The following is a 56,324-nucleotide window of genomic DNA, read 5'->3' as shown; positions in this document are numbered from 1 at the left end:
ACGTCGGTACGCTTGGACAATGCGTACGCGGTTTGCAGGTTGACCTGGTTCCAGTGCACGTGCGAGCTCGACAGGTTGGCGCGGGTGTACGTGTACGCGCCAGCGATGCTGATTGCCGGCGTCAGCGCGTAACGGGCGTTGGCTTCAAAGTTCTGGAACTGAGCGCTGTTGGTCGGGAAGCCGATGCCGCTCGTTATGCCCGATGCGGCCGCGCTGATACCTGCCAAGCCATGCAGGTTCGTCTGCGAGTACACGAGGCCGACCGTTGCCGGGCCGAACGCGTAGTTGGCGCCTGCGCCCCACGTTTGCTGACGCTGAGCGAAGAACGTGTTGTCGCCCGACACCGCGCCACCCGAGTTGAACGCAGCGGCTGCGCTGTTCGCGCCATTGCTGTTCAGTTGCATGTACGCAGCGGCAACGTTCAGGCCGCCCCAGTTATACGACGCGCCCGCACTGTAAGCGCGGTTGTTGGCGAAGCCGGCAGCCTGGTTCGAGAAACCGTACAAGCCGCCAAACTTGAAGCCGCCGTAGTTCGCGCTCTGGAATTTGGCCGAATTGTTGATACGGAACGAGTTGTTCAAGTTGTCGTTGTCGAACGGGTGCGCGAACTGCGTGCCGCCGTACTGCGTGCCGGTCAGTGCCAGCGGGCCGACGTAGTCGACCATGCTGTCGTATTGACGGCCGAGGGTCACGGCACCGAACTGGTCGCTCGACAGACCGACGAAGGCCTGACGGCCGAACAGACGGCTGTTCTGCTTGAGCGTGCCGTCATTGATGCCGAAGCCGTTCTCCAACGTGAAGATGGCCTTCAGACCGCCGCCCAGATCTTCAGCGCCACGCAGGCCGAAACGGCTGCCGTTCACCGAGCCGCTCGTCATCGCCACGTTGGCGCCGTGCTGGTTACTACTCGGATTCGGATGCTGGTTGTTCGTATAAGTGATTCCGGCGTCGATCAGGCCATACAGGGTGACGCTACTTTGCGCGTGCGCTGCCGTTACGAAAACGCCCGACAGGGCAGCGACCATGAGTGTCTTCTTCATTGATATAACTCCAAGAGCGAGAGAGATATAAAACCCTGGCTTAGGAGACCTTCACGCGAGCGCTGCGAGAAGCCGAATCCGCGTGAGAAGCGCGTTGACCAGATCCGCGCCGGTTTCCGATTAGGCAGAGTGTAGAGAGACACTTCCGGGAGTTGGCGTTCCGATTCGCGCAATAAAGTATTACGCGAGGAGAAACGATCGTTAATCGCCATTCGAGCCTTATGGATAAAGGCTTTGCGCCGACTGGGCGGATTCGGCGTCTGAATTTTCCTAAAGCGCGTTGCTGATTCGCGACATCGAACGATGCGGAAAAACAACGGGAAGAAATGCGAGAAAACGATTGTTGTTGTGGCGGCAATAGACGATTGTTAATTGTGTGAATAATCGAACTTGCATATGACCGCTATACTGTTATCTCTGCTTTCCGAAGCAGACTTTTTCGTTGACGAAAAAGATCTCCAAACCTTTGTCAGCGCGACCTTCCAGTCGCGCTTTTTTTATGGCGGACGAGTTTCGCGAATGTCTCTAATGAGCGGGCGCAGTACCTTCCACGTCGTCCCAGTCCGCCTGCGCGGGCACGCTCCAGTCTTCCATCACATAACGGCGCGCATCCATTGGCGAGGAGAGCAGGTTCTGCCAGTGGTCTCCGTGCCACATCGGATCGAAGTCGAAAACGGTGCGTGAATCCCCGATCTGTGCGGGCTGGTCTGATATGACCTTTGCGTGCGAATGAGTGAGCCAGGTGAAGAGACGGTGAATTTCCTTGGACAGCATGGCAACCTCCTGAAGCGCATCGCTACAACTGACTTGCATCATGCGAGTGAGGCGGCGCCGCAACAAGTCGGACAAACACTTACGCAAAGATAGACTTTGTTACATTCGTATTGCATATTTTCGCAAATTTTCCCGTTTGCGGACTCGGATTATTTTCGTTCAGGTAAATTTGACGCGCCGACCTATATCCGTGTAGTTTGAAGTCTTATCTTTTTATACGCTAAACGCATATGAAAAGTTTACTTGACGGTCATTCTCTGTTCCCCGTATAACGGCAAAGCCGAATTTGATTGGCTGTTTCTGTCTTGATCAGATATAGGCAATTGAATCGGGGTTGGATCGATTCAAGGGCAACGCCCGCTTTGGATAAATCACCGAGGGAAAACAGGAAATGGAAACTGGTGTCGTCAAATGGTTCAACGATGCTAAGGGTTTTGGCTTCATCACGTCGGATGTGGGTGGCGAGGATCTGTTCGCACACTTTTCGGAGATCCGCAGCGAGGGCTTCAAGTCGTTGAAGGAAAACCAGCGCGTGTCTTTTGAAGTCAAGACCAGCCCGAAGGGCAAGCAGGCGGCCAACATTCAGCCGCTGTAAATGCGCTGGGCTGGGCGCGCCGCCCGCGCAATCGGGAGCGAAAAACCCTCGCCGTCGCGCGAGGGTTTTAATTTTTATCTAGATGTCTCCCAGGTCGGATCTTCGGTAACTGCGTGGTTCAACAATACGCATTATTGTCGGAAGATAATCCATCGAAACGAATTGACTACATCAGGATTAATGGTCTGGTTTAAGCGTCTGCGGGATTTCAGCGCAAAATCGACGGTCCATGCCGACGCAGTTTCCAGCTGCGCACGCGGCGCTGTCTGGATGCGCAACGTCCAACTGGTGCATACTTGCCGCAAATTCATGCGCCCGAATCCCTTGTCCCATGTCTGAACTGCTTTCGCCGGAACCGGCACTCGATGCACCCATCGTTTTCGTAGATCTCGAAACGACCGGCGGCTCCACGAGCGAGCACCGCATTACTGAGGTTGGCGTCGTCGAAGTCGGGCTGGCCGGCGTCTCGCGCTGGAGCAGCCTGATCGACCCGCAGCAGCCGATTCCGTCGTTCATCCAACAGCTGACCGGCATCACGAACGACATGGTGCGCGGCGCACCGACGTTCGAGTCGATCGCGCCCGCGTTGTTCGAGCGTTTGAACGGCAAGCTGTTCGTCGCGCACAACGCGAGTTTCGATCGCGGATTTTTACGCAGCGAATTTCGTCGCGCGGGAATCGCGTTCGATCCGGACGTGCTGTGCACGGTGCGGCTGTCGCGCGCGCTGTTTCCCGGCGAAAAGCGCCACGGTCTCGATGCGCTGGTCGAACGCCATGCGCTGGTGCCGTCCGACCGCCACCGCGCGCTCGCCGACGCCGATCTGATCTGGCAGTTCTGGCAGCGTCTGCCGACGCTCGTGCCGCTGGAAGCGCTGCGCGCGCAGATCGAGCGCACGACGCGTCGCTACCGGCTCGCCGGCGACATCACCGAAGATTTGCTCGACACCGCGCCGGCTGGCTGTGGCGTGTATGCGTTTTATGGCGAAGACGATGCGCCGCTGTATGTCGGTCGCAGCGTGCGCGTGCGTCAGCGGCTGCGCTCGCATCTGACTGGCGAGCGGCGTTCGTCGAAGGATATGCGGCTAGCGCAGCTCGTGCGACGCGTCGAATGGCACGCGACTGGCGGCGAACTCGGCGCGATGCTCGCGGAGGCGCAGTGGATCGCAACGCTGCGGCCGGGCCACAACCGCTTGCCGCGCGTGACGAAGAGCGATCCCGCGAACGCGCCGTGGCCGTTCGAGGGGCCCATCGTGTTCGAGGAGCGTGAGGACGCGCAGGGTATCTTCCACGTGGTCGATCGCTGGCGCTACCTCGGGCACGCGCCCTCGCTCGTCGCGGCGGCGCAGCTGCATGCGTCGATGCTGGCTGGGTCGTTCGAACTCTCGACGTACCGTATCCTGCAAAGCCATCTGGCGCGAGGCCTGCGCGTGATGCCGTTGAGCGTGTCGCGCAGCCCTGAGTCGAGCATCGTCGCGTGACGCTTATGCGACGTGCGCGCGCCGTGGCGTTACCGGAATCAGCCGGTGGCGCCGACTCCGCCCGTTTCGCACACGTGACCTAGTGCGTGCGTCAACGCGCTCGAATGCGCAGAGTCATAGCGCGTCAGCGCCTTCCAGTTAGCCAGCGATTGCGCGACCCGCGACGGACAATCGTCCGCCGCGCGCAGCGGCTGCACGCGCGCCAGACTCGCCATCAACGACTGTGTCAGCTTGTCGAGCTGCGGTCGGGTGCTGGTTGCGAGATCGGGTGCGGGACCTTGCGGTGGCTGGGTGCGACGCCAGTTCGCGAAGAGCGCGTTCTGCACGTCTTTGCTCGCATCGATCTGATCCTGGAAGAACGCGCGGGCGAACGCCGGGTCGACGTTTGCCGCCGCGGCGCGCTTTTCCACCTCGGCGAGCAGCGCGTTTTCACGCGGCGTATCGGTGATCGGCTGGTGGTTCGCCCACTTCCAGCGTGCGACCGGTTCCGCGAGTGCAAGGCGCTGCGAAACCAGCGCGATCAGGCTCGTGAGCGCGGTGTCGTCACCGTCGGCGAGGGCGGGGGCGGGCGAGAAGGCGAAGGCGGCGGCGATGACGAGCGCGCATGACGCGCCGAAGCGATGCAAATGGTTCATGAGGTGGACGTGGCCGGGCGGCCGTTGACGGAAAACCAGAAGAATAAATGATGCGCCGCAACCTGCGAGCACCGGGTCGATTCACACGGATCGTCGGGGCGAAGTGGGCGAGAGAAGGACGCGCGTACACGGTCGAGCCGCGTGGCCCAGTGCAACTGCTGTGCTCAGGCGAACTGATCCAACGTCATGCGGAGATGTCGGACGCGTAATGAGGACGCGAGTATTCGCTGCGCGTGAAATCAACGAGCGCGAATGCTGCGCCGCGCCAAGGAACCGTTACTTCGGATCGCACGACTTGCGTTGTTCGTCAAAGAAAGCGCGAACATGCTCGGGCAGCTCGGCTCCCAAAAACTCGACGGCCACAGGTTCCGGATCCGGGTAAAGAACTTTGTCCGGGGTCGGAATCTTCGGTGGTTTGGCATCCATGATCTTTCTCCTTTGCGAATCGATTATCGGCCTCGTTCCCTGCATCGCACCAGTGTCCGATGCGAGTCATACACACTCTGTTGCTTTAACGGCACAAGCCGACACACCAGCGGAAGGATTGAATAAAATTTATCGTCTGACTATTACCTGCGTTTCGCGGTCTGCTTGATCCGCTTAATTGCCACCGCGAAATCATCTCGTCCCGCTCCTTCTGCCAGTCCCTCTCGAGCCATGCCCAGCCTATGTTTCAGCACGACCGATCGATATTTTCGCCGCGCTGCATCTAACGTTGTCGCATGACTAAAACGTGACAAACTTGTGCATTGCCGCATCGACAGGTTTTGCGCTTTTCCTGAACTGAACGTACGCAATTTGCCGATTGCATAACTTGCAGTCTAATTCTTTGTAAACGACCCATTCCCCATCGCGTTGACCGCGCAAAACACTATTTAAAGATTTGGTCGTTAATCAACTGACTGACAGGGGTTGGCAAACAGATTCCCGCATTGCTGTGACAAAAGGACCTCATTTGGTGACAAGTCATGCGCAGCGCACCGGGCCACCTATGATTGAAGCGACTACTGATGGCTCGACGTGCGCTGGCAGACGGACACGCGAGGCGCAGCGCGGATGATGACGTTGTTCATGTTCGGGGAGAGGTCGCGATGGAAAACGCTGTCTACTGGAACGGACGTCAGGTTGGCATCGAATGCGCCGGCAGGATCTTGTGGTTCGCGTCGGCACCCGCGCAAGCGATAGCGGCATACGGCGCGCCACGCCAGCAGCCGAGCGCACAGGCCGATACCGTCGTTGCGCGCAACCTCGCGATGCCACGGTCGTACGACCCGCTCCACGTTCCCGACCAGGCTGGCCATGCGTTGCGCCACGACGTCGCGCCGGACGCGGCGCAACGCTGACCGCAAACGGCTGTATCAGGTCCGAAGCGACTCGTCGGCGCACCCTCGAGACCTTACCGATCAGGTGGGGTGTTAGCGCACACACCGCGTTGCGGCGAACTTATACGATGCAATTGCCGTGCTGCCGTCGGCCTCTCACCCGTTGTCGGGTGAACCGGCAACCACACCCGCATCAGTCTGCAAACAGCCGATACCGAAGGCCGGCTGCGCGAGGAGGGTAGGCCTGTCTCGCAACCTCGTTGCGTCAACACTATTTGCCGCTGGGAGCCGCGCATCGCGTGGCCGCACCTCTTTTACCTGGCGCTGCGTCGTGCTCACTTGCGTGATCGCCGGGCAATTCAATGCGAAAGATCTACGGCCTGACTGGGCTGCGTGCATTCGCGGCGTTGCTCGCCGTCGTTCATCACTTTGCCGACAACGAAGGGGGCTGCCACCGGGCATTGTTCAACTCGTCGATAACTGGGCTTGGGGCGTTGACATCTTTTTCATGCTGCGCGGCTTCATCCTTGCCTATACGTATCTTCCTTCGCGAGCGACCGCGTTCGGCTTGGTCGACTATCGATCGTTTATCGTCAAGCGGTTTGCGCGCGTGTATCCGCTGTATCTGGTGACGTTTCTGGTGTTCGTCGGCCGATGTTTCGTCGCGAAGCGAACTGGAACTTCGTGTCGTGGTCGATCAGCGCCGAATGGTTCGCCGTTCTGTTTCTGTTTTCGCTGTGCGCGAGAGTGCTGAGCCGGCTGTCGCGCGTGACTTTCGGTGTGATCGTGCTGGTGTGCTGGCTGACGTTGTGCGTGTACTGCTTCCTCTATAACGACGGCGATGTCGGGCTGACCACATTCGGTATGCTACGGATCGTGTTGCAGGCATGGCGCGGGACATCTGGGATGACTTTGCCCGACGAAATGGCGCTCCCAGAGTGCGATGCGAAACTACCCACCGAGGCTGGTGAACCGGCGAATCGGGATAACCGGCAAACGGCGGCGCAGCGGATAGCGGATGAGTTGTTCGAGCGCGATACCGCAAATGGTTGTCGTGACTCGCTCGCTGGCTATTCGCAACGGGTGGTAGAGGAAATGAACGAGCGCTGGCGGTGTTTCAACGCGTATTTGCGCACGAACTGGCCACTGCGCTCCGCGATGCCAATGCGGCGGTTTCGGCAAATCTCGTACGTGGGTCGCATATGCGTGCATTGATGCGTCGGACAGCGAAGCGCAGGACGGGGCGCGATGAGGCGCCTGAAATCTATTTCCACGTCACGCATACCATGCACTAGTACTTGCGTGGCCTCGCGCGAGCACGCAGAGGAACTTCTGGTTTCGGCCCAGTTTGGGTCGTTCAACAAACAAGAGTTGAGTCCTGATCTCATTGTCAACGAGCGAATCCGGCATCCATCAGCGGCTCTTTTAGCGGTCGCGGTTTAAGCGCGTACAGCACCGCATCTACAGCTCGTTCCCAGATGACCAGCGCGTTCCTCCTTGCCCGTCCGCTCAGGCGACGAAGTGTAGTTGAACGAGCCAGTTTCAGCGCTACGCCGGTTGAGCACCTTTCCTTACCGGCTTCACCTGAGTGGAGCGAAAGGCCTGGTCGCGAGTGGCGCGCTGGATTGCGCCATGCCTATCAATGCGCGGATCTTTGCGGCAGGCCCACGACCGTAGATCCGCGCGACAACCTGGTGCTGTACCGCGTGCATGCCGTGCAGAAAGCGATTCAGCTTTCGGTGCGCTCAAGAATTCGTATAAGCGGATACCGCATCACTCCGAATACTCCACCAAATAAGTTGTGACTGGCTTGAATTCAACCGGCCTTAACTCACGATGCACCACTGGCAGCGAGCTTGACAAATAGTCTGGCTGCTTCGTTGCCATGGGACAAAGCGCGCAGTGCAAGGGAGAGCGCTAGCTGTGCGTCGTGGGAGGCCGCGCTACGATCCTGATCGAAGAGCTTGACGGCGTGGCGCATATGCTGCGCCGCCTGCATGTGAAGCTCCACGGCCGCCGCATGATGTTTTGCCACGTCCGCGGCACTTGCGGCTGAGCCGGTCGATGGAGGCGTTATTGATGGCGTATTGGCGCTGTGCGCGCCAGCGTCGTGTGCCTGATCGATCGCATGCAACGTGTGGCCATGGGCCATCATCGCCTGATGTGCGGCGTGGGCAAAGTCTTGACCGTCATCGAAATGCCGCGACGCCTCGCGGTGATGTCGCGCGGCCTGCTCGTGGTGTGACGCCGCGGCTTCGAGATGACCTTTCTTGCTGTGCTTCGTGTTCATGCCGGCTCCTGTGCAACTTCAGGACTGGTTCGGATGGCGACCGATTCGAAGACACAGTGGCAGGTCGCAACAAGATCCTAATCTACACGCCCTTGCGCCTTCTGTGGCATTTGCGTCTCGCGGAGAATCGTCGCGCTGTGGCGATCACCGCGCGGTCAGCATCCGGAGGATTTTCTGCACGATGCGCTCATGCTGCTCCAGCGCCTCATCGAGCGTACTTGCTCCATAGCTCGTGTTGTCTCGCGCTTCCAATCCGGCGATGCGCGTCACGAATAGCGAAACCTCCCCGGCTTTCGGTTCGGACACACCGCGGAAGCGGGTCGTGACCGTTACACCGTAGTCGTCCAGCAGTGTGCGGCGGAAGATCAGTTCGTTTTCCGTCATCCAGTGCGACCACGCGCCGTGGTCGAACACCTCGACAGGCCTGTTCTTCGCATCGAGGACATAGAAGCGTTTCCAGCTCGACGGGACGGAGCGTGCTTTCATATTTCAATGCGAAGGCGTGAGCAGGAAGCCGATCGCCTCCCGCCACCAGGTTTCGTCGACGCGGCCCATCCAGTCGTTATGTTCAGCCGCCTTCACCACCATCAGCTGTCTCGGTTCGCCCAGCGAGTTGTAGAGCGCTTCGCCGAAGCGCGGGACTGCTGCGCGCTTGCCGCTATACTTCCCCCTCCACCAACGGACACGTAGCCGGCACACATGGCCACGTTCGTGCAATTCGTCTTGCAACTGGACCAGGACCTCGAAGCGCTGCTGGTTCGGCATGGGCCGTTGGCCTACGCAATCCTCGGGGCGATCGTCTTCTGCAGTGTCGGCGTACTGCCGCTCGTCATTCTGCCCGCGGACATGCTCCTGTTCCTGTCCGGCGCGCTCGCTGCCGTCGGCGTGCTGCAGCCTGTGTGGCTCGCGCCGTTGCTGGTCGCGGCCGCGGTTGCAGGAAAAGTGTTCAACTATGCGCTGGCACGTGCCGTCGCGTCGGTATGGAACCCGAAGCGCAGCGGCTGGATCGACAAGGTGACTGCGCGAACGCGCGCGCTCTACGTACGTCACGGCGCCGCGCTGCTGCTGTACTCTCCGTTCATCGCAATCGTCCGGGCGGTCGCGCCCGCGCTCGCCGGCGCGACGAAGATGCCGTTTCGCCGCTTCGTGCGCTTCGCGACCGGCGGCGCGGTGATCTGGATATGCTCACTTGCGGGTCCCGGGTATTTTTTCGGCAACGTGCCGTGGGTCCGCTCGCACCTGCCGGCTGCGATGGCGATCGTGATCGGCGCGGGTGTCGTCGCGCTCGTCGTCAGCCTGCTGTGGCGAGGACGGCGCAAGCACCGCACCGCCGACCCGACGCTACCCGACGAAAAGTCCCGCTGCGACTGACGCGGCGGCCCACAACCCGCCAGGCAGCGCTGCTCGCGAGGAAACGCATGGACCCGGGCCTGCTGAAATGCACATGTGCGGCCGTGCTCGCCACACTGCTCGGGTGGGGACTGTATGTCGGCCGCCCCGTGCTGGTGCCAATTGCGTTCGGCATCATCGCGACGTACGTGGTCTTCGGTCTCGCCAACCTGCTGCGCCGCATTCCCTACCTCGGTGCACGCCTGCGGGACGGCCTGCGCCACGCGATCGCTGCGACGCTGATGCTCTTCACGGTCTACCTGTCGGTCGACCTGCTGCTGTCCGACAGGGACCGGCTGATGGCCGTCGCGCCGAAGTACGAGGCGACGCTGCTCGTACTGTTTACGAAGTTCGCCGCGCTGCTGCACATCGAAACGGAGGCCAACTGGGCTGCGATCCGCCGCGACCTGTTAGCGAGCGTCAACGTGCAGGCGATCATAACCGCCACGCTGTCGTCGGTGTCGTTGCTGCTCGCGGCGATCATCGTCGTGCTGCTTTATGCGACGTTCTTTCTCATTGAGCACGCGAAATATCGCCGCAAGCTCGTGAACTTCGCGGGCGACTCGACGCGGATCGTGTCGGTAATCGACGAGATCAACTCGAAGATCGGCGTCTATCTCGCGATGAAGACCCTGCTCGGCGCGATCCTTGGCATCGCGAGCTGGGCCTGCATGCGGCTCGTCGGACTCGAATTCGCGGGGCTTTGGGCGGTGCTGGCCGGCCTACTGAACTTCATCCCGTATGCGGGCTCGTGGATCTCGGTCGCGGTGCCGACGCTGCTCGCCGCGCTGCAGTTCGGCCAGTGGAACGCGGCGATCGTGCTGTTCATCTCGCTCACGCTCGCGAACTTCGTGGTCGGCCATCTCCTCGACCCGTGGCTGATGGGCGGCTCACTGAACCTGAGCCCCGCGGTGATCCTGATCAGTCTGGCGGTGTGGTCGTCGATCTGGGGCATCGCGGGCGCCTTCCTCGCAGTGCCGATCACCGTCGGCCTGGTCATTGCGTTTTCCACGTTCGAATCGACACGTCGTTTCGCAGTTCTCCTGACGAACGATGACTAACGTTGTTGGCCTGTCGGTGACGTCCGTTAATTTCAGGGATACTTCGTGCGCGTGGCGCGCGCCTCATCACTCTCATAAAGGGATGCGATACTGGCGAACCGAGGACGTATGTCCGCTGGACCTTTAGATGGGGACACTGGCGCCCGTTATGCGATGGCCAACCGCTTCGGGTCGGGAGCCGGTGTTCCCTTCGCGCTACAGCTGTAGGCTGCCGCCTCGAAGAGGTTGGGCGTCGCGGGCAATCGGTGCCTCGAGGAGACAACCAAACTCGCGGGCAAAGTCGACAGAGACGCGCGCGTGGACGGCGCCCTGCTTGTCAAAGAACCGCTGGGTTCCTTCGAGAGTGAACACACCTTCATGCCAGATGTTTGGATGGATGTAGAGGCCCTGCTGTCCATCAAAGCGAAAGCACACGAACTTCTCTGGCGCTATGTCGTCCCCGGGCAGCGCCAAGGGAACGTAGAACGGGCGATGGTCGAGAGGAAAGAACAGTTGTCCACCGTCTGGGTGGTAGTTCGCGTGCCAAAGCAACATGCGCTCCGGTACATTGGTGTTGTCGTCACGGGCTGCTTCAGGCTCCACTGCGTACGCAAGGATGTAGTTGCCGCCCACAGCCTCGTTTCGACCGTACAGAATGTCCCCGCGCCATTCGCTCACAAATGTGCCTTCGGTCGTGCCTGCCTCATCACCGGTTCCAGGGTCAACGGGCCTTGCACCCACTGCCGGCCACTGCACAATCTCGATCGAACACTCGCTCGGGTCTGCTACAAGCCTGCCGAATCCATCAAGCGTTGTGGGGGTCGCATCGACCACGGGCATTGACACGCGCCGAAGACCAGAAGGAAGGCTGGGATTGAGGTAATCGATTTCTTGGGTCATTGCGGCAGTCTACAGGAGTAGAACGTACCGACCGCCGATGATCGAACAAAGAGTTTGACCGCCGCTTGTCCACGTGGAAACGGCCACTGGCACAACGTCGAACCTGACGTGGGAAGTGGGTCGGCTACGGAAGTTGGCGGCGATGCTGCGGCGCAACCGCAGCAACACAGGTCGACCGTCCGGGCCCGGCCCTTTCGGCTGTTCGACACAGCGGGCTGGATTGTCAACAATGCGTTCTGGAACGCACTAGCGAGGCGATCTATCACTCTGTCCAAATCGTGCATGCCGTCGAACGTGAAAAGAATTTTCGACGGCGCGAATTGCTTGATTATCGTTTGAAGTAACGAATGTCCTGCGCCTTCCAGACAAAAGACTACCAGGTCGATATCAGAGGGACGGTCTGCGCTGTCCTTTGCAACGACCCCACAACCACCGCACCGGCGCATTCAGGCGATTCTCGAAGAGCATCGGCGATCCGAATGAGAAGCGCGATCACTTCTATAAAGAAATCCGCTCAACCTCTTCAAACCGGATCGCGCTCGAATGTTGGTCGTAGCGTTGCGTCGTGCGCGTCGACGCGTGAGTTTCCACGCTTGCAACGTCATCAGGCGTCTGTTCGCGCGAAGCGTTTGCGAACAACGAGGCTAAAACTTTCCTATTACGTCATAGTTGACGAATACATCAATATTGGGTGTAATATCACAATACGTCCCAGACAGGTCGACTGACGACATAGCTGGCTGGCCGTTGGCAGGCGGCGATACCTGAAAGGTTCCCTTGTAGCCTAAGGCGCCTGGTGGCTGTAGTTTCCCGACTCCTCGTTGGCTCTCGTTTAAATGGATTGAACGCAAAAATGAAGAAGATTTTGATCGCCGCCGCAGTTGTTTTCAGCACTAGCGTGTTTGCAGGCGAAGCCCTCGTACCGAAGGTCTATCGCGAAATCGCCGTGGCGCCGACGAATCAGCGCGACGCTGAAATCGCGTCGCTGTTCGATCGGTGGAATGAGGCGCTTGCAACGGGCGACGCCGACTCCGTTGCCAGACTGTACACACCCGATGCCGTACTGGAGCCAACGGTTTCCAATGAAGTCCGCACGACTCCCGCCAGCATCAAGGACTATTTCGTGAAGTTCCTGAAGCTGAAACCGCACGGTACGATCAACCTCCGCGAGATCCGCTTGCTGAGCGACGATTCGGCGCTGGACACGGGCGTCTATACGTTCGACATGGTGAAGAACGGCAAGCATCAGAAGGTGCATGCGCGCTATACATTCGTGTACAAGAAGGTTGATGGGGAGTGGAAGATCCTCAATCACCATTCGTCGGCGATGCCGGAGTAACACTCCATTGAACAACGGGTCCGTGCCATGCGATCAGATGTAAATGGCTGAGCGCGTTAGACGCCTCACGCCAATTGCTGCCGCGCATGCTTCACGCGCAGAATCGAGGGGAATTTCGGCCGCCAACCCTCATAGATCAAATGAAACTGTCAACTGGCGATTGAGTCCGGCTAGCCCCTCGATAAGAATTTAAGTTCAACGAATTCCAGGCGCCGCTCGGCCCTGCCGCCAGAATTCTGGATTGACACAATTAATTTGCACTACAAACCTCATGGCGGCCTCCGGAAACTTTCTCGAAGTCGACGCGCTCAGGATCGGCCTCCACACGGTCAGGCTGCTTGCCCGCGTCGATACCGATACGCGGCACGATGTCGTGGCTACGCTGAGAGCTGCCTAAAAGCGAGGCCAGCGATCCGGCCGGCGGCAACACCAACCGCGTGCGTTCCAGAGTCCGTTCCATCGCCATTCAAAGCGAACACATGCCACATTCAGTTGAAATCGCCGGCACAGTCATCTTCGGACTGGCCCTGCTCCATACGCTCCTCGCGAAACGCTTCGAGGTTCTGGCCCACCGGCACCCGCACCACGCGGGCCTGTTTCACTTTCTCGGCGAAGTGGAAGTCGTCTTCGGTCTCTGGGCCCTGATCCTGTGTCTGGCTATCGTCGCGCTGGCCGGTTCTGCGCAGGCCGCGGCCTATGCTGAATCGCGCTCCTTCACCGAAGCCCTGTTTGTCTTCGTGATCATGGTGATCGCCGCGAGCCGGCCCATTCTCGACGCGGTCACGACGCTCGTGTCGCACATCGCGCGTGTCCTTCCCGTCAAGACGGAAACAGGCGTCATCTGGCTTTCCCTGACCCTAGTTCCGTTGCTCGGCTCGTTCATCACGGAGCCGGCCGCAATGACGCTGGCAGCGCTGATCCTGCGAGACCGGCTTTTCAGGTCGCCGATCGCCGAACACTGGAAATATTTCACGCTCGCGGTGCTGTTTGTCAACGTGTCGGTCGGCGGCATGCTGACCGCCTATGCCGCGCCTCCGGTGCTGATGGTTGCCGCCGCCTGGGGATGGGACAGCGCGTTTATGGCGGCGCAGTTTGGCTGGAAGGCGGCCATTGCCGTGCTGGTCAACGCAACAGGCCTGCTGCTATTCATGCACCGCAAGCTCCCGAAGCACGCAGAGCGCAACGACGCGCCCGCCGCCGCGGTTCCCGTTCCGACGGGCGTCACGCTGATACACACCGGCTTTCTCGTCGCGGTGGTGTTGTCGGCCCATCACCCGGTTATCTTCATCGGCCTCCTGCTTTTCTTTTTGGGCTTCACGCAGGCATACGAGCAGTACCAGTCGCCGCTGATGTTGCGCGAGAGCCTGCTGGTAGCGTTCTTTCTCGGAGGCCTGGTCGTGCTCGGGGGTTTGCAGCGATGGTGGCTGCAGCCGGTCGTCGCATCGCTCGATGCTTACGCACTTTATGCCGGCGCGCTTGGCCTGACGGCGATCATGGACAACGCGGCGATTACCTATCTCGGCTCGCTGATCGCGGGCCTTCCGGACCAGGCGAAGTACATGCTGCTGGCCGGCGCAGTCGCTGGAGGCGGACTCACAGTGATCGCCAACGCGCCGAATCCCGCAGGACTCGCCATCGTTCACAAGGGATTCCATGATGAGTCAGTCAGCCTGCTCGGCCTGTTGCTCGCTGCCGTCGTGCCGACGTGCGTCGTCTCGGCAACGCTGCTTTTGCTGTAGGCTGCCGCACCGCTGTCCGGCAGTGCGCCCAACTGGGTGCGATTCGATGGCGCGCAGTCGCAGGACGCCGGGCCACGATGAATAACGTCTTGCGGCGATAACCAACACCGGCCTGGATTTTGCACGAGACCACCACGACTGCGCAGGTCGCGGCCAGCGGCATGACGAATGCGCGTGACGGCAGCCTGCACTTAGCCGCGCAGACCGGCATTCCATCCCCCTTCCAGTATTAGCGACAGTTTCATTGCATTCTTGCGCCGGGGCGAATTCGTTTCGCTCCGGCGTTTCGTCGTTTGTAATTGCTTTGCGCCCACTGGGGTGACGTTGCAGACGCGACAAGTATCTATTGGGTGAAAGGTGATTGTAATGACGCGTTAAACCGATAAACTGGCTTTAACGACTAAGCACTCAGGCTTCCGCCCCGGCGGTCGTTGTTTCGCTAACCCGTCTTTTCTTTCTGTTTCTGATGGAGGTCTCATGCAAGTCCTGTTCAAGTCCTGCGACATTGAAGCTGCACGCTTGCGCAGCTTCGCGCGCCAACGCACCCAGTTTGTGTTCCGCCGGATGGCCTGGCTGGTTTCCCGGGCCACCGTCAATCTCTCCGACGTCAACGGCCCGCGCCGCGGACTCGATAAGCGTTGCCAGGTGCAGGTGCAGGTGCCCGGTGCGAATCCGGTCGTGGTGACGTCGATTGCGAAAGACTGGCGCGGCGCCCTCGATCTCGCGCTTGCCCGCGCCGTTTCTTCGATCGTCCGCAGGCGCCAGGCGCGCGTCGCGAGGCGCCGCGCGAGTCAACGCGAGTGCACCTGGAGCGCTGAGCCTGATGCCGTCTAAGCAAGCCATGCTTGCACGGCTACGGTGGCATCGTACGAGCGGTATTGCTCGCTATTTGCGGTCCGCGATGGAAAGACGCGTTCGGGCGACCTTCGCGAGTTTCTGTCCTACACGAAAGAGATTCTTATGTATTCGCACACAATCAATCAGTTGCGACGCCTTGCGAGTGTCGTGACGCGTGGTGCAGCTGTCCTGGCCATGGCGCTAGTGCTCGTCGCGGGCACTGTCGCATCCAACCATGCCGAAGCGAAGCGTATTGGCGGTGGTAGTAGCGTCGGCCGCCAGTCGCAGACGGCCTCGCCGTCCGGGCAAGGCCAACGGAGCCAGCAAGCTCAACCGGCGCAGCAGGCCGCGCCGGCGGCCGCTGCCGCGAAGCCAGCCAACCGCTGGATGGGCCCGCTCGCCGGCCTGGCCGCAGGACTCGGCATTGCCGCGCTGATGTCGTCGTTGGGGCTGGGTGAAGGGCTGGCCCAGATGCTGTCGAACGTAATGGTGATCGGCCTCGTGATTGTCGCCGGCATCATGCTGTTCCGCTTCATTGCCAACCGGCGCCGTCCGGATCTCGCTTATGGGCACGACGCGGCGAACGGGCAGCGCATGAACGGCTCCTTGCTCATGAATCAGAGCGGGCAGGCGGCGCCTGAGACGAATTTCGGTGCCTGGCCGCGCACAGCGATGAATTCCGCCGCAGCGGCACCAACAACGACAGTGCCGGGGCTGCCTGTCGGGCTCGATCAGGCGGTCTTGCTGGCATCGGCCAAGACCTTGTTCCTGCGTCTGCAACGCGCCTGGGACCAGAACGAACAAGGCGACCTTTTCGAGCTGACAACCCCGGAAATGTTCGCGGTGATCAAGCGGGACCTGGAAGATCGGGGCAACCAGCCGAGCCATACGGAAATCACGCAGCTGGAAGTGGAATTGTTGAGCACGGAACACAATGGCAGCGAAACACTGGTTAGCCTTCGCTTTCACGGCCAGATGCGGGAAGACGAGGACGCGCAGACGGCGCAACCGTTTGAGGAGGTCTGGAACATCGTGGGCCACGGGCATGGCGACCCGGCCTGGCGACTGGCGGGGATACAGCAGATTGGCCGTTAGCATCGAGCGCGGTCGGAACCGGCAGCGGCTCGCTGCCGGTTAGCCCACAAGCGCTATTGCGCGACTCGCAAACGGCAAAAAGACCAAAATCCGACGTCACACAAATCTGGGACTCATTTTATGCGCCGAGACTACTTTTCTCTTTTCCTGGCCACTGTCACGATGACATGCTTGCTAAGCGCTTGCGCGGCCTCGCCGCCCAGCAGCCCGACACCCGTTGTCGGTGCAGATCGCGATGCACATGGTTGTATTGGTTCGGCTGGGTATTCCTGGTGTGAATCCACGCATCAATGCGAACGTCCTTGGGAACTCGCCAGGCAGAAGGGGTTCGCGCTCTCCGCAGAACAGTTTGCTCACTACTGCACGACTGGATCAGCCGATTGATCAATGACTTCAATGCGCGGACGCGTCAACGATGGCCTCGGGCGAGCAGGTGCATGCTCGATAGAAATCGGCTTGGCCCCACTTGTCGGCACTGGCAGATTTCCTGATTATGCCGGCAGGACGCCGTGTCGCATCCCCATCTCAAGGCGGCCATTCGGCCGACGGACAAGCAAACGGCAGAGGAGGGCCAAACTCGGCCAGATGCACCAGGCCAGGCTCGGCCGACAGTTCGTGAAATATTCGAGAACCTGGCCGTCCGAAAACACATCTAGTTGACGTGAAATGCCTACACAGCGCCTACACAGACTCCAGAAAACAAAAAGCCCAGTCGCGAGGACTGGGCTTTTTGCTTGAAACTTGATGGTGCCGGAAAGAGGAATCGAACCCCCGACCTTCGCATTACGAATGCGCTGCTCTACCGTCTGAGCTATTCCGGCATCAGGAGAAACGAAATTATAGGGACTACTTTAGTGCCTTGACAAGCCCCTTGAGGCATTTTTTTCTTTCGAGATCACTTCTTCGCTTCGAGGTGATAGCGGGTCACGCGATCGACCTCGTTCTTCGAGCCGAGGAACACCGCGACGCGCTCGTGCAGGCTCTTCGGCTGGACGTCGAGAATGCGCTTCTCGCCGTTGGTTGCGGCGCCGCCCGCCTGCTCGACGATGAACGCCATCGGATTCGCTTCGTACATCAGACGCAGCTTGCCCGGCTTGTCCGGCGTGCGCTTGTCGGCCGGGTACATGAAGATGCCGCCGCGACTCAGGATGCGATGCACGTCGGAGACCATCGACGCGATCCAGCGCATGTTGAAGTCGGCCTGACGCGAGCCGTCCTTACCCGCCTTCAGCTCGCCGATGTATTGCTGAACCGGCGGATACCAGTGGCGTTCGTTCGACGCGTTGATCGCGTACTCGCGCGTTTCGACGGGAATGCGCATGTCGCTTTGCGTGAGCACCCACGAGCCGAGCTCGCGATCGAGCGTGAAGCAGTTCACGCCGTTACCGGTGGTCAGCACGAGCACCGTTTGCGGGCCGTACACCGCATAGCCCGCGGCGACCTGCTGCGTGCCCGGCTGCAGGAACGATTGCTCGGTGGCCTGATGGCCGTCCGGGCAGCGCAGCACCGAGAAGATCGTACCGATCGACACGTTCACGTCGATGTTCGACGAGCCGTCGAGCGGATCGAACACGAGCAGATATTCGCCCTTCGGATAGTTGGCCGGAATCGGGAAGAATTGTTCCATCTCCTCGGAGGCCATGCCCGCGAGGTTGCCGCCCCATTCGTTCGCCTCGAGCAGAATTTCGTTCGAGAGGATGTCGAGCTTCTTCTGCACTTCTCCCTGGACGTTTTCGCTGCCCGCCGAGCCGAGCGCATCGCCGAGCGCGCCCTTGCTGACGTGGTAGCTGATCGCCTTGCACGCGCGCGCGACGACTTCGATCAGCAGGCGCAGGTCGGCGGGCAGGTTGTTGGTTTCGCGCTGCTGCTCGATCAGGTACTTCGTGAGAGTGGTACGACGTTGCAAAGACATTGCTGTACTCCGGAAGGCTAGAAGAATGATGGGATTTTAACCGCTCGTTTGTGTCGGCTCCGTGCTTTTGGTCGCACGGCCGGCTTCAGGTCTTGCGGCGCGCCTTGGCCGAGACGGCGCCGCTGACGCTGGCCGCGAGGGCCGCGGCCCGGGCGTGTCCGGCCGGCACGCGGGGCAGTTTCGGGCGCTCGGCGCGCGGCATCGGTTCGATTTCCCGTTCGATCTGCTCGCCGGCGGCGGCGGTGGCGACGCGCAGGTCGTAGGCGATTTGCAGATTGAGCCAGAACTGCGCGCTGGCGCCGAAGTAGCGCTCGAGCCGCAGCGCGGTATCGGCGGAGATTGCGCGGCGGCCGCGCACGACGTCGTTGATGCGCGGCGCCGGCACCCGCAGCGCGAGCGCGAGCGCGTTGACGGACATGCCGAGCGGCTCGAGGAACTCGCTGCGCAGAATTTCGCCCGGATGGATCTCGGCAATGGCCGCGCCCGTATCGATGTCGGAGAAATCGATGCTGTTGAGCGCGGAGCGTTTGATGACCATGTCGGTCTCCCAGTAGTCAGTGATAGTCGATGATCTCGACATTCAGCGCGTCCTCGCCGACGAAGTGAAAACAGATGCGCCACTGCGCATTGATGCGGATGCTCCATTGCCCGCTGCGCTGACCTTGCAAGGCTTCGAGCCGGTTTCCGGGCGGCGCGTGCAAATTCGAGACGGAGCTCGCGGCGTCGATCATCAGCAACTTGCGATGCGCTAGCGCCTGGATCGAGCGTGGCAACGAATGCACGAACCTGCCCTGGAAAATTCTTGCGGTGGCCTTGTCTGCGAATGTCGTAATCATCGAATCGTATAACGTGCTGCGTTAAATGTAAACCATCAAACCTGTACGTATACTTTCTGCCCGGCGAGGTCCGATGAACAGTCGGCCAAACGGCTAACGGCGCGACACGAGCGCGTGAACGCAGCTGAAAACAACGCGAAAAAAAGCCGGCAACGCGTGCCGGCTTTCCGATGTGACTCGGGAACTCAGAGAGGCATCACGCCAACGCCTTCTCGACGATCTCGCGCACGTCGCGCGACTTGACCTGTGCGGCCACTTTCTCGAGCGCCGCGCGCATGCTGTCGCGCAGCGCCGGCGTGAAGCGTCGCCACAGTTCGAGCGAGCGCGCGAGGCGCGCGGCCACCTGCGGATTGAGCGCGTCGAGCGCGATCACCTGCTCGGCCCAGAATGCGTAGCCGGAGCCATCTGCCGCGTGGAACTGCGCGGGGTTGGCCGCGCAGAAGCTGAAAATCAGCGAACGCGCCCGGTTCGGGTTCTTCAGGTTGAAGGCCGGATGCGTCATCAGCTTGCGCACCGTATCGATCACCGGATGTCGTGCGCCGCCGCGCTGGGTGGCCTGCAACGCGAACCATTTGTCGATGACGAGCGGCTCCTTCTCGAAGCGTCGATAGAAGTCGTCGAGCGCGTGCTGCGCCTCGGGGCTGCCGCCTTGCGGCGCGGCCGCGTTGAGCAGTGCCGACAGCGCGGCGGCGCGGTCGGTCATGTTGTTCGCGGTTTCATATTGCGCGGCCGCGAGACGCACGGCGTCCGCGGAGTCGTCGAGTTCGGTCAGATACGACAGCGCCAGATTCTTCAGCGCGCGATGACCGGCGGCCTCGGGCGTCGTTTCATAGGCGCCCGGCGTGCGATGCTGCTCGTAGACCTTCAGCCAGTCGTCACGCAGCGCATTCGCGAGGCGCTTGCGCACGAACTGCCGTGCCGCGTGCACCGCGGCCGGATTCGATTCGGCCATCTGCTCGGCGAGATACGCTTCGGACGGCAGCATCAGTGCGAGCTCGCGGAACGCCGGCGACAGCGTCTCGTCGGTCAAAACGCGCGCGAACGCGGCGACCACCGAGTCGTCGAACTGCAGCGCCGCGCCCGTGGCCGCGCGCGCGGCCAGCGCGAGCAACTCGCGCGTGGCAAGCCGCTGGCCGGCTTCCCAGCGGTTGAACGGATCGCTGTCGTGCGCGAGCAGGAACGCGAGCTGTTCGCCCGTGTAGTCGTATTCGACGATCACCGGCGCCGAGAAATTGCGTAGCAGCGACGGCAGCGGTTCCTGCCCGACGTTGACGAACGTGAAGGTCTGCTCGGTCTGCGTGAATTCGAGCACGCGCGTGGTCGACTCCGACGCCTTCGCCTCGCCGTCGAGCTGCAGCGGCAGATCGCGGCCGTCCTTGCCGATCAGACCGATCGCGAACGGAATCAGCAGCGGCCCCTTCTGCGTTTCGCGCGCGGCCGGCACGGCATCGCCGTAGCCCTGGCGCAGTGTCACGCTGTAGCGCTGCTGCGCGGCGTCGTAGCGCGTGCGCACCGACACGCGCGGCGTGCCGGCCTGGCTATACCAGCGCTCGAACTGCGCGAGGTCGCGGCCGTTCGCGTCGGCGAGCGCGTGACGGAAGTCGTCGCAGGTCACGGCCTGGCCGTCGTGACGCTTGAAGTACAGGTCCATGCCGTTGCGAAAGCCGTCTCGGCCGAACAGCGTCTGATACATCCGCACGACTTCCGAGCCTTTCTCGTAGACGGTCATCGTGTAGAAGTTGTTGATCTCGACGTAGCTTTCCGGGCGCACCGGATGCGCCATCGGGCCCGCGTCCTCGGCGAACTGCATCTGGCGCAGCACCCGCACGTCCTCGATGCGCTTGGTCGCGCGCGCGGCTTCGTCGGTGGCGCCGCCCGCCATGTCGGCCGAGAACTCCTGGTCGCGGAACACCGTCAGGCCTTCCTTCAGGCTCAGCTGGAACCAGTCGCGGCAGGTCACGCGATTACCGGTCCAGTTGTGGAAGTACTCGTGGCCGACCACCGCCTCGATGTTCGAGAAGTCGGTGTCGGTGGCCGTTTCGGGGTTCGCGAGCACGTACTTCGTGTTGAAGATGTTGAGCCCCTTGTTCTCCATCGCGCCCATGTTGAAGTCGCTGACCGCGACGATCATGAAGCGGTCCAGATCGAGCTCGAGCCCGAAGCGCTGTTCGTCCCAGCGGATCGAGTGGATCAGCGAATCCATCGCGTGACGGGTCTTGTCGAGATCGTGCGGCTCGACCCAGACCTGCAGCAGCTTTTCCTTGCCTGAGCCGGTCTTCACGCGTTCTTCGAGCGCGACGAGCTTGCCCGCGACGAGCGCGAACAGATAGCTCGGCTTCCTGAACGGGTCTTCCCAGCGCGCGAAATGGCGGCCGTCGGGCAACTCGCCTTGTTCGAGAAGATTGCCGTTCGACAGCAGCACCGGATAGTCGGCCTTGCTCGCGCGCAGCGTGACCGTGAAGCTCGCCATCACGTCGGGGCGGTCGAGGAAATAGGTGATGCGGCGAAAGCCCTCGGCCTCGCACTGCGTGAAGAAGTTGCCGCTCGACACGTACAGCCCCGACAGCGTGGTGTTTTCCGCGGGATTGCAGATGCTGGTGAGGGTCAGCTCGAAGCTGTCCGGCACGTCGTCGAGCAGCAGGCCGTGCTCGTGGGGGTGCGCGTTCGGGAATGGCTTGCCGTCGATCGCGGCGCTGACGAACTCCAGTTGCTCGCCCATCAGTTCGAGATGCGCGGCGCGCGACGCATCCGGGTTGCGGCGAACACGCATCGTGTTCCTGACGACCGTGCGTTCGGGGACCAGATCGAACTCCAGCGCGACGGTGTCGATCAGGAAGGCGGGCGGCGCGTAATCGGCGCGGCGGATCAGATTGGGCGTTGCGGTATCGGCCATGGCGTTCTGTGGTGGTGTACTCGAGCGGTCGGGCGCGCAAACGGCGCGCGAGCCGGGCTTGGTCGACTCATTGTACAAAGCCTCGGGCAATCGTGCGGAAGGGAAGGGGGCCGAGTCTCGGCGCCGGGTAGCGCTGCCGCTTTCGACGGACAGGGGAAGAACCTTTTACCGGCTGGCGAGGTCAGCGTATTATCGGGCGCCGCGCGTGGCGGAGCGCCGGCATCGTCCGCCGGGCAGCGGATCGCGCGACGGAATAATCTCGACTGAAGCAGAGTTTCAACTGAAGCAGAATAGATGCAATCAGATGCAATCAGATGCATCACGAGGCAGACCATGAACATCGATCGATGGACCCGCCGCGTCGCGCTGCTGTTCGTCGCGCTGACGGCGCTGCTGTCCGGCTGCACGACCTACGTGACCACGCAGGTCACGGCGTTCTCGGACTGGAGCGGAAGCGACGCGACGCGCACCTATGCGTTCACGCGGCACGAGGATCAGAAGAACAATCTCGAGCTGAGCGCGTACGAGCGGATCGTCGCGAACGAGCTCGCCTTGCACGCGTTCCGCGAAGTCTCGCACGACGACGCGCGCTATCTGGTCGAGCTCGCCTATGGCATCCGCTCGGACATCGTGACCGTCGCGCAGCCGGTCTACTACAACCCGTGGCCCGGTCCTTACTGGGGCCGGCCGTTCGATACGTGGGGACCGTGGGGGCCTTTCCCGGCGACGTACGTGAACCAGAGCTACCCGGTGTTCACGCATCTGCTCGGCATCCGGATCACCGAGCGCGCGAGCGGCCGGGAGGTCTACAACGTCACGGCGCGCAATGTCGGCGAGGAGTCGTCGCTGGTGCGGGCAATGCCATATCTGGCGCGTAGCGCGCTGGCTGATTTCCCGCTGGCCAACGGCGCGGTGCACACCGTGAAGATTCCGCTCGGCGGTGGCGGCGCGGACGCCAACGAAGTGTCGCTGCCGGCGGCCATGCCCCCCGCGGGCGCGGCGTCGGCGCCGAAGGCCGCGCAGTAGCTCAGACCCCGACCCCGAACAACGCCATCGCGCCCAGCACGACGAACATCACAGCGGCGATGCCGTGCACGAGCCTGGTCGGCAGACGATGCGCGAAGCGGTCGCCGAGCAGGATCGCCGGCACGTTCGCGATCATCATGCCGAGCGTCGTGCCGCCCACCACGCCGAAGAAATCGTGAAAGCGCGCGGCGAGGGCGACCGTCGCAATCTGCGTCTTGTCGCCCATCTCCGCGAGGAAGAACGTGACGACCGTCGCGCCGAACACCCCGAAGTGCGTGCGGTTCGTGTTGGCTTCCTCTTCGTCGAGCTTGTCGGGCACGAGAATCCACAGCCCCATGCCGATAAACGACGCCGCCAGCGCCCAGCGCATGATGGTCGGCGTCAGCATCGAGCCGAGCCACGCGCCGAGCGCGCCGGCTCCTGCGTGATTGATCAGCGTCGCCGTGAGCACGCCGATAATGATCGGCACGGGCTTGCGATAGCGCGCGGCCAGCACGAGCGATAGCAGTTGCGTCTTGTCGCCGATCTCGGCGAGCGCGACCGCTCCGGTCGAAATCAGAAAAGCTTGATTCACGTTGAATGGATTCCTCGGGCCGAAGATGAACGAGCGACGACCCACGACACGCCGGGCCCTGTTGCGGCGCGTGTGGATCATCGGTCTCGCCAGGCCAGAGGCTGCGACTGCCATGGCCGTGCAGGCCAAGTCTGTTGACAGGCGCCCCCGCGAACCACACGTGCGACGCACCGGCGAAGCGGTGCGGACGTGCCGCGGGGCGGCTACTCCCCAATGAGGGCCGGAGTATAGCAGGCGCAGGCGCATCGTTGCCACGAATGTTGTTTGCACGGACGACGCGGCGTCGGTGTCTTCGCTCTGCGGCGCATTCGGAGAAAGACGAATGAAAGGTTTTTCGTCGGTTCCGGCGGCGTTGTCGCGCCAGCGCCGACGCACGAGATCGCCTTCCGGTGCGTCGTCGCAGCCGGTTTTGTCAAATCGTCTAACAATGTGTTGCGTGACAGGCGCGGATACAGATGGATACGTCTTTCCTCGCCGATCTGATTCAAAATACCCGGTACTATTCGGCCACAAAAGGAGCCCGAGCCGCTATCCACTACACCGATTGTCAGGGGCGCCTGACAAATCGGGCCCGATCGCCGGTGCTGCATTCCCTGACAGGCAGACTGGTCGGTCCTGGGCTGGAACTTCCCGATCCGCGCGGCGGCGCTCGCCGTGACGGCTGTGTATTCCGTCAGGCGCTTGAGCCCCTTCCCCGTTTCCACGCGCGAACACCAATATGCCCGATCTGCACTGGACCATTCCGGTCGGTCGCTGGTCTAGCTGGCCGGCTACCTCGTCTGCCGCACCCGATATCGGCTTCATCGAGCCGATCGTGCGGCGGCGTCTCAGCACGCTGTCCAAGCTGGCGCTCAAGGTCGCGCACGACTGCGTCGCGCAGGAACCCGCGCGCGTGGTGTTCGCTTCGCGGCACGGGGAGTTGCGGCGTACCACCGACATCCTGCGCAGCATCAGCGCCGGCGAGCCGGTATCGCCGACCGCCTTCAGCCTGTCGGTGTTGAACGCGATGACCGGCGTGTTCGGGATTGCGCGCGGCGACCGCTCGGCCGCGAGCGCGGTATCGGCTGGAGCGCAGACGCTCGGCTATGCGCTGCTCGAAGCGTACGCGCAATACGCGACGCAACCGGATGCGCCGGTGCTGCTCGTGTATGCCGACGAACCGGCCGATCTCGCGTACGGCACGATCGAAGACGAAGTGCACGGCGGTGCGATCGCGATGTTGCTCGACAAACATGCGTCGGCTGGGCAGGTTGTTTGCTCTTTGACCCGCGCTGACGAGGAGGTGGCCGAGCAACGCGGCGACCCCCGACCCGCGTTGAGCGACGCCCCGAGCTTTCCGACCCAGAGCCAGGCGCTGCTGCACTGCCTCGAAACCGGCCAGCCCGCGCGCTGGCAGCGCGCCGGCGCGCTGTGGCACTGGAGGTGGGATGAGCGCGCGGCTTGATTACGCATGGCGTTTTTGCGCGACTGGCCTCGCTTTCGTCGGGTTCGGCGTGTGCGGCGTGCTGTTTTCGGTACTCGTGTTTCCGCTCGCGTGGCTGTGGCCGCATCGCGCGTCGCGGCAGCGCGCGGTGACCGTCGTGATTCACCGGTTTTTCCGCGCGCTCGTCGCGGTGCTGCGCGGTCTCGGCGTGATGGAACTCGAAGTGTCCGGCGCCGAGGCGTTGTGCGCGGGCGGGCCGGCGGTCGTCGTCGCGAATCACCCGACTTACCTCGACGTGATGGTTCTGCTGTCGTTGACGCCGCGCGCGTGCTGCGTCGTGAAGCACGCGCACTGGCACAACCCGTGTTTCTGGGGCATCGTGCGCGCGGCCGAATACGTGAGCAACGCGGACGCGATCGCGCTCGTCGAGGCCGGCGCGAAGCAGCTCGCGGCCGGCTATACGATGATCATTTTTCCGGAAGGCACGCGCAGCCCGGCGCCGAACCGGCTGCACGCGTTCTCGCGCGGATTCGCGCACATGGCGCTGAAGGCCGGCGCGCCGATCGTGCCGGTATTGATGGATTGCGATCCGCCCGCGTTCACGCGGCAGATGCGCTGGTACGACGTGCCGGCGCGCGCTTTCCGGATGCGCGTGAACGTGCTCGCGCCGCTTGGCGTCGCCGAGCTGGCCGCGCATGACACCACCGCGGCCATCGCGGCGCGCAGCGTGACGAATGCCGTAGAAGCCCACATTACCCAGCACCTGTTCGACTATGGATTCTTTAAAACTGGAAATTAAAAAGCTTCTGATCGAAGCCCTCGATCTCGAAGACCTGAGCCCCGCCGATATCGACGACGACGCCCCGTTGTTCGGTTCCGACGGCATCGGTCTCGATTCGATCGACGCGCTCGAAATCGGCATCGTGCTGCGCAAACAATACCAATTGACCATCGTGGCGAACGACGAACGCACGCGCGAGCACTTTCGCTCGATCAACACGCTTGCCGCGTTGGTCGAGAGTCAGCGCGAAGCGGCGCACGCTGCGAACGAAACCGCAAGGAAGGGAGTTTAATCGTGACCGAGACTGAGATTCTTGAGCGCATCCGCGCGATCTTTCAGGAAAACTTCGCGATCGAGCCGCAGCGTGTGACGCCCGACGCTCACCTGTTCGAAGACCTCGATCTCGACAGCATCGACGCGGTCGATCTCGCGATCAAGCTGCAGGAGCTGACCGGCCGCCGCATCAAGCCGGAGAACTTCAAATCCGTGCGCACGGTCGGCGACGTGATCGGCGCGGTCGAATCGCTGCTCGCGGCGCAAGGCTGATGCCGGTCGCGCACCCGCGCACGCAGAGGTCGCAGCCACGTCCCGCCGCAAGCGAATCGGGCGCGCGGCCTCACTGGAGCAGGACCGTCGTGCAGGTGCTGCTGAAACTCGCTTACCCCGCGCTGATCTTGTGCGCATGGCGCTGGGACGCGCCGCGTCTCGTCGGCGGCATGCTGCTGGTGACTTTATGGCTGCAGCGCTGGGCCGGTGGCGGTCCGGTTGCGATGTCGCTGCGGCAGCTTTCCACGCTCGACTGGAGCGTGGTGGCGATGCTGAGCTGCGCATCGGCGACGATCGTCGTCACCGATAGCGAGCTGCTGCTGCGCTTCTATCCGTCGCTCGTCAATCTCGGTTTGCTGATCGCGTTCGGCGCGACGCTCGTGCGCGGGCCGTCGATGATCGAAAAATTTGCGCGCCTCGGCAGTCCCGATCTGCCGCCGGGTGCGGTGCGCTATACGCGGCGCGTGACCCAGGTCTGGTGCGTTTTCTTCGTGCTGAACGGCGCGTTTTCCGTCTACACCGCGCTCTATTGGAGCCGCGCGGCCTGGTCGCTGTACAACGGCGCGATCGCCTATGCACTGATCGGCGCGCTGCTGGCGGGCGAATACGTATGGCGACGTCTGTTCGTGCTGCCGCGCGCCGCGCGAGCGGATTCGGAGGCCGCCTGATGCTCGCGCTGCATGATCTGTTGTCGGCCGATGCCGCGCTTGCGACGTCCGCCGCACCGGTGTGCCGCGATGGCGCCGTGCTGCTCGATCGCGCGGCGTTTCGCGCGCGCGTCGAGGGCTTGATCGAGCTCGTGCGAACGCCCGACGCGCGGCGCTGCGCGCTCTGCATCGACGATCCGTTCGAGTTCGCCTGCGCATTGTTCGCGCTGTTCGCGTGCGGCAAGGAGCCGGTGATTCCGGCCAATGCAACGCCGGCCTATCTCGCCGATCTCGCGCACGCTTACGACTTCCTGCTGACGGATGCGGATCTGCCGCCGTTCGTCGCAGCGACGCATCGCGCGGCTCACACCGCCCGCCCGATCGACGCCCACGCGCCGATGACGCTCTACACATCCGGCAGCAGCGGCATGCCGAAGCCGATCCGCAAGACGCTCGCGCAATTCAACGCCGAAGTCCACACGCTCGAGCGGCAATGGGGCGCATTGCTCGGCGACGCGACGATGCTCGCGAGCGTGCCGCATCACCACATCTACGGTTTGCTGTTTCGCGTGTTGTGGCCGCTCGCGGCCGGCCGCGCCTTCGATCGCGCGATCGGCGGCGAGCCGCTGCAACTGCAGGCGCGCATCGCGCAATGCGGCGCGACGGCGGTGGTGTCGACTCCCGCGCAGCTGTCGCGTTGGCCCGCGTTGCCGGGCTTCGCCGCGCTTACGCCCGCGCCGCGCGCGTTCTTTTCGTCGGGTGGCCCGCTCGCGGCCGACGCCGCGCAGGCCTATGCGGCGAGCTACGGCGCGGCGCCGCTCGAAATCTACGGCAGCACGGAAACCGGCGGGATCGCGTGGCGGCGTCAGGATCAGGGCGACGCGTGGCAGCCGGTCGCCGGCGCCGAAGTGCGCCGCGACGACGACGGCGCGCTGTGCGTGCGCTCGCCGCATCTCGACCACGACGGCTGGCATCGCACCGGCGATCGCATCGCGTTCGATGCCGACGGGCGCTTCCGCTTGCAAGGGCGCCTCGACCGCGTGCTGAAGCTCGGCGGCAAGCGCGTCTCGCTGCCGGAACTCGAGGCGCGTCTCGCGCTGCATCCGTATGTCGCGCAGGCGGCGCTGGTGCCGCTCATAGGCGCGTCGCGCGAACGCGTCGGCGCGGTGGTCGCGCTGACCGAAGCGGGCGGCGCTGCGTTGTGCGACGAAGGCCGCGTCGCGCTGGCGAAAACGCTGCGCCGGCATCTGGCCGATTACTTCGATGCGGTCGTGCTCCCGCGTCATTGGCGTTTTCGCGTGAGCCTGCCATTCGACGCGCGCGGCAAGCTGCCCGCGAGCGCGGTTGCGGCCGCGTTCGCGCCGCTCGCCGAGGGCATGGAAGTGCTCGCCGAAACGCGCGTCGGCGACATGCGCGACGGCGACATGCGCGTCGGCGACATGCGCGTCGGCGACATGCGCGTCGGCGACATGCGCGTCGGCGACACGCTGCACTACGTGCTGCGCGTGCCGCAGTCACTCCAGCATTTCGCCGGCCACTTTCCGGGTCTGCCGATTCTGCCGGGCGTCGTGCAGGTCGACTGGGCAGCGCGGCTCGCGGCCGGGCATTGGCCGCGCGTGCGAGAGGTGGCGTCGGTCGACCGCCTGAAGTTCATGGCGCCGGTGTCACCCGGTGCGGTGCTCGAGCTCACGCTCGCCTATGATGCCGCGCGCCGGCGTGTGCAGTTCGCGTACCGGCTCGACGGACGCGAATGCGCGTCGGGCTTGCTCGTGCATCGGGAGGACGCGTGATGACGTTCGCGCCGTGCATCGTCATTCCGATCTACAACCACAAGGACGCGATCGGTGCGAGCGTCGCGCATCTCGCGGTGCACGGCCTGCCGATCTTCGTCGTCGACGACGGCAGCGACGCGCCGACCCAGCGGGTACTCGCCGCGCTCGCGCTGCAATACGCACAGCAGATGACACTGCTGCGTCTGCCGGCAAACGGCGGCAAGGGCGCGGCAGTGATGGCGGGCCTGCGCGCCGCGCGCGCCGCGGGCTACACGCACGCGCTGCAGATCGACGCCGACGGCCAGCACGATGCGACCGACGTGCCGCGCTTCATCGATGCCGCGCGCGCCGAGCCCGGCGCGGTGATTCTCGGCCGTCCGGTCTACGACGACAGCGTGCCGAAGGCACGTCTGTACGGCCGCTATCTGACCCACGTGTGGGTGTGGATCGAGACGCTGTCGCTGACGATTCGCGATTCGATGTGCGGCTTTCGTCTGTATCCGCTCGCGCTCGCGTGCGAGCTGATCGACAGCGTGCGACTGCCCACGCGCATGGACTTCGACATCGAGATCCTCGTGCGTCTCTACTGGCGCCGCGCCGCGTTCCGCTCGGTCCCGACGCGCGTGACCTACGCGGCCGACGGCGTGTCGCATTTCGACGTGCTGTGGGACAACGTGCGAATCAGCCGCAGCCATACGCGGCTCGTGTTCGGGATGCTGTGGCGTCTGCCGATGCTGCTCGCGCACAAGCTGATGCCGCGCCGCGGCGCGCTGGCCGACGCCGCCGATGAAGCCCGGCCCGAAGCCTGGTGGCGCATCGCCGAACGCGGCAGCCGCCTCGGCATGAGCCTGCTCGCGCTGAGCTGCAAGCTGTTCGGCCGCCGCTTCACCGCGCTGTGGCTGCATCCGGTCGTCGCGTATTTTCTGCTGACGGGCCGCGCGGCGCGCGCCGCGTCGGACAACTACTTCGCGCATCTGAGCGCGGTCGCGCCGTCGGCGGATACGCCGCGCCCGGGCTGGCTGTCCGCGTATCGCCATATGCTCGCGTTCGCGCAATCGGGCTTCGACAAGCTCGCCGCATGGACCGGCCGCGTCGACGACACCGACGTCACGTTCGACGATCCTGCGGCGTTCGAAGCACTGATCGCGAGCGGCAAGGGCGCGCTCGTGATCGGCGCGCACCTCGGCAACCTGGAGATGATGCGCGCGCTCGCCATCCGCGGCGAACACGCGAAGGTCACGGCGGTCGTCTACACCGGGCACGCGCGCCGCTTCAATGAGGTGCTGGCGTCGTCGAATCGCGACTTCGCGCGGCATCTGCTCGAAGTCGGCGACTTCGGTCCCGAGACGGCGGTGCTGATGCAGCAGCGCATCGATGCGGGCGAGCTGCTGGTGATCGTCGGCGATCGGGTGCCGGCGCGCGAGGCGGGACGCACCACCGACGCGCAATTTCTGGGCGCGAGCGCGCCGTTCGCGCAAGGACCCTACGTGCTCGCGCATGCGCTCGGCTGTCCGGTCTACCTGTTCTTCTGCCTGAAGGAACGCGACGGTTACCGCATGTATTTCGAGCCGTTCGCCGAGCGCATCGAGCTGCCGCGCCGCGAACGCGCGCAGCATCTGGCAGCGTGGGCGCAACGCTACGCGCTGCGCCTCGAACACTATTGCCGCAAGGCCCCTTACCAATGGTTCAATTTCTTCGATTTCTGGGCCAGCCCCGAGCGAGGCGCAAATGGCCGACCATGATCTGAACGATGTACGGCACCTACGCGCTGTTACGAGTGCCGCGGCGCATGTGGATGCCGGTGCCGCTGCCGATCGCCAAGGAGACAACGCATGAGCGAGCCCGCGAAAACGCAGCACGTGCTCGCCGCGAGCGCGACCGTCGAAGTGCCGTTTCACGACGTCGACGCGATGAACGTGTGCTGGCATGGCAATTATCTGAAGTACTTCGAGTTGGGCCGCGCGGCCCTGTTGCGCGCGTTCGACTACGACTATCGCGAGATGCGATCGTCCGGCTATCTGTGGCCGATCGTCGAGGCGCATCTGAAGTACGTGCGGGCCGCCGTGTACGGACAGAAGATCGAGGTGCGCGCGCAACTGCTCGAATACGAAAACCGCCTGAAAATAGGCTATGAAATCGTCGATTGCGCATCGGGCGCGCGGCTCACGAAGGGCTATACGATCCAGGTCGCCGTCGATGCCGCCACCGAGGAATTGCAGTTCGTGTCGCCGCCGGTCGTATTCGAAAAGCTGGAGCGCGTATGGGGACGGTGAACCGGTGCGCGCTGGGAGCGCTCGTGTTGCGGCTGGCGGGGGCGATCGTCGCAATAGGGGCGCTTGCCTTGGCAGCGGCGTCGGCCGATGCGGCCACCGCCAGCAATACGGCTCCAGCCGCCAACGCCGCCAACGCCGCCAGCAACGCCAACGCCGCGCTCGTCTCGCAGATCGCCGCGCATCTCGCGCAGCCCAAGGGCGTGCGCGCGCAATTCACGCAGACGCAGACGCTTGCCGCGATGAAGCAGCCGCTCGTCAGCAACGGCACCTTGCTGTTCTTCCGCGAGCGCGGCGTGATCTGGCGGATCGACACGCCGTACAAGGCCACCTACGTGATCACCGACGCAGGCGTCGCGCAGCTCGACGCCAGCGGCCGCCGCGTGAGCACGCAAAGCGCGCAGGGCAGCCGCGGCGTCGCGCAAGTGTCGAAGATGATGCGCGCGATGCTCGGCGGCGATCTGTCGGCGCTGTACTCGCAGTTCGACGTGAGCGCCGAAGGCAGCGCCGCGCAATGGCGCATGCGACTCACGCCGAATCAACCGCAGCTCGCGCAATCGATCAAGGGCCTCGACATGAGCGGCGGCGATTATCTGCAAAACCTGCGCATCACGCTCGCGAACGGCGACGTGACGAAGCTCGAGTTCGCGAACAGCACGGCCGTTGCCGAGCCCACGCCGGACGAGCGCAGCCTGTTCGGAGCGCCGTGATGGACATGCCCCAGCAGCGAACCGCGAAACATGCGTGGGGCGTGCGCGCCGCATGGCTCGTGCTCGCGCTGCTGGCGGCGCTGTATTGCGGCTGGCGCTTCGCCGGAGCGTCGCCGCTCGAAACCAATCTGCTCGCGCTGCTGCCCGCGACCGAAGCGGACCCGGTCGCCGAGAAAGCGGTCGACACGCTCGCGAGCGCGCTCGGCGATCGCACCGTGCTGCTCGTCACGAGCCGCGACGATGCGCACGCGAAAGCGGCCGCGAAGCAACTGGGCGCGTCGCTGCAAAAGAGCGGCGCATTCGCATCGGTAACGGCCGAACTGCCGCCGTTCGACCTGTCGCAGATCTCGGCGCTGTATCTGCCATACCGCTTCGGCCTGCTCGCGCCGGCCGATCGCACCGCGCTCGCGACCGCGCGCGCGACGACGCTGCACGACATGCTCGCGCAGCGCATCTACAGCCCGCTGCAAGGCGGCCTCAGTACGCAACTCGCCGACGATCCGTTCGGCTGGCTCGAACGCTGGCTCGGCAATCTGCCGCTCGCGACGTCGAATCTCGAAGTCGAGGACAACCTGCTGGTGTCGCATCGTCACGACGCGCATGGCGACATGACCAGCGTGCTGGTCATCGCGACCCTGCCGGGCTCCGCCTACGAAACGAAGACGCAGCGCGCGGTACACGCCGCGCTCGCCGATGCGGAAAGCGCGTTGCGTCAGACGTTCCCCGACGTATCGGTTGCACGCACGGGCGCCGTGTTCTACGCCGAGGCCGCGCGCAGCGCTTCCGAACGCGAGGTGCACGTGATCGGCATCGCGTCGCTCGCCGGCATCGCGCTGCTGATGATGTGGGTGTTCCGCTCGCCGCGTCTGTTGCTGCTCGGCTTCCTATCGACCGCGCTCGGCATCGTCTGCGCGCTCGCGGCGACGCTGCTGGTCTTCGGCAAGCTGCATCTGTTGACGCTCGTGTTCGGCGCGAGCCTGATCGGCGAGGCCGTCGATTACTCGATCCAGTATTTCGTCGTCTATCTCGGCGCGGGCCGCGACTGGAATGCGCGGCTCGGCGCGCGGAGGGTACGGCCCGCGCTGGGCGTTGCGCTGGCGACGAGCCTGCTCGGCTACGCGATCCTGATGTGGGTGCCGTTCCCCGCGTTGAAGCAGATCGCGTGCTTCGCGATGGTGGGCATTACGACCGCGTTCGCGTCGGTACTGTGGCTGCTGCCCGCGCTGCTCACGCGCGCGCCGAAGCACAGCCCTCGGCGCCTGTTCTCGGGCGCGGCGCGGCTGCTCGCGCGCTGGCAGCATGCGCTCGGCGGCAAGCGCGCCTGGCTGGTCGCCGCGCTGCTGCTGATCGCGTCGGTGCCCGGCTGGCTGCGTCTGAGCAGCGACGACGACATCCATCTGCTGATCCAGCGCGATGCGTCGCTGGCCGCGCAGGAAGACACGGTGCGCGAGGCGGTCGGCGTCGATAACAGCGCGCAGTTTTTCGTCGTGCGCGGCGCGACCCAGGAAGCGGTGCTGCAACGCGCCGAAGCGCTCGGTGCGAAGCTCGATGCGCTGAACGGCAGCGCCGATAGCGTCGGCGGCTACCAGTCGGTCGCGCAGTTCGTGCCGTCCGCGCAACGTCAGCGCGAAGATCGCGCGCTGCTCGCGCAGCATGTGTTCGGCGACTTCGCCGCGTTGCGTGCGACGCTGCTGCAAGCGGGCTTCAAGGACGAAGTCGCCGATGCGTGGCTCGCCGGCTTCGCCAAGCCGCCCGCGCCGCTCACCGTCGAGCGCTGGCTCGCGGCGCCGTGGTCGCAGCCGTATCGGCATCTGTGGCTCGGCGCGGTGGGATCGAACGACAAGAATCGGGCCCATCAACCTGGCTACGCGGCCGTCGTGATCCCGCAAGGCGTGACGCCGCGCAACGAGCCCGCGCTGATCGCGCTCGCGCGCGGCCTGCCCGGCGTCGTGTTCGTCGATAAGGCCGCGAGCGTGTCGAGGCTGTTCGGCGCGTATCGCGTGGATAGCGGCTGGTGGCTCGGCGGCGCGCTCGTGCTCGTGTGCGTGCTGCTGATGCTGCGCTACGGGGCGCGCGGGGGTATCGCCACGACCTTGCCCGTGCTGTTCGCGGTCGGCGTCGCGCTGGCGGTGTTCGGCTACGCGGGCGTGCCGCTCAATCTGTTCAACTGGCTCGCGCTGATGCTGGTGCTTGGCGTCGGCGCAAACTATGCGGTGTTCCTGCGCGAAGGCTGCGCGCGCGCAGAGGCGGATCTCGGCGCGGTGTGGACCGGCGTGCTGCTGTCGGCGGCGACCACGTTGTTGTCGTTCGGCATGCTCGGCGTGAGCGCGATGCCCGCGCTGAAAAGCTTCGGCACCACGCTCGCGCTCGGCATCGCGGTGGCGGTGCTGCTCGCGCCTCTCGGCATGCCATCGACAGCGCGCTCGGGCAAGTCATCGGAACCACGGAGGGCGGCATGAAAGCGCCAACAGTTTATTTGCACGCGCTGGGCATGATCAACGCGCTCGGCGGCGACGTCGACGAGATCGTGCCGGCGCTCGCCGCCGCGCGCTCGCCCGGCATGGGCAATGTGCATACCGGCATCGGCGACGCGTTCGTCGGCAGCGTGCTCGCGCCGCTCGATCTCGCGCCGCGCGCCGACCTCGCGCGCTACGACTGCCGCAACAACCGGCTGCTGCTCGCGGCGCTCGCGCAGATCGCGCCGGCGTTCGAAGCCGCGCGCGAGCGCTACGGCCCGCAGCGCATCGGCGTCGTGCTCGGCACCAGCACGTCGGGCATCGAGGCGGCCGAAACCGCGTTCGTCTATCACGCACGAGCCGGCGCGTTGCCGGCCAACTTCAACTATCGGCAAATGGAAATCGGCACCGCCGCGCCGTTCGCTGCCGCCGCGCTCGGCGTGCACGGGCCGGCGTTTACGATTTCGACCGCGTGTACGTCGAGCGCGAAGGCGTTCGCGTCGGCGCGTCGGCTGCTGCAATTGCAGCTATGCGATGCGGTTGTCGTCGGTGGTGTCGATTCGCTATGCGAATTGACGGTGCAGGGCTTTGCGTCGCTCGAATCGACCAGCAGCGCGCGCACCAATCCGATGAGCCGCAATCGCCGCGGCATCAACGTCGGCGAGGGCGCGGCCGTGTTCCTGATGAGCCGCGACGAAGCGGCGGTGCGGCTCGCGGGCCTCGGCGAATCGAGCGACGCGCATCATATTTCGGCGCCGGACCCGCAGGGCGTCGGTGGCGAACTCGCGCTTCGCGAAGCGCTCGCGGACGCGGGCATCGCGGCCTCGGCGGTCGGCTATGTGAATCTGCACGCGACCGCCACGCAGAAGAACGACGAAATGGAAGCGCATCTGATGGCGCGCGTGTTCCCCGGCGGCGTGGCCGCGAGCGGCACCAAGCCGTTGACTGGCCACCTGCTCGGCGCGGCCGGCGCGACCGAACTCGGCTTCGCGTGGCTCACGCTCGCGCGCGAGAACGCGACGCTGCCGCCGCATCTGTGGGATGGCGAGGCCGATCCGGCGCTGCCCGCGCTCGATCTCGTCGCCGGCGCGCGCCATCTGCCGCGCGGCACGGGCACGCAGTACGCGATGAGCAATTCGTTCGCGTTCGGCGGCAGCAATGTCAGCCTGATTCTCGCCCGGTAAAGCGCATGACGACTCCGCCACTCACTGTCGAGCAACTCGTGCGTCAGCCGATCGAAGCGATCATCCCGCATCGCGGCAGCATGCTGCTGCTCGATGCGATCGACACGTTCGCCGACACCACGCTGAGCGCCATCGCCAACGTCGACCCGCACGCATGGTATGCCGACGCCGCCGGCGCGATGCCCGCGTGGATCGGCATCGAGCTGATGGCGCAGGCGATCGCCGCGCACATCGCGCTCGTCGCGATGCGCGGCGGCGGCCATGCGCGTCCCGGCGTGCTGCTCGGCTCGCGCAGCTATCAGGCGTTGCAGCCGGTGTTCCAAAGCGGCGCGCGTTTGCGCGTTCACGTGAGCGAGCTGCTGCGCAGCGACGCAGGCCACAGTGCCTACGAATGCACGATCGACGACGGCGACGCGCGCTGTGCCGAAGCGGTGATCAAGGTGTTTCAACCGCCCGATTTTCAGTCATTCATCGAAGGGAGTATGAGTTCATGAGCCGGCGAGTTCTCGTTACCGGCGCAAGCCGCGGCATCGGCCGCGCGATTGCGTACAAGTTGGCCGCCGACGGTTTCGCCGTGACCGTGCATTGCCGCACCGGACGCAGCGAAGCCGACGCGGTCGCGACGGGCATCGCCGCGCAGGGCGGCACGGCGCGCGTGCTGCAATTCGACGTGCGCGAGCGCGCCGCGTGCCGCGAGGCGCTCGAAGCCGACGTCGCCGCGCACGGTCCTTACTACGGCATCGTGTGCAGCGCGGGTGTCACGCGCGACGCGGCGTTTCCGGCGCTCACCGGAGAAGACTGGGACGTCGTGATCGAAACCGGCCTCGATGCCTTCTACAACGTCGTGCATCCGCTGACGATGCCGATGGTGCGCGCGCGCCAGGGCGGCCGTATCGTCACGATCGCGTCGGTGTCGGGCGTGATGGGCAATCGCGGCCAGGTCAATTACAGCGCCGCGAAAGCGGGACTGATCGGCGCGACCAAGGCGCTCGCGGTCGAACTCGCGTCGCGCAACATCACCGTCAATTGCGTCGCGCCGGGGTTGATCGAAACCGGCATGCTCGAACAGGTGACGCTCGATCACGCGCTGAAGACCGTGCCGATGAACCGTGTCGGCCAGCCGGCCGAGGTCGCGTCGGTGGTGAGCTTTCTGATGTCGGATGGCGCGTCGTATGTGACGCGCCAGGTGATCGGCGTGAACGGCGGGATGGTCTGATGAAGCGCGTCGTCATCACCGGCATGGGCGGCGTGACTGCGTTCGGCGATAGCTGGGACGCGGTTCAAGCGCGCCTGAAGCGCGGCGAGAACGCGGTGCGGCGCATGTCCGAGTGGGATTACTTCGAGTCGCTGCATACGCGGCTCGCGTGTCCGCTGCCCGGGTTCACGATCCCCGCGCATTACCCGCGCAAGAGAGTGCGTTCGATGGGCCCGGTGTCGCTGTACTCGGTGCGCGCGAGCGAACTCGCGCTCGCCGACGCGGGTCTCGCCGACGACACGAGCATCGCGGATGGCCGCATGGGCGTCGCGTACGGTTCGTCGTCGGGCTCGGTGCAGCCGATCCGCGCGTTCGGCACGATGCTCGAAACCGGTTTGATGAGCAACGTCACGTCGAACAGCTACGTGCAGATGATGCCGCACACGACGGCCGTCAACGTGAGCCTGTTCTGGGACCTCAAAGGCCGCATCATCCCGACCTCGTGTGCGTGCGCGTCGGGCAGCCAGGCGATCGGCTATGCGTACGAGGCGATCCAGTCCGGCAAACAGACGCTGATGCTCGCGGGCGGCGCGGAAGAGCTGTCGGGTCCCGCGGTCGCCGTGTTCGACACGCTGTACGCGACCAGCACGCGCAACGACGAGCCGCATCTGACGCCGCGTCCGTTCGATGCCGCGCGCGACGGCCTCGTGGTCGGCGAGGGCGCGGCGACGCTCGTCCTCGAAGAATACGAGCATGCGCTGGCGCGCGGCGCGCGGATTCACGCGGAAGTGGTCGGCTTCGGCTGCAATTCGGACGGCGCGCACATGACGCAACCCACCGCCGACACGATGGCGCTCGCGATGCAACTCGCGCTGCGCGACGCGCAATTGCCGCCCGAAGCGATTGCCTACGTGAACGCGCACGGTACGTCGACCGACCGCGGCGACATCGCCGAAAGCCATGCGACCGCGCAGACCTTCGGCGCGCGCATGCCGATCAGCTCGCTAAAAAGCTATGTGGGCCATACGCTAGGCGCGTGCGGCGCGATCGAGGCGTGGTGGACGATCGAGATGATGAAGCGCAACTGGTACGTGCCCACCCTGAATCTCGACCACCTCGATCCGGCTTGCGCGCCGCTGGATTACATCGTCGGCGGCGCGCGCGAGATCGACGCCGAGTACGTGATGAGCAACAACTTCGCGTTCGGCGGCATCAACACGTCGCTGATTTTCCGGCGCGTTCGATGAGCACAGGCCTGCAACGCGTGGTCGTGACCGGCATGGGCATCGTGTCGTGTCTCGGCAATACGCTCGACCAGGTCTGCGCGGCGTTGCGCGCGGGGCACTCGCGAATCGAGCGTATCGATGCGTGGCGCGAGCGCGGGTTTGCATCGCAAGTCGCGGGCGTGGCGTCGGTCGCGCACGAGGCGCCGTTCGAGCGCAAGCTCGAACGCTTCATGGGCGACACCGCGCGCTTTGCGTGCCACGCGGCGCGACGCGCGATCGACGATGCAAGGCTCGACCTCGCTTCATTGCAGTCGCCGCGCGCGGGTGTCGTGATCGGCTCGGGCGTCGGCACCATGGCGAGCTACGACGCGGCGCTCGCGATCGCGCAAACGCGCGGTGTCGACAAGGTGCCGCCGTTCACGGTGCCGCATACGATGAGCAGCACCGCGTCGGCGAACGTCGCGCAGATGTTCGGGCTCGAAGGCGTCAGCTATTCGCCGTCATCGGCATGCACGACGTCGGCGCTCGCGATCGGGCAGGCGATGCAGCTGATCCAGAACGGCCGCCAGCAGATCGTGCTCGCGGGCGGCAGCGAAGCGCTGCACGACAACACGACGCTGATGTTCGACGCGATGGGCGCGCTGTCGCGCCGCTTCAACGACACGCCCCACAGTGCATCGCGGCCGTACGACACGCAGCGCGATGGCTTCGTGATCGCATCGGGCGCCGGCGTGCTCGTGCTCGAAGCGCTCGACCATGCGCTCGCGCGCGGCGCGCGCATCTACGCGGAGCTGAGCGGCTTCGGCGATTGCACCGATCGCGCGGGCATGGTCGCGCCGCGTGCGGCCGGCATCGCGCGCGCGATGCGCGGCGCGCTCGAGCAGGCGGGCCGCCGTCCCGACTACGTGAACACGCATGCGCCGTCCACACCGCTCGGCGATCTCGAAGAGCTGCACGCGTTGCGCGACGTGTTCGGTGCATCGGCGCAAGGGTTGCCCGCGTTTTCGTCGACCAAGGGCATGACCGGGCATTCGCTCGGCGCGTGCGGCGCGCACGAAGCGATCTATACGCTGTTGATGATGCGCGACGGCTTCATCGCGGCGACCGCGCTGGTCGATACGCCGGAGCCGCAAGTGCGGGACATGCCGCTCGTGCGCGTGACGCGCGACGCGCGCATCGACACGGCGATGTCGGTTTCTTTCGGGTTCGGCGGGAGTTGCGCGAGCCTGATGTTCGAAGCGTGGCGAGGCTCGCATACGGCGCGGCAACGCACGCAAACAGTTGGAGGAGTGATTTGAACAGCGATTCTTCAAAGCGGACCGTGGTCGACGTCGCGATCATCGGCGCGGGTCCCGCCGGCGCGGTGGCCGCCGCGCTGCTGCGTAAGGCGGGCCGCTCGGTGCTGGTGCTGGAGCGTCGGCACTTTCCGCGCTTCTCGATCGGCGAGAGCCTGTTGCCGCAAAGCATGGCGTACCTCGAAGAGGCCGGCATGCTGCAGGCCGTCGTCGAGGCGGGCTTCCAGTACAAGAACGGCGCGCACTTCGTATATCGCGACCAGAGCTCGTCGTTCGACTTTCGCGACAAGCATTCGCCGGGCTGGGGCACCACGTACCAGGTCGAGCGCGCGCTGTTCGACGACGTGCTGATTCGCTGCGCGGCCGCGCAGGGTGCCGAGGTGCGGTTCGGCCACACGGTGAGCGCGGTGCGCACGGGCGCGGCACCGGTGCTCGACGTCGTCGATGAAAGTGCCGGCGCGTATCGGGTCGAAGCGCGTTTCGTGCTCGATGCGAGCGGCTTCGGGCGCGTGCTGCCGCGCCTGCTGAAGCTGGAGGCGCCGACGCGCATGCCGACGCGCGCCGCATTGTTCACGCACGTGCGCGACGGCCTCGCGCTCGACGACATCGATCGCAACAAGATCTGCATCGCGACGCATCCCGAGCGTCGCGACGTGTGGTTCTGGATGATTCCGCTCGCGGGCGGCCGTTGTTCGGTGGGATGTGTCGCCGAGGCGAGTTTTCTCGAGGTGCCCGAAACGCAGCGCGAGGCGACGCTGCGCGCGCTGATCCAGCAGGAGCCGACGCTGAACCGGCTGATCGGGCAGGCGCCGTTCCTGATGCCGGTGCGGCAGATCGGCGGCTACGCGGCGAATGTCGCGAGTCTGCACGGGCCGGGCTATGCGCTGCTCGGCAATGCGGGCGAGTTTCTCGATCCGGTGTTTTCCTCGGGCGTGACGATCGCGCTGCGCTCCGCGCATCTGGCGGCGCGCGCGCTGAACCGGCAGCTCGACGGCGCGCCGGTCGACTGGTCAGCCGATTACGACGTGCCGTTGCGCAAGGGCATCGATACGTTCCGCGCATTCGTCGAGCGCTGGTACACGGGCGAGCTGCAGGACATCATCTACTACCCGGAACAGGTGACGCCGATCCGCCGCATGATCTGCGCGGTGCTCGCCGGTTACGCGTGGGACGAGTCGAATCCGTATGTCGCGGATCCGGTGCGGCGCCTCAACGCGTTGCACGAGGTGTGCAAGGCGGGCTGAGGCGGGGCGCCGCTTTGGGCGTGTCCCAGGGGATCGAGGGCAGTTGAGGTTTTGGGCTGTCGCCCATATACGGACGACCCCGAGCACGGTATCTATCTGGATGCTGCCAATCCGGGCAGCAACTTCAAATAGATCGTCGACACGCCTATGTCCTTGTCCGTATTTGAAATGCACTCCGTGGAGCTGCGCTGTCAAAGGCCCCTTGGTGCCTGTTATGTCATCTGCGATGAGCGGCACTACAAGGCGTGCCTCGGAAGGGCCGCAGACCTTCAGAAGGCCAAGGCGGAGACCCAGGAATTTCTCAGTATTGTCAGATTGAATCAGCGAAAGTGGGAGGAGGACCTAACGCTGGTCAGGCGTCTCATTGATCGTCAGTTGCTGGCGTTTGATGGTGTGCGAAACTGGAACCCCAACACCGATGGCTGGTGGATCATTAATGCGCTTCTCGACGATTTGCGCAGAGGTGCTCGTCTTGCCATTAAAGGCCCTCGGGCTGACCTGTTTCCATCCCCCCACAGCACGCCGTTGAGCAATCTCGGGGCGAGGGCCGTCGGTCTCCCGAACGGGGAACCCATGCTGTCCGGCCGGGCTGATCCAGCCACCCGGCAAACCGGGCTGATCGCTCCACGCGCAGCCACGGCAGCCAGCAACAGCGACGGCGATCTGGCCCACGATGCGGGCGCCTCAACGCTGCTCGGCGATGCCCAGCCGTTTGCATACTACGCTAACGACTTGTCGGGGGATTCGACGGAACTGGCTGGAATCCCGTTTGAGGGTATGCCCAACGCGTGGGTTGAGAACGCGCCGGGGAAAAAGAAGCAATGGCGGATGTACGGTTCACAAGGCACCCCGACCGTTGATATTGACTTCGACAACCATCATGGCCAGCCAAATCCGCACGCCCACAACTGGGACGACCAGGGCCGCGATCACGGCTGGCCGGTCTCCATACTTCCATAGGACAAGCCACCATGACCATCACAGATGCACTGGAACAGTTCGGCGGTTTTCATGACTGGTACCTGGATGCGATTGCGACCAGCAAGGAAGGTGGCGCCAATACACCAAACGTACTAACACTCGGGTTGTACGATGAGAGCCGGCGCGCGACCGTTACCTTTCTTGGAGTGACGCGCGCGAGCATCATTGATGGTGGATTGTTGAACATCGTCAATTCGATTGAGGTGTTGAAACCCGGTGATGAGGCATACGCCGCGGCAATCGAGGTACTCAAGAAATCCGCGCATTTTGGAAAGCGCCGTGCCGACCATATCGCATACGTTTTCTCAACAGTTGGCGCTGAGATTGCCGTCGAATTTGAGACGCTCGAAATTGACACTGAATAGCCAATTTGTGAGCACTCGCGGACCAAGACGCCCACTAGCGTTTCGTCTGCGACTGGGGCGTCTCAATCGAAGCTGGTGTCAAGCCGCGATCTTCGCGCGTCCCGGCACGCGCTGGCGCGCGTCGTCGCGGCGATGCACGCACTTGCCGGCCGCATACGTTTCATACACGGCGCGATCGTCACCGAGCAGCGCGAATGCGAACAGCAGCTCCTCGAGCGATTCGCGCCGCGCGGTGCGGCGCGCGAGCAGCGGCGTCGCCTGCGGATCGAGCACGACGAAGTCCGCTTCCGAGCCGTCCCTCAGCGTGCCGATCCTGTCGCCGAGATCGAGCGCTTCGGCCGCGCCGGCGGTCGCGAGATAGAACATGCGCGTCGCCGTCAGATGATGGCCGCCGAGGCGCGCAACCTTGTGCGCTTCGTTCATCGTCTGCAGCATCGAGAACGACGTGCCGCCGCCGACGTCGGTCGCGAGCGCGATCGGCATGCCGGCCGAGTCGGCCTTGTCGAAGTCGAACAGGCCGCTGCCGAGGAACAGGTTCGAGGTCGGGCAGTGCGAGGCGAGCGCGCCGGTTTGCGCCATGCGCTTGCGGTCCTCGTCGTCGAGGTAGATGCAATGGCCGTACACCGCGCGACGGCGCAAGAGCCCATAGTGATCGTAGATGTCGAGATAGCTGCGGTGGCCGGGGAACAGCTCGGCGACCCATTTCACCTCGTCGGTGTTCTCGGCGACGTGGCTCTGAACGAACACGTCCGGATGCAGCCGCGCGAGCGCGCCGCATGCTTCGAGCTGCGCCTCGGTCGAGGTCGGCGCGAAGCGCGGCGTCAGCGCGTACATCTGGCGGCCGCGATCGTGCCAGCGGCCGATCAGCTCGGCGCTGTCGTCGTAGCCCGATTGCGCGGTGTCGCGCAGGAACGCGGGGCAGAGGCGGTCCATCAGCACCTTGCCCGCGACCATGCGCAGATTGCGCGCTTCGCTCTCGGCGAAGAGGGCGTCGGCGGATTCCTTGTGCACCGTGCAGTACACGAGCGCGGTCGTCGTGCCGCAGGCGAGCAGTTCGTCGAGGAAAAAGCTCGCCGTGTCGCGGGCGTGCGCGATGTCGGCGAAGCGGCGCTCGGTTGGGAACGTGTACGTGTCGAGCCACGGCAGCAGACCCGGCGCCGGCGACGCGATCATGTCGGTCTGCGGATAGTGGATGTGGGTATCGATGAAGCCCGGCACGATCAGCTTGTCGCGCCGCTCCACGACCTGCGTGCCGGGCGCGAGCCGCGACGCGAGCGCCGCATACGCGTCCGCCGCGACGACGCGGCCGTCTTCCACGATCAGGAGACCGTCCTCGTGAAACACCACGGCGTTCGGCGCGTGCGCCGGATCGCCGTTGAAGGTCAGCAGAGGGGCGCGGAATGCCGCTTGCGCCGCCGCTTGCGCGGTATGAGCCGATTCAGTCATGGAAAAGCTGTCTCCGAATGTTGAAAGCTGGGCGGCGCAGGCAGCGGCAGCGGCTTCCCGGTTCGGGTCGTTGCCGTTTGCCCGAACGAAGCGAAGCCGCCGGCCGCCGGCGTCGGTCGAGGCCTGTCAGTTGAAAACCGTCGGCGCGCGGCTCAGTGCCGCCACTCAGTGCCGCCAATACGCGTCGAGCTCAGCGATCAGCATCGCGCGTTCCTCGGGCGTCACGAACGACGCCTCGAAGCCGTTGCGGATGATCGTGTAGACCTCGGCGTCGTCGAGCTTCAGCGCGTCGATCGTCGCCAGATAGTTCGCGTTCACGTAGCCGCCGAAATAGGCCGGATCGTCGGAATTGACGGTCACCGCGACGCCGCGATCGAGCAGGTCTTTCAGCGTGTGCCTGGTCAGGTCGTCGAACACGCACAGCTTCAGGTGTCGACAGCGGGCACACGGTCAGCGCGACGCGCGTATCGGCGAGGCGCGTGACGAGCGCCGGGTCCTCGATGCTGCGCACCCCGTGATCGACGCGGTCGACCTTCAGCACGTCGAGCGCCTCGTAGATGTAGGACGGCGGGCCTTCCTCGCCCGCATGCGCGACGAGCTTCAGACCGAGCGCGCGCGCCTTCGCGAACACGCGCTCGAACTTCGACGGCGGATGGCCGCGTTCCGACGAATCGAGCCCCACGCCGATCAGCCGATGCTCGTACTGCTCGAACAGCGGCAGCGCTTCGTCGAAGGTGGCGAGCGCATCGTCCTCGGACAGATGGCGCAGGAAACACAGGATCAGCTTGCTCGACATGCCGCGCTTCTCCGCGTCGGCGAGCGCGCGTTCGATGCCGGCCACGACGGTCGCGATCCGCACGCCGCGCTCGGTATGGGTCTGCGGGTCGAAGAAGATTTCGCTATGCACGACGTTGTCGGCGAGACAGCGCTCGACGTAGGCCATCGTCATGTCGTAGAAGTCCTGCTCGTGCAGCAGCACGCTCGCGCCCGCGTAGTAGATGTCGAGGAACGATTGCAGGTCGGTGAACGCATAGGCGGCGCGCAAGGCTTCCACCGAGTCGTAGGCGAGCTTCACGCCGTTGCGTTGCGCGAGCGCGAAAATCAGCTCGGGTTCGAGCGAGCCTTCGATGTGGATATGCAGCTCGGCCTTCGGTGCGCGCGCGGTTTTGTCGGCGAGCGTAACGGGGGAAGCAGGGGTAGCGGTTGTCGGGTTCATCGTGGTTTGGAATTGTGTGTTGGGTAACGAGCGGCGCAGGCCGCGTATCAAACCGCCTGCGTCGGGTGGCGCGCACCCGCGTTCGCCTCGACGGCCTGCAACACCTGCGCGGCCGCCGAGATCGCGATGACCTCGGGCGACTTGTCGACGATGCCGTCGACGCCGAGCGGACATTTCATCCGCGCGATCCGCGCCGGATCGATGCCGCGAGCCGCGAGCCGATGCTCGAACTGCTTGCGCTTGGTATGCGAGCCGATCATGCCGAAGAACGCGAAGTCGCCGCGCCGCAGGATGCGTTCGGCCAGTTCGAGATCGCGCGCGTGGTTGTGCGTCATCACCACGAAGTACGTGTTCGGCGCGGCCTGATCGATCGCCTCGTCGGGTGCGTCGTTCGCGTCGATCCTCACGTTCGGCGCGTGCAGCGCATCGAGCGACGGAAACTGCGCGTCGCGCTCGTCGACCCAGCGCACCGTGCAAGGCAGTGTCGCCAGCACGCGCACGAGCGCCGCGCCGACGTGACCGGCGCCGAACAGCACGACGGCGAATTCGCCCGGCGCGATGGTTTCGGTCAGGAGCGCGCTGCTGTCGTCGAAACCGGCGCCGTCCCACAGCAGACAGTCGGCGCCGTCGATGCCGGGCTCGGGCTCGGACAGCATCACCGCGTCCGGCGCGGGGCCGAATGATACGCTGCGCACCGTCGATTGCCCCGCCGCGAGGCGCTTGGCGAGCGACGTGAGCCAGCCGAGATCGCCGACGTCGAGCCGCTCGAACGCGAGGATCACGGCGCCGCCGCAGCACTGGCCGAGGCTCGGCCCCAGCGCGAAGCGTTCGAGCCGCCGCATGTGCGGCGCGCGCATGCCGTCGCGCAGCACCTGGCGCGCGGTCTCGATCGCCTTCCATTCGAGGTGGCCGCCGCCGATCGTATGCCTGGCCGCCTCGCGCGTGACGATCATCTTCGTGCCGGCTTCGCGCGGCGCCGAACCTTCGACGCGCGCGACCGTCACCAGCACGGCGGCGTCGCCATGCGCGAGCAGATGTTGCAGGTCAGTGAGCCAGGCTTGCATCCGGCGATTCTCCGTGGGGGGCCGCGTGGGGCGTTTCCGCGGCGGGTTGCGTGTTTGTGTCGGTGCTATCGGGGTGCGCGGCGGCTTCGGTCGGATCTGCGGTCTGCGACGCGTTCATCGCATTCAAAGCGTCCAGCGCATCGAGTATCGCCTCGGGCGTCGCCGGCGCGCGCAACGGCGGAGCATGTCGCGCGCCCGGCACTGCGGCCGCGATCGCGTCGCGAATCGCGAGAAACACCGAAAACGGCAGCAGCAACGGCGGCTCGCCGACCGCCTTCGAGCGGAACACGGTCGGCTCGGCGTTGCTGTTGTCGTAGAGCCGAACGTGGAACGCGGCGGGCGTGTCGCTGACCGCGGGAATCTTGTACGTCGACGGCGCGTGCGTCATCAGGCGGCCGTCGCGGCTCCACCATAGCTCTTCAGTGGTGAGCCAGCCCATGCCCTGAATGAAGCCGCCTTCGATCTGGCCGAGATCGATCGCCGGATTGATCGACTGGCCCGCGTCGTGCAGCAAGTCCGCGCGCAGGAGCTTCCACTCGCCGGTCAGCGTATCGACGACGACCTCCGACACCGCCGCACCATACGCGAAGTAATAGAACGGATGACCGGTCAGCGACTTCGCATCCCAATGCACTTTCGGCGTCGCGTAGAAGCCGTCCGACCACAACTGCACGCGCGCGAGATACGCGGCGTTGACGATCTGTTCGAACGGCAGCGCGCCGCCGTTCACCGACACGCTGCCGCGCGCGAATTGCACGTCGTTGGCGTCGCCACCGAGCTGGCGCGCCGCGAGTTCCGCGAGCCGCGCGCGGATCGTCCGCGCGGCGGCTTCGGCGGCCATGCCGTTCAGGTCGCTGCCGGTCGAGGCCGCGGTGGCCGACGTGTTGGCGATCTTCGAGGTATCGGTCGCGGTCACCCGGACGCGCGATAACGGCAAGCCGAACTGATTCGCGACCACCTGCGCGACTTTCGTGTTGAGCCCCTGGCCCATCTCGGTGCCGCCGTGATTGACGAGCACGGAGCCGTCCTTGTACACGTGCACGAGCGCGCCGGCCTGATTCAGGAACGGCACGTTGAACGAGATGCCGAACTTGACCGGCGAAAACGCGAGGCCGCGTTTGAGCACGGGACTCTTCGCATTGAATTCGGCGAGTGCCGCGCGACGCGCGCGGTAGTCACTCGAATCTAGCAGCGCGTCGGTCAGCGGCGCGATGATGTTGTCTTCGACGCGTTGTCCGTACGGCGTCGTATCGCGTTCGCCGACGCCGTAGTAATTCGCGAGCCGCACGTCGAGCGGATCGAGCCGCAGCTCGCGCGCGATGCCGTCGAGCAGCACCTCCATCACGAGCGCGCCTTGCGGTCCGCCGAAGCCGCGAAACGCGGTGTTCGACTGCGTATTGGTCTTGCAGCACAGCGCGACGATATCGACGTCGGACAGGTAGTACGCGTTGTCGACGTGGCACACCGCGCGCGTCGCGACCGCGCCGGACAGATCCGCGGAATAGCCGGCGCGCAATGCGATTTCGACGCGCACGCCAAGCAGGCGGCCTTGCTCGTCAAAGCCCGCTTCGTACTCGTAGACTGCATCGTGGCGCTTGCCGGTGATCAGAAAGTCGTCGTCGCGATCGGCGCGCAGCTTGACCGGGCGACGCAGGCGTTGCGCCGCAAGCGCGGCCACGCACGCGAACAGCGCCGATTGCGATTCCTTGCCGCCGAAGCCGCCGCCCATGCGCCGGCATTCGCAGACGACGTTATGCGCGGGCCAGTCGAGCATGTGCGCGACGACCTGCTGCATCTCGCTCGGATGCTGCGTCGAGCTGTAGACGAGCATGCCGTCCATTTCCTTCGGCACCGCATAGGCGATCTGGCCTTCGAGATAGAACTGCTCCTGGCCGCCGACCTCGAACCTGCCGGCCAGTCGATGCGGCGCGGCGGCGATCTTCGCGTCGGGTTTGCCGCGCCGCAGATGCAGTGGCGGCAGCACGAACTGCTTCGCGGCTTTCGCATCGGCGACGGTGAGGATCGCGTCGAGCGGCTCGTAGCGGATCACGTCGTCGCTTTTCGCGAGCGCGGCGGCGCGACGTGCGAGTTCGTGGCTCTCGGCGATCACCGCGAAGACCGGCTGGCCCAGATAGAGCACTTCGCCGTCGGCGAGGATCGGATCGTCGTGCAGCGCCGGGCCGCAATTGTTTTCGCCGGGGATATCGTCGGCGCTCAGCACCGCGATCACGCCGGGCGCGTTTCTCACCGCGTCGAGATCCATCGACACGATGCGCGCATGCGCATGGCGCGACAGGCCGAGCGCCGCGTGCAGCGTGCCGTGCAGCTCGGCGATGTCGTCCGTGTAGGTCGCTTCGCCGCTCACGTGCAGCGCGGCGGATTCGTGCGGCAGCGGTACGCCGATCGACGCGTCCTCGCGTTGATCGGCACGCGCGCCCGCGCGTTCGATAAAGGCATCGGTCCGGTTCATCACGGCGACTCCTTCACGACCATTGCGTTGGCCTCGAACGCGAACGCGTTCACGTCGCACAGCGCGAGCGGCGCGTCGTCGCGCGTTTCGAGGTAGAAGCGCCACAGCAGATTGCGCGCGACCCTCAGCCGATACGCGCTCGACGCGCGCATGTCGGTGAGCGGCTGGTAGTCGGCGGCGAGCGCGTCCATTGCGCGACGGGCCGTCGGTCCGTTCCACGCCGCGCCGTTGAGCGCGGCTTCGGCATGCGCGGCCCGCTTCGGCGTCGCCGCCATGCCGCCGAACGCGACCCGCGCCGCGCAGATCGTGCCATCTTCCGCGACGTGCAGCGCAAACGCCGCGCACACCGCCGAGATGTCCTGGTCGTAACGCTTCGCCACCTTGTAGGTGCGAAACCGCAGCGCGCCAGCCGGGCGAGGCACGCGCAGCGCGCTGACGAATTCGCCTTCCGCGAGCGCGGTCTTCTGATAGCCGAGGTAGAACGCGTCGAGCGGCACGGTGCGGGTCGTGCGATCGCGGCGCAACTCGACGTCGGCGCCGAGCGCGAGCAGTGCCGGCATCGAGTCGCCGATCGGCGAGCCGTTCGCGACGTTGCCGCCGAGCGTGCCCGCATTGCGGATCGGCAGCGATGCGAAGCGCGTCCATAGTTCGGCGAGTTCGGGGTAGTCGGCGGTGAGCGCCGCGTACGCGTCCTCGAGCGTGACCGCCGCACCAATGGTCAGCGTTTGCGCGTCGCGCGCGATCGTCTTCAGTTCCGCGACGTTGCCGGTGTACAGCAGATCGCCGAGATCGCGGAACTGCTTGGTGACCCACAAGCCGACGTCGGTGCTGCCCGCGACGATGCGCGCGTCCGGATGCTGCGCGCGCAGCGTCGCAAACGCGTCGAGCGTGAGCGGGGCGTGGAAGGTGGGCGAGCCGAAGGCGGCGCCGCGGGTGCCGGGCGCGCTGTATTCGAACGTGTCTTCGCGTTGCAGTGTGCGCAGCGTGGCCGCGATCGCGTCGCGGTCGAGCGCGACGCGCGGATGCTGCGCGTAGTCGAACATCTTCTGCGCGGCGTCGATGATCGGCCGGTAGCCCGTGCAGCGGCACAGATTGCCGGACAGCGCGGCGTCGATTTCATGGCGGGTCGGCAGGCCGGCGCTGACGGGCTGGTTCTCGTAGAGCGCCCACATAGACATGACGAAGCCGGGTGTGCAGAAGCCGCATTGCGAACCGTGGCAGTCGACCAACGCCTGCTGCACCGGATGCAGCGCGCCGTTCGCGGCGCGCAGGTCTTCGACGGTGAAGAGGGCGCGGCCGTCGAGTGTCGGCAGGAACTGGATGCAGGCGTTGACCGCCTTCAACGTGAGGTCGCCGCGCGCATCGAGTTCGCCGATCACGACCGTGCATGCGCCGCAGTCGCCTTCCGCGCAGCCTTCCTTGGTGCCGGTGCAGCGCAAGTCCTCGCGCAGGTGCTGCAGCACGGTGCGCGTCGCCGGCACGCCCGCGACCTCGCGGACGGACCCCTGATGGTAGAAGCGGATGGTTTGCGTTGTCATGGCGAATCGGAAGACAGTGCGGACCGGGCGCGCGTTACGCATGGGGTCGCAAAAAGCCGGCCTCGCGCACGTAGATCGCCATCCATACCCGAAGATAGCACTACCCCGGCCCGAAAATATTTCCCGTGTCGCATGAAGCTCATGCGGCGGCGGTCATGATCCGGGTACGATTCGCGCCGAGGCGAGAAGTTGCGTGCGCGGAGCGGGAACCGACAGGAACGGCGCGCGATCGCGGAACGTCGCGCAGAAAAAACGCCGGACTTCGGTGCCCGGCTGGGCAACACGAAGTCCGGCGTCATTGGCGATGCGAATCGGTAAGCGCCCTGGCGGCGAGTTCGGCGCTTCAGACGGCGTTCGAAGCTCGCTCGGCCAAGTTGCCCGCCGTCAGGACACCCGATGGCGATTGCGCACCAGGCTCAGCACCAGCGCGACGAACGCGACGATAAACGCGACGCCCGACCACATCGGCAGCGTCAGCCCGAGAATCGGCGGATAGGCGGTTTCGCACAGGCCCGCAACCTTGAACACGCTCGGCAGCCAGTGCGCGGGGGGCAGGCTGTCGACCACCGGTTGCAGTGCGTCGAAGCCGCAGCTGAAGCCAGGATTCGCCTGGATGTACACATGGCGCGCCGCGGTCGCGATGCCGGCGAGCGCCGACAGCGCCGCCATCACTTCGAGCAGGCGCACGCCGCGCCAGTGCCTGAAGCTCGCGCCGAGGAACGCGAAGATCGCGGTCAGCAGGAAGAAATAGCGCTGGATGATGCACAGCGGACACGGGTCTTCGCGCAGGCCGAACTGCAGATACAACGCACCGCCCACGAGGGCGAGGCAGATCAGGCCGAGCAGAACCAGCAGGGTGCGCTCGCGGCGCAGCATTGCGGAGTCGTTATTCATGGATCTTCGATTGGTCTGGAGACGAAAGGGCGGGTGCCCGCGATTCTAGCGCGAACCCCGGCCGCGCCACTTATTGCCTGAACATTGGCACGGCGGCGACCGCGCCGGGCGGCCAACCCCGGCGCGCTTTACCGGATCGCTTTCAGCACTGCCTCGGCCGCGCGGCCGATCGCGAGCAGCGCGTCGTCGGCGTGCGGTGCGCCCGCCAGCATCAGGCCGACCGGCGCGTCGCCGCGCAGATGGCACGGCAGCGACAGCGCGCAGCTATCGAGGAAGTTGAACGCGCTCGGATTGCGCAGGATCAGCGCATTGGTGCGGCCGAACGCGTCGTCGTCGTTGAGCAGGTCGGCGAGGCGCGGCGGCACGACCGGCACGGTCGGCGCGACGAGCGCGTCGAAACGCTGCCACAGCGTGCGCGCGGCTTCGTCGAGCATCGCGTCGCGCTCGGCGACGAGGTCCAGATAGTCGACCGCGCTGGCTGGCTGCCCCTTCATGATGCGCGCGAGCACGCGCGGATCGTACTGCTCGCGATGCTTGTCGAGCAGCGGACGATGCCACGCATACGCCTCGATCGACGAAAAGCCGAAGCGGTTGATCTCCGGCAGCCGGTCGAGCGGCGCGAAGCGCACCTCGCTGACGATCGCGCCGGCCGCCTCCAGATGCTTGAGCGCGGTATCGATCGCGCGCGCGACTTCGGGCTCGACGCCGTCGGTCACGAAATTGGTCAGCACGCCGAGGCGCACGCCTTCGAGCGGCCGCGCGGCCGGGATGCGCGGCTCGAGCCCGGCGAGCATCCGGTCGACCAGCGCGCAGCATGCGACCGACACGCCGATCGGCCCGAACGAATCGAGCGTCGACGACAGCGGCACGCCGCCCTGCTTCGGGATGCGCGCGGCGGTCGGCTTGAAGCCGGTCAGCCCGCACAAGGCGGCCGGGATGCGGATCGAGCCGCCGGTGTCGGTGCCGAGCGCGACCGCGGCCATGCCGTCGGCGACCGATGCGGCCGCGCCCGACGACGAGCCGCCCGAAATCCGCTCGTCGCCCTTCACGCCGCGCCGGTACGGCGACAGCGGATGGCCGTAGTGCGGATTCAGGCCGAGTCCGGAAAACGCGAACTCGCTCATGTTGGTCCGCCCGACGATCACGGCGCCGGCCCGCTTCAGACGCGCGACCGCGACCGCGTCGGCCTTCGCGGCGGGCGCGTCGGCGAGCACGACGGAGCCCGCGCGGGTCGGCTGGCCTTCGATGTCGAACAGGTCCTTGACCGACACGGGAATCCCGGCGAGCGGCGAGAGCACGGTGCCGGCCGCGCGCAGGCGGTCGTGCGCGTCGGCGGCGGCGCGCGCGGCGTCGGTGTCGACGTGCATGAAGACGGCGGCGCCCTGGCCAGCCGGATCGGCGATCCGGTCCAGCGCGGTTTCGACGAGCGCGCGGCTCGTCGTGCGGCCGGCGGCGAGATCGGCGGCAAGCTGGGCAAGCGGCGGGAAAGGGGCGAATTCAGTGGCCATGATGTCGGTAGAAATCCGGTTGAGCGCAGCGCGGGCGCATGAGCGAGGCAGTGCGGAGCCAAAGGGAAAGGTCCGTCCGCATTGTAGAGCAAGGTTTTGCGGCCGAGCGGCCTGCTACTGGCGGCGCGGCGCGGCGCGCGACTTCGCCAAAAAGATGGCGGGTTCGTTTGCTACACTGCGCTTTCTGAGATTACTGTTTGTAAGGAAGGCGCTCATGCACCATGGCATCGGCTTCATCCAGGATCTGGCCGTCGTGATGGCGCTGGCCGGCGTCGTCACCGTGCTGTTCCATCGCCTGAAGCAGCCGGTGGTGCTCGGCTATATCGCGGCCGGCGTGATCATCGGACCGTACACGCCGCCGTTCCAATTGATCCACGACGAACAGACGATCCAGACGCTCGGCGAGCTGGGCGTCGTGTTCCTGATGTTTTCGCTGGGCCTCGAATTCAGCCTGCGCAAGCTGTTCGAGGTCGGCGCGACGGCGATCGTCGCCGCGCTGTCCGAAATCGTGCTGATGCTGTGGATCGGCTATGAGATCGGCAGCGCGTTCGGCTGGACTCCGATGGACTCGCTGTTCCTCGGCGCGATCCTCGCGATCTCGTCGACGACGATCATCGTGAAGGCGCTGTCCGATCTCGGACTCAAACGCGAAAGCTTCGCGCAGCTCGTGTTCGGCATTCTGATCGTCGAGGACATTCTCGGTATCGCGATGCTCGTGCTGCTGACCGGCATCGCGCAGACCCGGGCAGCTGTCGGCCGGGCTCGCGGCCGTCACGCTCGGCAAGCTGCTGCTGTTCATGACGGTGTCGCTGCTGGTCGGCGTGCTGCTCGTGCCGCGCGCGCTGAACTACGTCGCGCGCACGGGCAGCGACGAGATGATGCTCGTGTCCGTGCTCGGCTTCTGCTTCGGCTTCTGTCTGCTGGTCGTCAAGCTCGATTACAGCATCGCGCTCGGCGCGTTCCTGATCGGCGCGATCATGGCCGAGTCGCGTCATCTGCATCGGATCGAGCATCTGATCGCGCCGCTGCGCGACGCGTTTTCCGCGATCTTCTTCGTGACGATCGGACTGATGCTGAACCCGGCCGTGATGCTCGACTACGCGTGGCCGATCGCCGTCATCACGCTCGCGGTGATCGTCGGCAAGATCGTGTCGTGCGGGCTCGGCACGTTTCTGTCGGGGCAGGACGCGCGCACCTCGATGCGCGTCGGCATGACCGTGTCGCAGATCGGCGAGTTCTCGTTCATCATCGCGACGCTCGGTCTGACGTTGAAGGTGACGAGCGGGTTTCTGTATCCGATCGCGGTCGCCGTGTCGGCATTGACGACGCTGACGACGCCATATCTGATCCGCGTCGCCGATCCGCTCACGCGCCGCATCGGGCAGGCGATGCCCGCCCCGTTGTCCAACGTGTTCGGCATGTACGGGCAATGGCTGCGCAGTTTGGTCACGGCGCGCGGCGAGCCGACGCTCATCAGCATGACGCGGCGGATCGTATTGCAGATCGCGGTGAATCTCGCGCTCGTCGTGGCCATTTTCCTCGCCGTGTCGTATAGCGCGCCGCATAGCGGCCGGCTGCTCGCGCACTGGCTCGACGACGAGCCGCTGCAACGCGTCGTGCAGTGGAGCGTCGCGCTCGTCGTTTCGCTGCCGTTTCTCGTGGCCGTGTATCGCAAGACCAAGTCGCTCGCGCTGCTGCTTGCCGAAGTCGGCGTGCAGCCGACCACCGCGGGACGCTTCACGAGCCCGCTGCGTCACGCGATCGCCGATCTCGTGCCGATCGTGTCGATGATCGGCGTGTTTGTGCTGGTGGCGGCGCTGTCGGGCAGCATCCTGCCGCCGACTGGCCTGCTCGTCGCGGTGCTCGTGTGCGCCGCGCTGCTGCTCGCGCTCGTGTGGCGCTGGTGCGTGAAGATTCATGCGTCGATGCAGATCGCGTTGCGGGAAACCTTCGAAGAGCGGCCGGATCCTTGACCCATCGGGTCGGTGTAACGCTTCGCAACAATGTGAGCAATTGTGTGCGGGTTTGCGGGGCCTGCAGCACTGACGGATAATCAGGGCATATTCATTCGTTCGCGTGTAAGGCGCCCGTCCGACAGTCATGAGCGAAAACAAACCCGAAAACGCCGGCACGACCGGCAGTCCGCAGCCGGCCTCCCCCGCGCCGAGCAGCGCGCCGGCCGAACCGGCCGCCTCGCTTCCTCCGTCGCGTGAAGATGCCACCCGGTCGGCCGCCAAAGACACGAGCCCGACGGCCGAGGAGGCGACCGCGAGGTCGTCGACCGACGATCCGCTCAGCGCATCGTCGGTCACGCCCGAAGATCCGCGCACGGCGCGGCTGCGCGACGCGGCCGAGGCGCGCAGCGCCGCCGCCGAATCGACCGCGCGGCAGGAAGCCAAGGTGCACGAGCGCGAAGCGCAGCGCGCTGGTACGTACGCCGGCGGCGCGACCATGGTGAAACCCGAGCCGCTCGCGAAACCGACGGTGGCCGCCGGCGAGCCGCGCGCGGCTGGCGGCAGCGCCGCGGACCTCGCCACCGAAGACGAAATCGCCAGCGAGGCAGCCGCCGCACCCGCGGCGCGTGCGCCCGGCTCGCCGCCGCCCGGTTTCGGCGCGGCACCCGATTTCAGCGCCACGAACCCGCCACCACCCAACGCGCTGCCGCCGTCGCCACCGCGTTATCTGAAGCAGAGCGACTCCGCGTGGAGCGTGTTCGGCCGCATCATCGCGGCGCGCGCGCGGCAGCTGTTCGATCGCGCGGGGCAGCGGATCACGCAGCGCACGCTGCGCATCGGCGTGTCGGCGCGCATCTTCCATCCGGAACCGGGCGCGAAGGGCTTGCGCGGCAAGACGCTGCAGTATCTGGAGGAGTCGGTCGCGCACTGGGTGATGTCGCGCGACGTGCTGGTGTTCATGATCCCGACCGTTGGTCATCAGGGCATGCTGCACCCGAGCAACATCCGCCTGCGCGACTATGCGAAGCATCTCGATGGCCTGCTGCTGCAAGGCGGCGCCGACGTGTCGCCGCAGACGTATGCGGAATCGGCGACCAGCCACGAATGGCCCGGTGACCGCGTGCGCGACATGTACGAGCTCGAACTGCTGCACGAGTTCGTCGAATCGGGCAAGCCGGTGCTCGGCGTGTGCCGCGGCTGTCAGCTGATCAATGTCGCGTTCGGCGGCACGCTATATCAGGACATCGCGACCGAAGTGCCCACCGCGAACGTCCACGTCAACGAAAACTACGATCAGCACCGGCACGGCGTGCATTTTCCGGATGGCTCGACGCTGGTGAACATGTTCCCCGGACGGCGCGACGCGATCGTCAACTCGATTCACCATCAGGCGGTAAAGACGCTGGGCCGCGATCTCAATATCGAGGCGGTGTCGGCGTCGGACGGCATCATCGAGGCCGTGCGCTACCGGCGCGCGCCGTTCGTGATGGGCGTGCAGTGGCACCCGGAGTTTCATCGCGCGGGCGGCCCGGAGCTGCTCGATTGCACGCCGTTGCTCGATACGTTCCTGCGGGTCGCGCGGGAGACGCGGTTTTAAGCATGGCGGGTTTGCGTTGGCGCGGCGTGCGCGGTCGAGGTTGAGTCCGCGGCGTGGTTGCGCATCGGTCCCGCGCTTTCGCTGTTTTCCGCAGCCCGACGGAGCCATTCCATCCATCTGACGCACTGTCACGTTATGTGGCAGTGCGTTTTCTTCTCTCGAAATAATCAGGAGTGCGAGCTGGGTGGCGTCTTTATTTTGCGACTGTGATTTTGGATGGAGTGGTTCGCTGCGCCAACCGTCTATCTCGATTTCGAGCGTGTCCATACAGTGCCCACGAGCTTCGCGTCGCGATAAATCCGCGCGATAATCCAACGTCATTCTCGATCGGCGTGGAGCAGGCATATGAAGTACTCCTTGGTTATCCGGCGCGCTATGTTGCTCGCCGGTGTCTATGCGTTGTGGCATACGGGTGTTGCGGTGGCACAGCAGGACAGCGTGAGCGCGCCGCTGGCGGGCACGCGGCCGGCTCCAGGGGAGTTGGCGCCGCGAGAGGCTGGCCCCCAGTCCGTCGCTGAGCCCGAGGTGTCCGCGAATACGCCCGCCGCCGCGCGCGGCGACGTCGCCGATTTGATCCAGTTGATCCAGGACGCGAACCTCAGCGAACTGCGCACGACCTACAACGGCAGCTATGGTGCGAGCCTGTTCTTCCATCCGCCGCGGATGACGTACTACGTCGCGTTGTTTCAGAACAAGCATTTCTGGCGCGTGATCAGGAGCGATTCGGCAGAGCGCGCGGAAGCGATCTACGCCGGTTTCGCGCAGCAGACGCAGCAACTCGCGGACGTCGAGATTCATCGCACGCGGTTGCAGGCGCAGAATGCGTAT

The 56,324-nt window shown here is 64.9% G+C and carries 51 protein-coding genes, 1 tRNA gene, 3 pseudogenes and 1 riboswitch (2 of these 56 running past the window's edge); of the genes and pseudogenes, 34 read left to right on the top strand and 21 right to left on the bottom strand.

The window, feature by feature from the left end; translation table 11 throughout:
- Together OKW40_RS11860 and OKW40_RS11855 are read right to left on the bottom strand one after the other, a co-directional pair.
- Window positions 1–1,040: the 5' portion of a porin gene (locus tag OKW40_RS11860; protein WP_090801447.1), read on the bottom strand. 130 nt of this gene lie to the left of the window's left edge; only the first 1,040 of its 1,170 coding nucleotides appear in the window; the start codon lies at window positions 1,038–1,040; the stop codon falls past the left edge of the window.
- 525 nt (window positions 1,041–1,565) lie between these two features.
- Window positions 1,566–1,814 carry a hypothetical protein gene (locus OKW40_RS11855; RefSeq protein ID WP_184058062.1) on the bottom strand — a complete coding sequence of 83 codons (249 nt, stop codon included), beginning with the start codon at window positions 1,812–1,814 and terminating at the stop codon, window positions 1,566–1,568.
- A gap of 391 nt (window positions 1,815–2,205) precedes the next feature.
- Here OKW40_RS11855 and OKW40_RS11850 point away from each other — a divergent pair, with 391 nt between their 5' ends.
- Both OKW40_RS11850 and OKW40_RS11845 read left to right on the top strand, forming a co-directional pair.
- A complete protein-coding gene (locus OKW40_RS11850; protein WP_018421456.1) occupies window positions 2,206–2,409 on the top strand; it encodes a cold-shock protein in 204 nt (67 codons plus the stop codon).
- Between the two features lie 331 nt (window positions 2,410–2,740).
- Window positions 2,741–3,886, top strand: coding sequence for an exonuclease domain-containing protein (locus OKW40_RS11845; RefSeq protein ID WP_429404755.1), 1,146 nt, complete (start codon window positions 2,741–2,743; stop codon window positions 3,884–3,886).
- A 38-nt stretch (window positions 3,887–3,924) separates the two neighbouring features.
- On the opposite strand, the gene OKW40_RS11840 is transcribed toward OKW40_RS11845, so the two are convergent.
- Both OKW40_RS11840 and OKW40_RS11835 read right to left on the bottom strand, forming a co-directional pair.
- Window positions 3,925–4,521, bottom strand: a complete 597-nt coding sequence (locus OKW40_RS11840) for a chorismate mutase (protein ID WP_184023301.1) — start codon at window positions 4,519–4,521, stop codon at window positions 3,925–3,927.
- 276 nt (window positions 4,522–4,797) lie between these two features.
- Window positions 4,798–4,947 carry a hypothetical protein gene (locus tag OKW40_RS11835; protein ID WP_018421453.1) on the bottom strand — a complete coding sequence of 50 codons (150 nt, stop codon included), beginning with the start codon at window positions 4,945–4,947 and terminating at the stop codon, window positions 4,798–4,800.
- Window positions 4,948–5,612: 665 nt separating this feature from the next.
- Between OKW40_RS11835 and OKW40_RS11830 the strand changes: the two genes are divergently transcribed.
- Together OKW40_RS11830 and OKW40_RS11825 are read left to right on the top strand one after the other, a co-directional pair.
- Entirely contained in the window at window positions 5,613–5,864 is a 252-nt protein-coding gene (locus OKW40_RS11830; RefSeq protein ID WP_184053110.1) for a hypothetical protein, read from the top strand.
- 633 nt (window positions 5,865–6,497) lie between these two features.
- Window positions 6,498–7,058, top strand: coding sequence for a hypothetical protein (locus OKW40_RS11825; RefSeq protein WP_184058056.1), 561 nt, complete (start codon window positions 6,498–6,500; stop codon window positions 7,056–7,058).
- A gap of 616 nt (window positions 7,059–7,674) precedes the next feature.
- Here OKW40_RS11825 and OKW40_RS11820 read toward each other — a convergent pair.
- From OKW40_RS11820 to OKW40_RS11810, 3 genes and pseudogenes are all read right to left on the bottom strand, one after another.
- Window positions 7,675–8,133: a hypothetical protein gene (locus OKW40_RS11820; protein ID WP_184058055.1), complete on the bottom strand. Its 459-nt coding sequence runs from the start codon at window positions 8,131–8,133 to the stop codon at window positions 7,675–7,677.
- A gap of 144 nt (window positions 8,134–8,277) precedes the next feature.
- Window positions 8,278–8,619, bottom strand: a complete 342-nt coding sequence (locus OKW40_RS11815) for a hypothetical protein (RefSeq protein WP_429489824.1) — start codon at window positions 8,617–8,619, stop codon at window positions 8,278–8,280.
- 3 nt (window positions 8,620–8,622) lie between these two features.
- Window positions 8,623–8,769: pseudogene (locus tag OKW40_RS11810) on the bottom strand (alpha/beta hydrolase); the annotation flags it as partial.
- A 63-nt stretch (window positions 8,770–8,832) separates the two neighbouring features.
- On the opposite strand from OKW40_RS11810, the gene OKW40_RS11805 reads away from it, so the two are divergent.
- Entirely contained in the window at window positions 8,833–9,504 is a 672-nt protein-coding gene (locus OKW40_RS11805) for a DedA family protein (RefSeq protein ID WP_429355989.1), read from the top strand.
- Between the two features lie 47 nt (window positions 9,505–9,551).
- Window positions 9,552–10,583: an AI-2E family transporter gene (locus OKW40_RS11800; RefSeq protein ID WP_429489822.1), complete on the top strand. Its 1,032-nt coding sequence runs from the start codon at window positions 9,552–9,554 to the stop codon at window positions 10,581–10,583.
- Window positions 10,584–10,778: 195 nt separating this feature from the next.
- Here the strand turns inward: OKW40_RS11800 and OKW40_RS11795 are convergent, their stop codons facing one another.
- Window positions 10,779–11,462: an ureidoglycolate lyase gene (locus OKW40_RS11795; RefSeq protein ID WP_429355987.1), complete on the bottom strand. Its 684-nt coding sequence runs from the start codon at window positions 11,460–11,462 to the stop codon at window positions 10,779–10,781.
- A 796-nt stretch (window positions 11,463–12,258) separates the two neighbouring features.
- Between OKW40_RS11795 and OKW40_RS11790 the strand changes: the two genes are divergently transcribed.
- From OKW40_RS11790 to OKW40_RS11765, 6 genes are all read left to right on the top strand, one after another.
- A complete protein-coding gene (locus OKW40_RS11790; protein ID WP_311734738.1) occupies window positions 12,259–12,801 on the top strand; it encodes an SgcJ/EcaC family oxidoreductase in 543 nt (180 codons plus the stop codon).
- Window positions 12,802–13,072: 271 nt separating this feature from the next.
- Window positions 13,073–13,198: a PliI family lysozyme inhibitor of I-type lysozyme gene (locus tag OKW40_RS11785; protein ID WP_143037115.1), complete on the top strand. Its 126-nt coding sequence runs from the start codon at window positions 13,073–13,075 to the stop codon at window positions 13,196–13,198.
- Window positions 13,199–13,280: 82 nt separating this feature from the next.
- Window positions 13,281–14,540 carry a putative Na+/H+ antiporter gene (locus tag OKW40_RS11780; RefSeq protein ID WP_429489819.1) on the top strand — a complete coding sequence of 420 codons (1,260 nt, stop codon included), beginning with the start codon at window positions 13,281–13,283 and terminating at the stop codon, window positions 14,538–14,540.
- Between the two features lie 477 nt (window positions 14,541–15,017).
- A complete protein-coding gene (locus OKW40_RS11775; RefSeq protein WP_090801418.1) occupies window positions 15,018–15,374 on the top strand; it encodes a hypothetical protein in 357 nt (118 codons plus the stop codon).
- 126 nt (window positions 15,375–15,500) lie between these two features.
- Window positions 15,501–16,472 carry a Tim44 domain-containing protein gene (locus tag OKW40_RS11770; RefSeq protein WP_429489817.1) on the top strand — a complete coding sequence of 324 codons (972 nt, stop codon included), beginning with the start codon at window positions 15,501–15,503 and terminating at the stop codon, window positions 16,470–16,472.
- Window positions 16,473–16,592: 120 nt separating this feature from the next.
- On the top strand, window positions 16,593–16,856 hold the full coding sequence (locus OKW40_RS11765; RefSeq protein WP_429489815.1) for a hypothetical protein: 264 nt from the start codon (window positions 16,593–16,595) through the stop codon (window positions 16,854–16,856).
- Window positions 16,857–17,217: 361 nt separating this feature from the next.
- On the opposite strand, the gene OKW40_RS11760 is transcribed toward OKW40_RS11765, so the two are convergent.
- The 5 genes from OKW40_RS11760 to pepN form a co-directional block, all read right to left on the bottom strand.
- Window positions 17,218–17,293 (bottom strand) — tRNA-Thr (locus OKW40_RS11760).
- Window positions 17,294–17,367: 74 nt separating this feature from the next.
- Window positions 17,368–18,384, bottom strand: a complete 1,017-nt coding sequence (locus OKW40_RS11755; protein ID WP_090801408.1) for a class 1 fructose-bisphosphatase — start codon at window positions 18,382–18,384, stop codon at window positions 17,368–17,370.
- Window positions 18,385–18,469: 85 nt separating this feature from the next.
- On the bottom strand, window positions 18,470–18,922 hold the full coding sequence (locus OKW40_RS11750) for a HigA family addiction module antitoxin (protein WP_429489813.1): 453 nt from the start codon (window positions 18,920–18,922) through the stop codon (window positions 18,470–18,472).
- A 16-nt stretch (window positions 18,923–18,938) separates the two neighbouring features.
- Complete coding sequence (locus tag OKW40_RS11745; protein ID WP_090801404.1) at window positions 18,939–19,220, bottom strand: type II toxin-antitoxin system RelE/ParE family toxin; 282 nt, start codon at window positions 19,218–19,220, stop codon at window positions 18,939–18,941.
- Window positions 19,221–19,416: 196 nt separating this feature from the next.
- The gene (gene pepN / locus OKW40_RS11740) at window positions 19,417–22,113 is read right to left on the bottom strand and encodes an aminopeptidase N (RefSeq protein WP_429489811.1); all 2,697 of its coding nucleotides are present in this window, start codon (window positions 22,111–22,113) and stop codon (window positions 19,417–19,419) included.
- Window positions 22,114–22,446: 333 nt separating this feature from the next.
- Between pepN and OKW40_RS11735 the strand changes: the two genes are divergently transcribed.
- Complete coding sequence (locus tag OKW40_RS11735; protein ID WP_429489809.1) at window positions 22,447–23,139, top strand: DUF4136 domain-containing protein; 693 nt, start codon at window positions 22,447–22,449, stop codon at window positions 23,137–23,139.
- A gap of 1 nt (window position 23,140) precedes the next feature.
- Here the strand turns inward: OKW40_RS11735 and OKW40_RS11730 are convergent, their stop codons facing one another.
- On the bottom strand, window positions 23,141–23,713 hold the full coding sequence (locus OKW40_RS11730) for a TMEM165/GDT1 family protein (RefSeq protein WP_184068752.1): 573 nt from the start codon (window positions 23,711–23,713) through the stop codon (window positions 23,141–23,143).
- A 10-nt stretch (window positions 23,714–23,723) separates the two neighbouring features.
- Window positions 23,724–23,937, bottom strand: a riboswitch (yybP-ykoY riboswitch).
- Window positions 23,938–24,431: 494 nt separating this feature from the next.
- On the opposite strand from OKW40_RS11730, the gene OKW40_RS11725 reads away from it, so the two are divergent.
- From OKW40_RS11725 to OKW40_RS11640, 18 genes are all read left to right on the top strand, one after another.
- On the top strand, window positions 24,432–25,157 hold the full coding sequence (locus tag OKW40_RS11725; RefSeq protein WP_429489807.1) for a beta-ketoacyl synthase chain length factor: 726 nt from the start codon (window positions 24,432–24,434) through the stop codon (window positions 25,155–25,157).
- A complete protein-coding gene (locus OKW40_RS11720) occupies window positions 25,141–25,935 on the top strand; it encodes a lysophospholipid acyltransferase family protein (protein WP_429489805.1) in 795 nt (264 codons plus the stop codon). Before OKW40_RS11725 ends, OKW40_RS11720 begins: the two co-directional genes overlap by 17 nt.
- Window positions 25,910–26,209, top strand: a complete 300-nt coding sequence (locus tag OKW40_RS11715; protein ID WP_090801395.1) for a phosphopantetheine-binding protein — start codon at window positions 25,910–25,912, stop codon at window positions 26,207–26,209. Before OKW40_RS11720 ends, OKW40_RS11715 begins: the two co-directional genes overlap by 26 nt.
- Before the next feature lie 2 nt (window positions 26,210–26,211).
- Window positions 26,212–26,463 (top strand): acyl carrier protein, encoded by a 252-nt coding sequence (locus OKW40_RS11710; protein WP_187617149.1) that lies wholly within the window; start codon window positions 26,212–26,214, stop codon window positions 26,461–26,463.
- Window positions 26,463–27,131 (top strand): hypothetical protein, encoded by a 669-nt coding sequence (locus OKW40_RS11705; protein WP_090801391.1) that lies wholly within the window; start codon window positions 26,463–26,465, stop codon window positions 27,129–27,131. Before OKW40_RS11710 ends, OKW40_RS11705 begins: the two co-directional genes overlap by 1 nt.
- Window positions 27,131–28,900: an AMP-binding protein gene (locus OKW40_RS11700; RefSeq protein WP_429489802.1), complete on the top strand. Its 1,770-nt coding sequence runs from the start codon at window positions 27,131–27,133 to the stop codon at window positions 28,898–28,900. Before OKW40_RS11705 ends, OKW40_RS11700 begins: the two co-directional genes overlap by 1 nt.
- A complete protein-coding gene (locus OKW40_RS11695; RefSeq protein ID WP_429489800.1) occupies window positions 28,900–30,624 on the top strand; it encodes a glycosyltransferase family 2 protein in 1,725 nt (574 codons plus the stop codon). The genes OKW40_RS11700 and OKW40_RS11695 overlap by 1 nt, the downstream gene beginning before the upstream one ends.
- Before the next feature lie 90 nt (window positions 30,625–30,714).
- A complete protein-coding gene (locus tag OKW40_RS11690; RefSeq protein WP_184068732.1) occupies window positions 30,715–31,155 on the top strand; it encodes an acyl-CoA thioesterase in 441 nt (146 codons plus the stop codon).
- Window positions 31,143–31,862: a LolA family protein gene (locus OKW40_RS11685; RefSeq protein ID WP_429489798.1), complete on the top strand. Its 720-nt coding sequence runs from the start codon at window positions 31,143–31,145 to the stop codon at window positions 31,860–31,862. Before OKW40_RS11690 ends, OKW40_RS11685 begins: the two co-directional genes overlap by 13 nt.
- Window positions 31,862–34,321: an MMPL family transporter gene (locus OKW40_RS11680; RefSeq protein WP_429489796.1), complete on the top strand. Its 2,460-nt coding sequence runs from the start codon at window positions 31,862–31,864 to the stop codon at window positions 34,319–34,321. Before OKW40_RS11685 ends, OKW40_RS11680 begins: the two co-directional genes overlap by 1 nt.
- Window positions 34,318–35,502: a beta-ketoacyl-[acyl-carrier-protein] synthase family protein gene (locus tag OKW40_RS11675; protein ID WP_429489795.1), complete on the top strand. Its 1,185-nt coding sequence runs from the start codon at window positions 34,318–34,320 to the stop codon at window positions 35,500–35,502. Before OKW40_RS11680 ends, OKW40_RS11675 begins: the two co-directional genes overlap by 4 nt.
- A gap of 5 nt (window positions 35,503–35,507) precedes the next feature.
- Complete coding sequence (locus OKW40_RS11670) at window positions 35,508–35,996, top strand: hotdog family protein (RefSeq protein ID WP_184068721.1); 489 nt, start codon at window positions 35,508–35,510, stop codon at window positions 35,994–35,996.
- Entirely contained in the window at window positions 35,993–36,718 is a 726-nt protein-coding gene (locus OKW40_RS11665) for a 3-ketoacyl-ACP reductase FabG2 (RefSeq protein WP_184068719.1), read from the top strand. Before OKW40_RS11670 ends, OKW40_RS11665 begins: the two co-directional genes overlap by 4 nt.
- The gene (locus OKW40_RS11660; protein WP_187613236.1) at window positions 36,718–37,944 is read left to right on the top strand and encodes a beta-ketoacyl-ACP synthase; all 1,227 of its coding nucleotides are present in this window, start codon (window positions 36,718–36,720) and stop codon (window positions 37,942–37,944) included. Before OKW40_RS11665 ends, OKW40_RS11660 begins: the two co-directional genes overlap by 1 nt.
- Window positions 37,941–39,221, top strand: coding sequence for a beta-ketoacyl-[acyl-carrier-protein] synthase family protein (locus OKW40_RS11655; RefSeq protein ID WP_429489793.1), 1,281 nt, complete (start codon window positions 37,941–37,943; stop codon window positions 39,219–39,221). The genes OKW40_RS11660 and OKW40_RS11655 overlap by 4 nt, the downstream gene beginning before the upstream one ends.
- A complete protein-coding gene (locus OKW40_RS11650) occupies window positions 39,218–40,462 on the top strand; it encodes an NAD(P)/FAD-dependent oxidoreductase (protein WP_429489791.1) in 1,245 nt (414 codons plus the stop codon). Before OKW40_RS11655 ends, OKW40_RS11650 begins: the two co-directional genes overlap by 4 nt.
- 147 nt (window positions 40,463–40,609) lie before the next feature.
- Complete coding sequence (locus OKW40_RS11645) at window positions 40,610–41,422, top strand: hypothetical protein (protein WP_429489789.1); 813 nt, start codon at window positions 40,610–40,612, stop codon at window positions 41,420–41,422.
- Between the two features lie 11 nt (window positions 41,423–41,433).
- A complete protein-coding gene (locus OKW40_RS11640; protein WP_184061309.1) occupies window positions 41,434–41,808 on the top strand; it encodes a hypothetical protein in 375 nt (124 codons plus the stop codon).
- Between the two features lie 78 nt (window positions 41,809–41,886).
- Here the strand turns inward: OKW40_RS11640 and guaD are convergent, their stop codons facing one another.
- The 7 genes and pseudogenes from guaD to OKW40_RS11605 form a co-directional block, all read right to left on the bottom strand.
- Window positions 41,887–43,254: a guanine deaminase gene (gene guaD / locus OKW40_RS11635; protein ID WP_429489787.1), complete on the bottom strand. Its 1,368-nt coding sequence runs from the start codon at window positions 43,252–43,254 to the stop codon at window positions 41,887–41,889.
- Between the two features lie 165 nt (window positions 43,255–43,419).
- A pseudogene (locus tag OKW40_RS11630) lies at window positions 43,420–44,470 on the bottom strand (adenosine deaminase).
- A 47-nt stretch (window positions 44,471–44,517) separates the two neighbouring features.
- The gene (gene xdhC / locus OKW40_RS11625) at window positions 44,518–45,534 is read right to left on the bottom strand and encodes a xanthine dehydrogenase accessory protein XdhC (RefSeq protein WP_429489786.1); all 1,017 of its coding nucleotides are present in this window, start codon (window positions 45,532–45,534) and stop codon (window positions 44,518–44,520) included.
- Window positions 45,515–48,004 carry a xanthine dehydrogenase molybdopterin binding subunit gene (gene xdhB / locus OKW40_RS11620; protein WP_429489784.1) on the bottom strand — a complete coding sequence of 830 codons (2,490 nt, stop codon included), beginning with the start codon at window positions 48,002–48,004 and terminating at the stop codon, window positions 45,515–45,517. Before xdhB ends, xdhC begins: the two co-directional genes overlap by 20 nt.
- The gene (gene xdhA, locus OKW40_RS11615) at window positions 48,004–49,542 is read right to left on the bottom strand and encodes a xanthine dehydrogenase small subunit (protein WP_429489782.1); all 1,539 of its coding nucleotides are present in this window, start codon (window positions 49,540–49,542) and stop codon (window positions 48,004–48,006) included. The genes xdhB and xdhA overlap by 1 nt, the downstream gene beginning before the upstream one ends.
- Window positions 49,543–49,926: 384 nt before the next feature.
- Entirely contained in the window at window positions 49,927–50,436 is a 510-nt protein-coding gene (locus tag OKW40_RS11610) for a disulfide bond formation protein B (RefSeq protein WP_429489781.1), read from the bottom strand.
- 128 nt (window positions 50,437–50,564) lie between these two features.
- Window positions 50,565–51,944, bottom strand: coding sequence for an amidase (locus tag OKW40_RS11605; protein WP_187613245.1), 1,380 nt, complete (start codon window positions 51,942–51,944; stop codon window positions 50,565–50,567).
- Between the two features lie 214 nt (window positions 51,945–52,158).
- Between OKW40_RS11605 and OKW40_RS11600 the strand changes: the two are divergent.
- From OKW40_RS11600 to OKW40_RS11590, 3 genes and pseudogenes are all read left to right on the top strand, one after another.
- A pseudogene (locus OKW40_RS11600) lies at window positions 52,159–53,917 on the top strand (cation:proton antiporter).
- A gap of 127 nt (window positions 53,918–54,044) precedes the next feature.
- Complete coding sequence (locus tag OKW40_RS11595; protein WP_429489779.1) at window positions 54,045–55,496, top strand: gamma-glutamyl-gamma-aminobutyrate hydrolase family protein; 1,452 nt, start codon at window positions 54,045–54,047, stop codon at window positions 55,494–55,496.
- Between the two features lie 345 nt (window positions 55,497–55,841).
- On the top strand, window positions 55,842–56,324 hold the 5' portion of the coding sequence (locus OKW40_RS11590; protein ID WP_429404815.1) for a DUF2968 domain-containing protein. The gene runs 231 nt beyond the window's last position; 483 of the gene's 714 nt are visible here — the first part of the coding sequence; its start codon is at window positions 55,842–55,844; the stop codon falls past the right edge of the window.

This window comes from Paraburkholderia sp. RAU6.4a, from assembly GCF_050435625.1.
Lineage (GTDB): Bacteria > Pseudomonadota > Gammaproteobacteria > Burkholderiales > Burkholderiaceae > Paraburkholderia > Paraburkholderia tuberum.
Note: the sequence above shows the minus strand (reverse complement) of the source record. Positions and strands in the feature narration are given on the sequence as shown.

Bases quoted from the DNA above. Each gene is read 5' to 3' on its own strand.
- OKW40_RS11855 (WP_184058062.1), bottom strand. From the start codon at position 1,814: ATGCTGTCCAAGGAAATTCACCGTCTCTTCACCTGGCTCACTCATTCG.
- OKW40_RS11850 (WP_018421456.1), top strand. From the start codon at position 2,206: ATGGAAACTGGTGTCGTCAAATGGTTCAACGATGCTAAGGGTTTTGGC.
- OKW40_RS11845 (WP_429404755.1), top strand. From the start codon at position 2,741: ATGTCTGAACTGCTTTCGCCGGAACCGGCACTCGATGCACCCATCGTT.
- OKW40_RS11840 (WP_184023301.1), bottom strand. From the start codon at position 4,521: ATGAACCATTTGCATCGCTTCGGCGCGTCATGCGCGCTCGTCATCGCC.
- OKW40_RS11835 (WP_018421453.1), bottom strand. From the start codon at position 4,947: ATGGATGCCAAACCACCGAAGATTCCGACCCCGGACAAAGTTCTTTAC.
- OKW40_RS11830 (WP_184053110.1), top strand. From the start codon at position 5,613: ATGGAAAACGCTGTCTACTGGAACGGACGTCAGGTTGGCATCGAATGC.
- OKW40_RS11825 (WP_184058056.1), top strand. From the start codon at position 6,498: ATGTTTCGTCGCGAAGCGAACTGGAACTTCGTGTCGTGGTCGATCAGC.
- OKW40_RS11820 (WP_184058055.1), bottom strand. From the start codon at position 8,133: ATGAACACGAAGCACAGCAAGAAAGGTCATCTCGAAGCCGCGGCGTCA.
- OKW40_RS11815 (WP_429489824.1), bottom strand. From the start codon at position 8,619: ATGAAAGCACGCTCCGTCCCGTCGAGCTGGAAACGCTTCTATGTCCTC.
- OKW40_RS11805 (WP_429355989.1), top strand. From the start codon at position 8,833: ATGGCCACGTTCGTGCAATTCGTCTTGCAACTGGACCAGGACCTCGAA.
- OKW40_RS11800 (WP_429489822.1), top strand. From the start codon at position 9,552: ATGGACCCGGGCCTGCTGAAATGCACATGTGCGGCCGTGCTCGCCACA.
- OKW40_RS11795 (WP_429355987.1), bottom strand. From the start codon at position 11,462: ATGACCCAAGAAATCGATTACCTCAATCCCAGCCTTCCTTCTGGTCTT.
- OKW40_RS11785 (WP_143037115.1), top strand. From the start codon at position 13,073: ATGGCGGCCTCCGGAAACTTTCTCGAAGTCGACGCGCTCAGGATCGGC.
- OKW40_RS11780 (WP_429489819.1), top strand. From the start codon at position 13,281: ATGCCACATTCAGTTGAAATCGCCGGCACAGTCATCTTCGGACTGGCC.
- OKW40_RS11775 (WP_090801418.1), top strand. From the start codon at position 15,018: ATGCAAGTCCTGTTCAAGTCCTGCGACATTGAAGCTGCACGCTTGCGC.
- OKW40_RS11770 (WP_429489817.1), top strand. From the start codon at position 15,501: ATGTATTCGCACACAATCAATCAGTTGCGACGCCTTGCGAGTGTCGTG.
- OKW40_RS11765 (WP_429489815.1), top strand. From the start codon at position 16,593: ATGCGCCGAGACTACTTTTCTCTTTTCCTGGCCACTGTCACGATGACA.
- OKW40_RS11755 (WP_090801408.1), bottom strand. From the start codon at position 18,384: ATGTCTTTGCAACGTCGTACCACTCTCACGAAGTACCTGATCGAGCAG.
- OKW40_RS11750 (WP_429489813.1), bottom strand. From the start codon at position 18,922: ATGGTCATCAAACGCTCCGCGCTCAACAGCATCGATTTCTCCGACATC.
- OKW40_RS11745 (WP_090801404.1), bottom strand. From the start codon at position 19,220: ATGATTACGACATTCGCAGACAAGGCCACCGCAAGAATTTTCCAGGGC.
- pepN (WP_429489811.1), bottom strand. From the start codon at position 22,113: ATGGCCGATACCGCAACGCCCAATCTGATCCGCCGCGCCGATTACGCG.
- OKW40_RS11735 (WP_429489809.1), top strand. From the start codon at position 22,447: ATGAACATCGATCGATGGACCCGCCGCGTCGCGCTGCTGTTCGTCGCG.
- OKW40_RS11725 (WP_429489807.1), top strand. From the start codon at position 24,432: ATGCCCGATCTGCACTGGACCATTCCGGTCGGTCGCTGGTCTAGCTGG.
- OKW40_RS11720 (WP_429489805.1), top strand. From the start codon at position 25,141: ATGAGCGCGCGGCTTGATTACGCATGGCGTTTTTGCGCGACTGGCCTC.
- OKW40_RS11715 (WP_090801395.1), top strand. From the start codon at position 25,910: ATGGATTCTTTAAAACTGGAAATTAAAAAGCTTCTGATCGAAGCCCTC.
- OKW40_RS11705 (WP_090801391.1), top strand. From the start codon at position 26,463: ATGCCGGTCGCGCACCCGCGCACGCAGAGGTCGCAGCCACGTCCCGCC.
- OKW40_RS11700 (WP_429489802.1), top strand. From the start codon at position 27,131: ATGCTCGCGCTGCATGATCTGTTGTCGGCCGATGCCGCGCTTGCGACG.
- OKW40_RS11695 (WP_429489800.1), top strand. From the start codon at position 28,900: ATGACGTTCGCGCCGTGCATCGTCATTCCGATCTACAACCACAAGGAC.
- OKW40_RS11690 (WP_184068732.1), top strand. From the start codon at position 30,715: ATGAGCGAGCCCGCGAAAACGCAGCACGTGCTCGCCGCGAGCGCGACC.
- OKW40_RS11685 (WP_429489798.1), top strand. From the start codon at position 31,143: ATGGGGACGGTGAACCGGTGCGCGCTGGGAGCGCTCGTGTTGCGGCTG.
- OKW40_RS11680 (WP_429489796.1), top strand. From the start codon at position 31,862: ATGGACATGCCCCAGCAGCGAACCGCGAAACATGCGTGGGGCGTGCGC.
- OKW40_RS11675 (WP_429489795.1), top strand. From the start codon at position 34,318: ATGAAAGCGCCAACAGTTTATTTGCACGCGCTGGGCATGATCAACGCG.
- OKW40_RS11670 (WP_184068721.1), top strand. From the start codon at position 35,508: ATGACGACTCCGCCACTCACTGTCGAGCAACTCGTGCGTCAGCCGATC.
- OKW40_RS11665 (WP_184068719.1), top strand. From the start codon at position 35,993: ATGAGCCGGCGAGTTCTCGTTACCGGCGCAAGCCGCGGCATCGGCCGC.
- OKW40_RS11660 (WP_187613236.1), top strand. From the start codon at position 36,718: ATGAAGCGCGTCGTCATCACCGGCATGGGCGGCGTGACTGCGTTCGGC.
- OKW40_RS11655 (WP_429489793.1), top strand. From the start codon at position 37,941: ATGAGCACAGGCCTGCAACGCGTGGTCGTGACCGGCATGGGCATCGTG.
- OKW40_RS11645 (WP_429489789.1), top strand. From the start codon at position 40,610: ATGTCCTTGTCCGTATTTGAAATGCACTCCGTGGAGCTGCGCTGTCAA.
- OKW40_RS11640 (WP_184061309.1), top strand. From the start codon at position 41,434: ATGACCATCACAGATGCACTGGAACAGTTCGGCGGTTTTCATGACTGG.
- guaD (WP_429489787.1), bottom strand. From the start codon at position 43,254: ATGACTGAATCGGCTCATACCGCGCAAGCGGCGGCGCAAGCGGCATTC.
- xdhC (WP_429489786.1), bottom strand. From the start codon at position 45,534: ATGCAAGCCTGGCTCACTGACCTGCAACATCTGCTCGCGCATGGCGAC.
- xdhB (WP_429489784.1), bottom strand. From the start codon at position 48,004: ATGAACCGGACCGATGCCTTTATCGAACGCGCGGGCGCGCGTGCCGAT.
- xdhA (WP_429489782.1), bottom strand. From the start codon at position 49,542: ATGACAACGCAAACCATCCGCTTCTACCATCAGGGGTCCGTCCGCGAG.
- OKW40_RS11610 (WP_429489781.1), bottom strand. From the start codon at position 50,436: ATGAATAACGACTCCGCAATGCTGCGCCGCGAGCGCACCCTGCTGGTT.
- OKW40_RS11605 (WP_187613245.1), bottom strand. From the start codon at position 51,944: ATGGCCACTGAATTCGCCCCTTTCCCGCCGCTTGCCCAGCTTGCCGCC.
- OKW40_RS11595 (WP_429489779.1), top strand. From the start codon at position 54,045: ATGAGCGAAAACAAACCCGAAAACGCCGGCACGACCGGCAGTCCGCAG.